Source organism: Streptomyces sp. NPDC015242, from assembly GCF_043079125.1.
Taxonomy (GTDB): Bacteria; Actinomycetota; Actinomycetes; order Streptomycetales; family Streptomycetaceae; genus Streptomyces.
This window is the reverse complement of record NZ_JBIBUF010000002.1, coordinates 939636-997306: the sequence shown is the minus strand read 5'-3', so window position 1 is coordinate 997306 and position 57671 is coordinate 939636. Positions and strand designations below refer to the sequence as shown.

At 73.2% G+C, this 57671-nt stretch carries 46 protein-coding genes, 1 pseudogene and 1 riboswitch (2 of these 48 cut by a window edge); of the genes and pseudogenes, 31 read left to right on the top strand and 16 right to left on the bottom strand.

The features are described 5' to 3' along the window. A protein-coding gene (locus ACF07N_RS09965; protein WP_392110464.1) for a GMC family oxidoreductase N-terminal domain-containing protein crosses the window boundary here: on the top strand, positions 1-1280 show its 3' portion. It extends 505 nt beyond the left edge of the window; 1280 of the gene's 1785 nt are visible here — the last part of the coding sequence; its start codon lies off the left edge, out of view; it ends in the stop codon at positions 1278-1280. Positions 1281-1385: 105 nt separating this feature from the next. On the opposite strand, the gene ACF07N_RS09960 is transcribed toward ACF07N_RS09965, so the two are convergent. Continuing rightward, entirely contained in the window at positions 1386-2366 is a 981-nt protein-coding gene (locus tag ACF07N_RS09960; RefSeq protein WP_392110461.1) for an LAETG motif-containing sortase-dependent surface protein, read from the bottom strand. Between the two features lie 214 nt (positions 2367-2580). On the opposite strand from ACF07N_RS09960, the gene ACF07N_RS09955 reads away from it, so the two are divergent. Then, positions 2581-3717 (top strand): hypothetical protein, encoded by a 1137-nt coding sequence (locus ACF07N_RS09955; protein WP_392110458.1) that lies wholly within the window; start codon positions 2581-2583, stop codon positions 3715-3717. 535 nt (positions 3718-4252) lie between these two features. Here ACF07N_RS09955 and ACF07N_RS09950 read toward each other — a convergent pair. Then, the gene (locus tag ACF07N_RS09950) at positions 4253-4534 is read right to left on the bottom strand and encodes a chorismate mutase (protein ID WP_309094886.1); all 282 of its coding nucleotides are present in this window, start codon (positions 4532-4534) and stop codon (positions 4253-4255) included. A 340-nt stretch (positions 4535-4874) separates the two neighbouring features. Between ACF07N_RS09950 and guaA the strand changes: the two genes are divergently transcribed. After that, a complete protein-coding gene (guaA, locus tag ACF07N_RS09945) occupies positions 4875-6455 on the top strand; it encodes a glutamine-hydrolyzing GMP synthase (protein ID WP_392110454.1) in 1581 nt (526 codons plus the stop codon). 9 nt (positions 6456-6464) lie between these two features. On the opposite strand, the gene ACF07N_RS09940 is transcribed toward guaA, so the two are convergent. Continuing rightward, positions 6465-6938, bottom strand: a complete 474-nt coding sequence (locus ACF07N_RS09940) for a pyridoxamine 5'-phosphate oxidase family protein (RefSeq protein ID WP_392110451.1) — start codon at positions 6936-6938, stop codon at positions 6465-6467. A gap of 188 nt (positions 6939-7126) precedes the next feature. Here ACF07N_RS09940 and ACF07N_RS09935 point away from each other — a divergent pair, with 188 nt between their 5' ends. After that, positions 7127-7921 (top strand): class II aldolase/adducin family protein, encoded by a 795-nt coding sequence (locus ACF07N_RS09935; RefSeq protein ID WP_392110449.1) that lies wholly within the window; start codon positions 7127-7129, stop codon positions 7919-7921. A 30-nt stretch (positions 7922-7951) separates the two neighbouring features. On the opposite strand, the gene ACF07N_RS09930 is transcribed toward ACF07N_RS09935, so the two are convergent. Continuing rightward, positions 7952-8944, bottom strand: coding sequence for a DUF4429 domain-containing protein (locus ACF07N_RS09930; RefSeq protein WP_392110446.1), 993 nt, complete (start codon positions 8942-8944; stop codon positions 7952-7954). A gap of 574 nt (positions 8945-9518) precedes the next feature. Here ACF07N_RS09930 and ACF07N_RS09925 point away from each other — a divergent pair. Together ACF07N_RS09925 and ACF07N_RS09920 are read left to right on the top strand one after the other, a co-directional pair. Then, complete coding sequence (locus ACF07N_RS09925) at positions 9519-10631, top strand: hypothetical protein (protein WP_392110443.1); 1113 nt, start codon at positions 9519-9521, stop codon at positions 10629-10631. 123 nt (positions 10632-10754) lie between these two features. Then, positions 10755-11276, top strand: coding sequence for a DoxX family membrane protein (locus tag ACF07N_RS09920; RefSeq protein WP_383335100.1), 522 nt, complete (start codon positions 10755-10757; stop codon positions 11274-11276). Positions 11277-11303: 27 nt separating this feature from the next. Here ACF07N_RS09920 and ACF07N_RS09915 read toward each other — a convergent pair whose 3' ends face one another. Further along, positions 11304-11546 carry a hypothetical protein gene (locus ACF07N_RS09915; protein ID WP_392110440.1) on the bottom strand — a complete coding sequence of 81 codons (243 nt, stop codon included), beginning with the start codon at positions 11544-11546 and terminating at the stop codon, positions 11304-11306. Beyond that, a complete protein-coding gene (locus ACF07N_RS09910; protein WP_392110437.1) occupies positions 11533-12924 on the bottom strand; it encodes a PspC domain-containing protein in 1392 nt (463 codons plus the stop codon). The genes ACF07N_RS09915 and ACF07N_RS09910 overlap by 14 nt, the downstream gene beginning before the upstream one ends. A gap of 177 nt (positions 12925-13101) precedes the next feature. Between ACF07N_RS09910 and ACF07N_RS09905 the strand changes: the two genes are divergently transcribed. Beyond that, positions 13102-14394 (top strand): PspC domain-containing protein, encoded by a 1293-nt coding sequence (locus ACF07N_RS09905; protein ID WP_383335106.1) that lies wholly within the window; start codon positions 13102-13104, stop codon positions 14392-14394. Further along, positions 14391-15122, top strand: coding sequence for a LuxR C-terminal-related transcriptional regulator (locus tag ACF07N_RS09900; RefSeq protein ID WP_383337017.1), 732 nt, complete (start codon positions 14391-14393; stop codon positions 15120-15122). Before ACF07N_RS09905 ends, ACF07N_RS09900 begins: the two co-directional genes overlap by 4 nt. Before the next feature lie 42 nt (positions 15123-15164). Here the strand turns inward: ACF07N_RS09900 and ACF07N_RS09895 are convergent, their stop codons facing one another. Beyond that, entirely contained in the window at positions 15165-16217 is a 1053-nt protein-coding gene (locus ACF07N_RS09895; RefSeq protein WP_392111117.1) for an NlpC/P60 family protein, read from the bottom strand. Positions 16218-16641: 424 nt separating this feature from the next. Here ACF07N_RS09895 and ACF07N_RS09890 point away from each other — a divergent pair, with 424 nt between their 5' ends. Beyond that, complete coding sequence (locus ACF07N_RS09890) at positions 16642-16995, top strand: hypothetical protein (protein ID WP_392110434.1); 354 nt, start codon at positions 16642-16644, stop codon at positions 16993-16995. Here the strand turns inward: ACF07N_RS09890 and ACF07N_RS09885 are convergent. Both ACF07N_RS09885 and ACF07N_RS09880 read right to left on the bottom strand, forming a co-directional pair. Next, a complete protein-coding gene (locus ACF07N_RS09885; protein WP_392110431.1) occupies positions 16973-17917 on the bottom strand; it encodes a hypothetical protein in 945 nt (314 codons plus the stop codon). The genes ACF07N_RS09890 and ACF07N_RS09885 overlap by 23 nt on opposite strands. Before the next feature lie 77 nt (positions 17918-17994). Next, complete coding sequence (locus ACF07N_RS09880; RefSeq protein ID WP_392110428.1) at positions 17995-19167, bottom strand: NlpC/P60 family protein; 1173 nt, start codon at positions 19165-19167, stop codon at positions 17995-17997. Positions 19168-19174: 7 nt separating this feature from the next. Beyond that, a riboswitch (cyclic di-AMP (ydaO/yuaA leader) is annotated at positions 19175-19348 on the bottom strand. A gap of 314 nt (positions 19349-19662) precedes the next feature. Here ACF07N_RS09880 and pcrA point away from each other — a divergent pair. After that, positions 19663-22143, top strand: a complete 2481-nt coding sequence (pcrA, locus tag ACF07N_RS09875; RefSeq protein ID WP_383337023.1) for a DNA helicase PcrA — start codon at positions 19663-19665, stop codon at positions 22141-22143. A 242-nt stretch (positions 22144-22385) separates the two neighbouring features. Here pcrA and ACF07N_RS09870 read toward each other — a convergent pair whose 3' ends face one another. Further along, a complete protein-coding gene (locus ACF07N_RS09870; protein ID WP_392110425.1) occupies positions 22386-23945 on the bottom strand; it encodes a M23 family metallopeptidase in 1560 nt (519 codons plus the stop codon). A gap of 292 nt (positions 23946-24237) precedes the next feature. Next, positions 24238-25101, bottom strand: a complete 864-nt coding sequence (locus tag ACF07N_RS09865) for an esterase/lipase family protein (RefSeq protein ID WP_392110422.1) — start codon at positions 25099-25101, stop codon at positions 24238-24240. 575 nt (positions 25102-25676) lie between these two features. Between ACF07N_RS09865 and ACF07N_RS09860 the strand changes: the two genes are divergently transcribed. Continuing rightward, the gene (locus ACF07N_RS09860) at positions 25677-26099 is read left to right on the top strand and encodes a cobalamin B12-binding domain-containing protein (protein ID WP_094054527.1); all 423 of its coding nucleotides are present in this window, start codon (positions 25677-25679) and stop codon (positions 26097-26099) included. A gap of 602 nt (positions 26100-26701) precedes the next feature. Here ACF07N_RS09860 and ACF07N_RS09855 read toward each other — a convergent pair. Both ACF07N_RS09855 and ACF07N_RS09850 read right to left on the bottom strand, forming a co-directional pair. Beyond that, complete coding sequence (locus ACF07N_RS09855) at positions 26702-28363, bottom strand: DUF5691 domain-containing protein (RefSeq protein WP_392110419.1); 1662 nt, start codon at positions 28361-28363, stop codon at positions 26702-26704. A 165-nt stretch (positions 28364-28528) separates the two neighbouring features. After that, complete coding sequence (locus ACF07N_RS09850) at positions 28529-29884, bottom strand: SWIM zinc finger family protein (protein ID WP_392110416.1); 1356 nt, start codon at positions 29882-29884, stop codon at positions 28529-28531. Positions 29885-30029: 145 nt separating this feature from the next. On the opposite strand from ACF07N_RS09850, the gene ACF07N_RS09845 reads away from it, so the two are divergent. The 6 genes from ACF07N_RS09845 (at position 30030) to sucD (ending at position 39159) form a co-directional block, all read left to right on the top strand. Beyond that, positions 30030-31160, top strand: a complete 1131-nt coding sequence (locus ACF07N_RS09845; protein WP_392110412.1) for an AAA family ATPase — start codon at positions 30030-30032, stop codon at positions 31158-31160. A 55-nt stretch (positions 31161-31215) separates the two neighbouring features. Then, positions 31216-33627, top strand: coding sequence for a DUF5682 family protein (locus tag ACF07N_RS09840; protein WP_392110409.1), 2412 nt, complete (start codon positions 31216-31218; stop codon positions 33625-33627). A 244-nt stretch (positions 33628-33871) separates the two neighbouring features. Then, on the top strand, positions 33872-35038 hold the full coding sequence (locus ACF07N_RS09835) for a VWA domain-containing protein (RefSeq protein ID WP_383335145.1): 1167 nt from the start codon (positions 33872-33874) through the stop codon (positions 35036-35038). Positions 35039-36099: 1061 nt separating this feature from the next. Next, complete coding sequence (locus ACF07N_RS09830; RefSeq protein WP_392110407.1) at positions 36100-36372, top strand: hypothetical protein; 273 nt, start codon at positions 36100-36102, stop codon at positions 36370-36372. A gap of 699 nt (positions 36373-37071) precedes the next feature. Beyond that, complete coding sequence (sucC, locus tag ACF07N_RS09825; RefSeq protein ID WP_333932617.1) at positions 37072-38253, top strand: ADP-forming succinate--CoA ligase subunit beta; 1182 nt, start codon at positions 37072-37074, stop codon at positions 38251-38253. A 21-nt stretch (positions 38254-38274) separates the two neighbouring features. Next, positions 38275-39159: a succinate--CoA ligase subunit alpha gene (gene sucD / locus ACF07N_RS09820; protein ID WP_094054536.1), complete on the top strand. Its 885-nt coding sequence runs from the start codon at positions 38275-38277 to the stop codon at positions 39157-39159. Positions 39160-39341: 182 nt separating this feature from the next. On the opposite strand, the gene ACF07N_RS09815 is transcribed toward sucD, so the two are convergent. After that, positions 39342-40208: a sigma factor-like helix-turn-helix DNA-binding protein gene (locus tag ACF07N_RS09815; protein WP_392111114.1), complete on the bottom strand. Its 867-nt coding sequence runs from the start codon at positions 40206-40208 to the stop codon at positions 39342-39344. A 504-nt stretch (positions 40209-40712) separates the two neighbouring features. Beyond that, positions 40713-40871, bottom strand: a pseudogene (locus tag ACF07N_RS09810) (helix-turn-helix domain-containing protein); the annotation flags it as partial. Positions 40872-41003: 132 nt separating this feature from the next. Here ACF07N_RS09810 and ACF07N_RS09805 point away from each other — a divergent pair. Beyond that, positions 41004-43265 (top strand): DUF6350 family protein, encoded by a 2262-nt coding sequence (locus ACF07N_RS09805; RefSeq protein ID WP_392111111.1) that lies wholly within the window; start codon positions 41004-41006, stop codon positions 43263-43265. A 25-nt stretch (positions 43266-43290) separates the two neighbouring features. On the opposite strand, the gene ACF07N_RS09800 is transcribed toward ACF07N_RS09805, so the two are convergent. Next, positions 43291-44073 carry a hypothetical protein gene (locus tag ACF07N_RS09800; protein WP_392110403.1) on the bottom strand — a complete coding sequence of 261 codons (783 nt, stop codon included), beginning with the start codon at positions 44071-44073 and terminating at the stop codon, positions 43291-43293. Positions 44074-44377: 304 nt separating this feature from the next. Here ACF07N_RS09800 and purN point away from each other — a divergent pair, with 304 nt between their 5' ends. From purN to ACF07N_RS09735, 13 genes are all read left to right on the top strand, one after another. Continuing rightward, complete coding sequence (gene purN / locus ACF07N_RS09795; RefSeq protein WP_392110400.1) at positions 44378-45016, top strand: phosphoribosylglycinamide formyltransferase; 639 nt, start codon at positions 44378-44380, stop codon at positions 45014-45016. Further along, positions 45013-46575 (top strand): bifunctional phosphoribosylaminoimidazolecarboxamide formyltransferase/IMP cyclohydrolase, encoded by a 1563-nt coding sequence (gene purH / locus ACF07N_RS09790; RefSeq protein WP_392110397.1) that lies wholly within the window; start codon positions 45013-45015, stop codon positions 46573-46575. Before purN ends, purH begins: the two co-directional genes overlap by 4 nt. 194 nt (positions 46576-46769) lie before the next feature. After that, complete coding sequence (locus ACF07N_RS09785) at positions 46770-47429, top strand: ScbR family autoregulator-binding transcription factor (protein ID WP_392110394.1); 660 nt, start codon at positions 46770-46772, stop codon at positions 47427-47429. A gap of 212 nt (positions 47430-47641) precedes the next feature. Beyond that, positions 47642-48571, top strand: coding sequence for a helix-turn-helix transcriptional regulator (locus ACF07N_RS09780; protein ID WP_383324988.1), 930 nt, complete (start codon positions 47642-47644; stop codon positions 48569-48571). Beyond that, a complete protein-coding gene (locus ACF07N_RS09775; protein ID WP_392110390.1) occupies positions 48568-49389 on the top strand; it encodes an MBL fold metallo-hydrolase in 822 nt (273 codons plus the stop codon). Before ACF07N_RS09780 ends, ACF07N_RS09775 begins: the two co-directional genes overlap by 4 nt. Before the next feature lie 270 nt (positions 49390-49659). Further along, a complete protein-coding gene (locus ACF07N_RS09770; RefSeq protein ID WP_383324983.1) occupies positions 49660-50181 on the top strand; it encodes a flavin reductase family protein in 522 nt (173 codons plus the stop codon). A gap of 29 nt (positions 50182-50210) precedes the next feature. Then, positions 50211-51332 carry a Gfo/Idh/MocA family protein gene (locus ACF07N_RS09765; RefSeq protein WP_392110387.1) on the top strand — a complete coding sequence of 374 codons (1122 nt, stop codon included), beginning with the start codon at positions 50211-50213 and terminating at the stop codon, positions 51330-51332. Between the two features lie 105 nt (positions 51333-51437). Then, positions 51438-52586, top strand: coding sequence for an LLM class flavin-dependent oxidoreductase (locus ACF07N_RS09760; RefSeq protein ID WP_392110385.1), 1149 nt, complete (start codon positions 51438-51440; stop codon positions 52584-52586). Between the two features lie 213 nt (positions 52587-52799). Continuing rightward, positions 52800-53456, top strand: a complete 657-nt coding sequence (locus ACF07N_RS09755) for an AAA family ATPase (protein ID WP_392110382.1) — start codon at positions 52800-52802, stop codon at positions 53454-53456. 47 nt (positions 53457-53503) lie between these two features. Beyond that, complete coding sequence (locus ACF07N_RS09750) at positions 53504-54301, top strand: ATP-binding protein (protein WP_094054547.1); 798 nt, start codon at positions 53504-53506, stop codon at positions 54299-54301. A gap of 113 nt (positions 54302-54414) precedes the next feature. Beyond that, positions 54415-55884, top strand: a complete 1470-nt coding sequence (locus ACF07N_RS09745; protein ID WP_392110379.1) for an MFS transporter — start codon at positions 54415-54417, stop codon at positions 55882-55884. A 121-nt stretch (positions 55885-56005) separates the two neighbouring features. Further along, entirely contained in the window at positions 56006-56941 is a 936-nt protein-coding gene (locus tag ACF07N_RS09740) for an AvrD family protein (protein WP_392110376.1), read from the top strand. Positions 56942-57056: 115 nt separating this feature from the next. Beyond that, positions 57057-57671, top strand: the 5' portion of a protein-coding gene (locus ACF07N_RS09735; protein ID WP_383324962.1) for a beta-ketoacyl-ACP synthase III. The gene runs 399 nt beyond the window's last position; 615 of the gene's 1014 nt are visible here — the first part of the coding sequence; the start codon lies at positions 57057-57059; its stop codon lies beyond the right edge, outside the window.

Below are 57671 nucleotides of genomic sequence, written 5' to 3'. Positions count from 1 at the left end.
ACGGCCGGGACGCCGACGGCTCGGTGCAGGCGAAGCCTGGCCAGGAGGTGCCCGACCCCTACTTCGGCGGGGCGGGCCCGTCCCGCAAGGCCTGCGCGGAGTGCGGCGAGTGCATGACCGGCTGCCGCCACGGCGCGAAGAACACCCTCAACGAGAACTACCTGCACCTCGCCGAGAAGGCGGGCGCGGTCGTCCACCCCCTGACCACGGTCGTCTCGGTCACCGACGACTCGCGCGGCGGCTACGCGGTCGCCACCCTGCCCACCGACCGCCGTAAGTCCGGGGGCCGCACCTACACCGCCCGCCGGGTCGTCCTCGCGGCCGGCACCTACGGCACGCAGACCCTCCTGCACCGCATGAAGGCCGGAGGCCAACTGCCGCACATCAGCGACAGGCTGGGCGAGCTGACGCGCACCAACTCCGAGGCCCTGGTCGGCGCCCAGACCGACGACCGGCGCTACCGCAAGGCCCACGGCGCGCCCAAGGCGGACTTCACGCGCGGCGTGGCCATCACGTCCTCGATCCACCCCGACGAGAACACCCACATCGAGCCGGTCCGCTACGGCAAGGGCTCCAACTCGATGGGCAGCCTGTCGATCCTCCAGGTCCCCTACTCCGGACGGAACTCGGGCACGTCCCGGGTCCTGGGCTTCCTCGCCCACGCGGCCCGCCACCCGGTGCTCGTGCTGCGCTCCCTGTCCAACCGCCGCTGGTCGGAGCGGACCATCATCGGCCTGGTGATGCAGTCGCTGGACAACTCCCTGACGACGTACCTGAAGCCGTCGGGCGTCGGCCGCGGCCTGCTCACCGCCCGCCAGGGTCACGGAGCGCCGAACCCCAAGCAGATCAAGGCGGCCACGGAAGGCGCCTCGGCCCTCGCCGCCGAGATCAACGGCTTCGCCGGCTCCAACGTCGGCGAACTGATGGGCACCCCGCTCACCGCCCACTTCCTGGGCGGCTGCCCCATCGGCGACTCCCGGGAGACCGGGGTGATCGACCCGTACCACCGCCTCTACGGCCACCCGGGCATCTCCGTCGTGGACGGGGCGGCCGTCTCGGCCAACCTGGGCGTCAACCCGTCCCTGACGATCACCGCCCAGGCCGAGCGGGCGATGTCGTTCTGGCCGAACAAGGGCGAGCCCGACCCGCGTCCGCAGCAGGGCGCCGCCTACGAGCGGCTCAAGCCGGTCGAGCCGAAGTCCCCCGCCGTCCCGGCGGAGGCCTTCGGGGCGCTGCGGCTGCCCTTCCTCGGCATGCCGGCCGTACCGCCGAAGAAGTGACCGGACCCGGCACTCAGCCGGGTCCGGTGCACAGAAGAGGGACCTGCACCCCCCTCCGAGCGCAGGTCCCTCTTCTGCTTGCGGCGGTCCGGGGACCGCTGTGGCTTACGCCTCCGCGCCGGCCTTGCGGCGACGGACCACGAAGATCGCGCCGGCACCGGCGACGACCGCGGCACCGCCGACGAGGCTGATCATCGGCAGGGCCGAGCTGGAGCCGGTCTCGGCGAGGCTGCCGGTGACCTCCGGCGTGTTGCCGCTGGGCTTCTCGTCGGTGACGGGCGCCTTGCCGCCTTCCTGCGGCTTGGTGCCGTCGGTGTCCGTACCGGCGGAGACGATCTGGAACTTGTACGACACGTCACCGAAGCCGGTGCACTCGGCGTCGTTGTCGCCGTAGATCGTCGCGCCGAGCGAGAAGCCGGCGCCGACCGGGGCGGACTTGCTGACGTTCAGGCGCAGCGGGATGTTGACCTCGTACTCGGGCTTCAGCTCGTCGGTGTAGCCCACGTAACCGACCGCGTAGCCGCCCTCGTTGAGGTCGACCCAGATCTTGTCCTGGGGGTCCCAGGCCTGGAGCTGGACCTGCTTGCTGGAGAACAGCTCCTCGCCGTACTCGTCGGGGGAGGCCCCGGCGAAGAAGTCGAGGTCGTTCAGCGTCGAGTCGGAGTTGTTCAGCACGTTCAGCGAGAACTTGTGCCAGCCGCTGCCCGCCGCGATCTTGCCGGGCAGGCCGGTGATGCTGACGTCGACCTTGGTGTCCTCGCAGATCGAGGGCTCGGGGTCCGGGGACTCCGACTCCTCGGGCTCCGACGTCGAGGGCGACGGGGAGGACTCGGTGGCGGACGCGCTCGGCGAGCTCGACGTCTCGGGAGCGGACTCGCTCACGGACGTGCTCGGCGACGGCGACGTCTCCGGGGTGGTCTCGGTCGCCGACGGCGAGGCGGACGTCTCGGGAGCGGACTCGCTCACCGACGCGCTCGGCGTGGGCGTGGTTTCGTCGGTCGCGTACGCGGCCGGTGCCGCGAGCAGTGCCACCGGGGCTATGACCGCCGTGGCGGCCGCTGCTGCCATGGCGCGGCGAAGCTTCATGAAGACCTCGGAAAGTCCGGCGTACCGCGGGGTGCGGTACGAACGTTGGGGGAGGCCTCCGCGTGTGGGGCGCGGGAGTGGCCCTTGGTTCGGCAGGTTTGATCCGTGAAACCTGTGAAGGGTTGCGCTGACGTTCACAGAATTCTTATGTGGGCTGTGTCACATCCGGAATCTCCTTGTGAAGGCGCTTACCGACCGCTTAGATCTATGCCTCGTGTCTGAGAAGCCGTCCGACGATCAACCGTCGGTCCCGGAACTCCCCGACGACGTCTGGGAACAGTTCACCCGCGACACCGAGCGGGACATCCGTGCCTCGGCCCCGAAGGAGCCCTCCGCCCGCGCGCGCATGGTGACCGAGCGCCTGCGCCGGCAGGAGGAGCGGGGGGAGCTGCCGCCCGGCTGGCGCACCGGCCCCGACCCGCTGGAGACGAACCGGCGCGCGGGGCGGCGCCGGAAGCTGTGGGCCGTGCTCGGCGTGCCGGTCGCCGCCGCCGTGGCACTGGTCGCGCTGAAGCCCTCCCTGCTGCCCGGCGACCCCTTCGGCGCGGACGGGGCAGGCGCCGCCGCGGCCTCCCCGCTGCCGGCCGAGACGGCGGCACCGACCGCGCCGCCCGGTGCCTCGACGCCGGAGACCCCCACCCTGGACAAGCCCTTCGCCGGCTCCCCGGCCCTGCGCTGGGCCGACGGGGAGGCCGGCATCGTCCTGCCCGAGGCGAAGGCCGTCGGCCCGGTCTCGAAGGACCGCGTCGCCCAGGCGCTGAAACTGACGAAGCAGCTGCTGGTCGGCGCCAACCTGGACCCGCGGACCGTGCGCGGCGCCCGCCCCGAGGCCGCGCTCGCCGTGCTCGACCCGCGGCAGCCGGGACTGCTCGACGACCTGAACACCGCCCTGCGCTCCCCGAGCGAGCGGAACGACCCCCTGACGATGTTCAGCCGGTTCGACCCCGACGAGATACGCCCGGCCGGCGACGTGGTCAAGACGCGCGGGCGCATGACCTTCGAGAAGGGCGCGCACGCGGGAGTCGTCGTGCACGCCGACTACACCTTCGTCTACCCGGTCACCCGGGCCGACGGACGTCCCGAGGTCGCCCGCACCATCGTGCGCAGGGTCATCGACGTCGAACTCCCCGACCCCACCCGCTACCGGGTCACCCCGGGCCGGCTGAGCGTCAAGGAGTACGACGAGGAGATCGGCAACAGCGCCTGCGACGTCCACGACGGCTATCTGCACCCGCGGTTCCCGTCGAGCGACGACCGGGGCCCCGAGCCCACCGGCCCGACGACCGACCCCTACGACCGCAGCCGGGACATCGACGACGGCGGCCCCTGCGGAACGGTGACCCGCACCTGACCGGGCGCCGGACAGCCGCCGGCGCAGAGCGAAGGGCCCCGCGGGGTGGAACCGCGGGGCCCTCCTTCTCGTCAGCACCGACGTCAGGGCAGCGCCGGTGCCTGGAAGCGGCGCCGGGGGGTTGCGCCGCTGGCCTGTACCTCTGGCAATGGGGCCGTGCGGGGGCCCGGGACGGGGACTCGGGCTGTGTACGCATCGTGCTGGACGAACCGGGCGCCCGCAACCGTTCGGCCCAGTCCTGTGCATTTTTGCAAGGTCCGTCCGGCCGGCCCCGGGCGTCCCCGGAGCCGGCCGTTCTCTTGGGTGACCGGGCTGCTGTCCCCTGCCGTCCGGTCACTTCCCTGGAGCGAGGTCCCACGACGCACGGCACGATCCGTGCGTCTCATCGCTCCAGCGAGCCACGCGTGGTTCTCTCGGGCCCGCGCCTGGCTGGCACGGACACCGGGACCAACGAAGCGGCCCGGGAGCGGTCACGCGCCGTACGGGTGAGGAGGATGCGTACGTCTGTCCCGCGAACGCCGATTCCCCGGGCGGGTCAGATCCGGCCGCGGCACAGCTCCAGCAGGGTCATCGCGAGCGTCGTGCCGGGCTTGCCCAGGGCCTCCCGGTAGTGGCCGAGGACCTCCATCTCGCGCGAGAGGTTCACGCGCCGCCCGCCGGAGGCGATCCGCGCCTCCTGGATCACGGCGGAGACGGCCGCCCGTTCCTGGATCAGCCCGATGATCCGGTCGTCGAGCGCGTCAATCCGCTCGCGGGCTCCCGTGATCACGTCGGCGGCCTCGGCGGTGCGGGCACCGGTCACGTCGGTGGCGGTCATGAGGGGCTCCTCGTCGTCAAGGGGTGCCCCGATCCGGCAAGGCCCCGACGACGGCAGACGCCCCGGGCCTTGTCGGCCCGGGGCGCCTGGGAAGTCGCTTGTCAGTTGCTCAAGCAGCACGACCATGGCAGCCGGCGGGCCGGGTGCCATAGGTAAAGACGAAGGTCGCGTGCGTGTGCATGGGGCCAGTATGCCCCCGGCCGCGAGGCCGGCCAAACGGGTTCGCATCCTGAGACGCGGGGCCCGGAGCCCGCCCGCCCCCTGGGCGGGACGTTCCCGGCCGGCACCTCGGTAGAATCGGGTGGCACAAGACCCCCGCCCCACCGCCGGAAGGCACCTCGTGTCATCAGCGTCTCCCGCTGCCAGCGCCGCCGACACCGTCCTGGTCGTCGACTTCGGCGCGCAGTACGCCCAGCTCATCGCCCGTCGCGTCCGCGAGGCGCGGGTCTACAGCGAGATCGTGCCGAGCACCATGCCGGTCCAGGAGATCCTCGCCAAGAACCCCGCGGCGATCATCCTCTCCGGCGGCCCCTCGTCGGTCTACGAGGAGGGCGCCCCCCGCCTCGACCGCGAGCTCTTCGAGGCCGGCGTCCCCGTCTTCGGCATGTGCTACGGCTTCCAGCTGATGGCGCAGACCCTCGGCGGCACCGTCGACAACACCGGCGCCCGCGAGTACGGCCGCACCGAACTGCACGTGGCCAAGGCGTCCTCCACCCTCTTCGAGGGCACCCCGGCCGAGCAGGCCGTCTGGATGTCCCACGGCGACGCCTGCTCCGCCGCGCCCGAGGGCTTCTCCGTCACGGCCTCCACGGACGTCGTCCCGGTCGCCGCCTTCGAGAACGACGAGAAGAAGCTCTACGGCGTCCAGTACCACCCCGAGGTGATGCACTCCACGCACGGGCAGCAGGTGCTGGAGCACTTCCTCTACCGGGGCGCGGGCCTGACCCCGTCCTGGACCACGGGCAACGTGATCGAGGAGCAGGTCGCCGCCATCCGCGAGCAGGTCGGCGACAAGCGCGCCATCTGCGGCCTGTCCGGCGGCGTGGACTCCGCCGTCGCCGCCGCCCTCGTCCAGAAGGCCATCGGCTCCCAGCTGACCTGCGTCTACGTCGACCACGGCCTGATGCGCAAGGGTGAGACCGAGCAGGTCGAGAAGGACTTCGTCGCCGCGACCGGCGTGCAGCTGAAGGTCGTCGACGCCGAGGAGCGGTTCCTCAAGGCGCTCGCCGGGGTCTCCGACCCCGAGGAGAAGCGGAAGATCATCGGCCGCGAGTTCATCCGCGTCTTCGAGCAGGCCCAGGCCGAGATCATCGCCGACGAGGGCCCGGCCGTGGAGTTCCTCGTCCAGGGCACGCTCTACCCGGACGTCGTCGAGTCCGGCGGCGGCACCGGCACCGCCAACATCAAGTCCCACCACAACGTGGGCGGCCTGCCCGAGGACCTCGAGTTCAAGCTGATCGAGCCGCTGCGCAAGCTGTTCAAGGACGAGGTCCGCATGGTCGGCCAGGAGCTCGGCCTGCCGGAGGAGATCGTCCAGCGCCAGCCCTTCCCCGGCCCCGGCCTCGGCATCCGCATCGTCGGCGAGGTCACCAAGGAGCGCCTGGACCTGCTGCGCGAGGCCGACGCCATCGCCCGCGAGGAGCTCACGGCGGCCGGCCTCGACCGCGACATCTGGCAGTGCCCGGTGGTCCTGCTCGCGGACGTCCGCAGCGTCGGCGTCCAGGGCGACGGCCGCACCTACGGCCACCCGATCGTGCTGCGCCCGGTGTCCTCCGAGGACGCCATGACGGCCGACTGGTCGCGCCTGCCGTACGACGTCCTCGCGAAGATCTCCACCCGCATCACCAACGAGGTCCGCGACGTCAACCGCGTCGTCCTCGACGTGACCTCCAAGCCGCCGGGCACCATCGAGTGGGAGTAGTCCCCGCCGTCACGTCCGCCTGAGGGTGCGCACCGGCCCTCCGGGCGTCCAGACCTGGACGACGAGGTACGTCTCGTCCTCGACGTAGGTCCGCACGACCTCCGTCAGCTCGGTGCGGAAGAGGTGGAACGGCTCCGGCGGTTCCACCTCTTCCACGTACCGGGCCTTCGTCCCGGCGTCGTCGACCTCGATCGCCCGGCCGCTGATGCGGACGTCGCCGCCGCCCATGCCCGTGCCCTCCCCGGGGTTCGCCTGGAGGGCGAAGCGCGGGTCGCGGCGCAGGTCGAGCGCCTTGAGCGAGTCCGGCATCATCCCGAGCCACAGCTCGCCGCCGAGGAACCGCACTTCCAGGCCGCTCGTGCGGGGCGAGCCGTCCTTGCGGAGCGTGGCGAGGACGTGATGCGTGTGGGCGCCGAAGCGCTTCTCGACCGTGCCGGCCAGATCCGGTTCGGCGGTGGTGAATGCCGCCCAGTTCGCTGCCATACCGAGAGTGTCGCGCCGAATTCCGACATCTTCTGTCGGCTATTCGTGGGTAGCGGGAGCCCGGGGGCACAAGGGTGGGTGCAGGGTGCTCAGGGGGCGCGCGGTCCCATCTTTACGGAACGGTTCTGTTTTCCCCCTCTCCCCGGCGGTAACTTCCGCCCCGTACGCAGAGCGACGCTGGAGGACCTATGCACGGGCCCACCCCGCCCCTGCCGCTGCCCACGGACCGGCTGCGGTTCGCGATGCCGCCGATGCACGAGTCCGTCGAGGACGAGCGGCGGCACCGCAAGGAACGCCTCGCGGGCGCCATCAGGATCTTCGGCCGGCTCGGTTACGAGGACGGCGTCTCCGGGCACATCACCGCCCGCGATCCGGAGTACACCGACTGCTTCTGGGTCAACCCGTTCGGACTGCCCTTCCGGCACGTCACCGTCAGCGACCTGGTGCTCGCCAACCAGGACGGCCAGGTCGTCGAGGGCCGGTACCACGTCAACCAGGCGGCCTTCACCGTGCACGCCCAGGTCCACGCCGCCCGGCCCGACGTGGTCGCCGTCGCCCACTGCCACTCGGTGCACGGCCGGGCCCTCGCGGCCCTCGGCGACCTCCTGGAACCGATCACCCAGGAGAGCTGTGCCTTCTACGAGGACCACGCCCTGTACGACTCCTACACCGGAGTCGCCGTGGACGCCGAGGAGGGACGGCGCATCGCGGGCGTGCTCGGCTCCCGCAAGGCACTCGTGCTGCGCAACCACGGGCTGCTGACCGTCGGCGACTCGGTCGACGCGGCGGCCTGGTGGTTCGTGTCGATGGAGCGGTCCTGCCAGGTGCAGCTGACCGCGCAGGCGGCCGGGCGGCCGGTGCGCATCGACCACCGGATGGCCGTGGCCACCCGCGAACAGCTCGGCGGCGACCTGGTGGCGTGGATCAACTACCAGCCGATGTGGCAGAACATCAGGCGGAGCGAGCCGGATCTGCTGGACTAGGCAGGCCGGGGCGGGTCGGCCCGGCCCGCGTCAGAAGCCGCGCAGCACCGCGGCCTTGGCCCTCGCGAACTCCTCGTCCGTGAGCACGCCGTCGCGGTGCAGGTCCCCCAACTCGCGCAGGCGGCGGAGCAGGACGTCGTGGTGGTCGGAGCCGGCCGACGGCAGCGGGCGGGCGGCCGTGTACCGGCCTTCGGCGCCCTCGTACCCTGTGCCGCCTGCGCTTCCTGTGGCCCACGCGGCCTCGTCGGCCCACGTGGCCCCCATGGCCCCTGCGGCCCCGTTGCCCCCGGTCGCCCCGTCGACTCCGGCCGGCCGGGTGGACGGGTGCGGCAGCCGGGCGGTGACCGCGGTCGCGACCAGCGCGGTCAGCAGGTCGCGCCGGGTGCTGCCCCACAGGTCCAGGGCGTACGGGTCCTTCTCCGGCGGCAGGTTCGAGTAGACCGTCTCGCTGGTCACGAAGCGCAGGAAGCCGTCCTCCTGGCTGGTGTTCGGCAGCCACTCGACGCGGACCAGTTCGCCCAGGCCGATGATCCGCGGGCCGGTGGCGCGTTTGACGCGCTCGGAGGTGTCGGACCAGTCGATCCGGACCTGGGTGCCGTCGAAGGAGACCGTCCCGTCCGAGGAGCGCACGGAGACCGGAACCGGTGGGCCGGGCAGGAGATAGACCGGCGCCGGTTCCTTCGGTATCCGCTCCAGGAGCAGCGCGCGCCGGATCTCCTCCGCGAGGTACTCGGCGACCCCCGTCCGGTCGACGTCCACCGCGAGCCGGTACGGGTCGGCCGCGTCCGGCAGCCGGCCGCCCGTCGCCTGGAGCAGCGGATCGGCACCTTCCCGCAGCCGCAACCGGAGCCGGGCGCGCTTGCGTTCGGGCTCCAGGACGACTCCCGCCACGGCCTCCAGCGGCACGGCGATCTCGCCGTACGTCTGCCGGAACAGCGGCACGGAGCGGTGCAGACCGGGCGTGATCCGGACCGTGCTGCCGTCGAAGACCCAGGTCCCGTCACGCTGGATGATCTCGGCCATAAGGGAATTCTCGCAGCCGGGTCAACACGACGCGGTGAAGTTCACCCGTGTTGACCAGACGGGGCGGACGCGGACCGGGTGGTATGGGGCACAATTCGTCGTCGTCGCACGGGAGTTGCACAACGGTGTTTCCGGGGTCCGGAAGACCGGCGGTGGTTGGGTCGCGGGAAGGCGGGCGTCGGGCGTGACGGTGCGCGAGACGGGGCAGGGCGGCGGGGACGCGGGCACGTACCCGAGTACGGGTCCGGGGCCGGGGGCGGGTGCAGGCTCGAGGCCGGCTTCGGGGGCGGATCCGCGGGGCGGTGCGACCGCGGGCGGGTACCGGGGTGGGCCTCCGGGCCGGTATCCGGACGGGTACGCGGGCGCATATGCGGGCGGATACGCGGGCGGACATTCCGGAGGGCACACCGGTGGCCGCACGGGGGGGCACGACGGGGAGGGCGCCGGAGCCCACGGTGGCGGATGCGCCTGCGGGGACTGCCCGCACGGGGCCCGTGAGGGGCATCGGCGGGCCGTCGCCGCGTTCCTGCGCAAGCGGGACGAGTTCGCCGCCGGGCAGGGGCTGCCCGCCGCGGTGGCCCACTCCGCCTCCGCCTCCCGGCAGTGGGTCTCGGAGGAACTGGCGCAGTCCGCCGAGCTCGTCGCCGAGCGGGGGCGGGCCGAGGGCCAGGCCTGGCTGGCCGGCCTGTGGCGCCGCACCGCCGCCGCGGTCTGGGCCGGCGTCGTCCTGCTGCTGCTCGGGCAGGCCCTCACCGCCGTCGGCGCGGGCTGGACGTCCGCGCGTACGGCCGGGCTTGCCGCGGCGCTGGTGGTCGCCGGAGCCCTGACCGCGGCGTCGTGGTTCCACCGGGCGAAGGGCGGTGCGCTGGCGCCCCTGATCGGCGAGGACAACCGGCTGTCGACGTCCCGCACGGTCGCCGCGGTGTGGGTGCTCTTCGTGGCCTACTCGGTGCTCGTCCTGGCGGGGCGGCTCGCCGCCGCGTCCCGGCACCCCGAGCGGGACGCGCTGATCTCCGGGCTCGAACTCGCCCGCGGCGCGGGTGTGGTGACCGTGCTCGCCGTGGTGTGCGGGATCGCCGTGCTCGTGCGGCGGGTGGTCGGGTTGCGGGTGCTCGGGCAGCGGCTGCAGAAGGTACGCGCCGACCGGCCGCGCGCCGCCGACCTCCTGACCGACGACGCCGGACGGGGGACCTTCGCCGACATCCAGTACGTCGTGATCAGCGCGGTCGCACTGGTCTTCGCGGCGGTGCGGCTGGCCCGGCGGCCGGACCAGCTGCCGGATCTGCCGTGGGGGCTGGCGGTGGTGGTGCTGGTGTCGGCGGCGACGTATCTGGCCGGGAAGTACGCCGAAGGCGGCCGGCCGGTCATCCTCTCCGTGGTCCGGGCCCGCGAGGCCGGGGACCTGGACGCGCCGATCCGTACCGGCGACGACATCGAGATCCGGGGCGCCGGGTTCGTCCCGCCGGGCGCGCAGGGGGCGGACCGGCTGGCGCGGATGGTGGTGCGGGTGGGGACGGTGCATGTCCATGTGCCGCTGGTGCCGGTGCCCGGCGGCTTCCGGAACCCGACGGACACGCTGCTCACCGTGCCGGTGCCGGTGGAGGTGGAGCCCGGGCGGGTGGAGGTGCAGGTCGTGACGGCGGCGGGGGTCGAGACGAATCGGTATGCGGTGGACGTGACGGAGTAGCGGGCGGTGGGCGTGTGCCCGGCGGAAAAGCCGGGCCCCGAGGGTTGAGCCCGGTCCGTTTGTCGTACGTATGGTCTGTTGAGGGGGTCTCGGCACCGGCGGGCGAGAGGCGGCTACGCAGCGATGACGCACAGTATGAGAACGGACACCTACCCGGATGACCGGGGTGACTGGCGGGACAGCGCCGTCCGCTACGCCCTGCTCCCGCTGCGGATCTTTCTCGGCGTCACCTTCGTCTACGCGGGCCTGGACAAACTGACCGACAGCGCCTTCATGAAGGAGGCCGGCTCCGGGTCCATCGGCGACATGATGCGGGCCGTGCGGGACTCCTCGGCGATTCCGGCCCTGGTCGACCTCTCCCTGAAGAACCCCGTGGGCTTCGGCTACGCCATCGCCCTCGGAGAACTGGCCGTCGGCATCGGCACCCTGCTCGGCCTCCTCGCCCGGCTGGCCGCGCTCGGCGGCGCGCTCATCTCCCTGAGCCTGTGGCTCACCGTCAGCTGGGCCTCCGACCCGTACTACTACGGCAACGACCTCGCCTACCTCATGGCCTGGATCCCCCTCGTCCTGGCGGGCGCCCCACTGCTGTCCGTGGACGCCGCCTTGCGGGCGCGGCGACGGCGGCGGAGGGGCGAGTACCGGTAACGGGTGAGCGGCGCGGGTGTCGTGCCGTCACCCCGCCCGGTCCGGGCCCGGGCGGTCCGAGGTGCCGCCGGCCGGACGGCGGCGCCGGCGTACGCGGCCCGTGGCGAAGGCCACCGCGCCCGCCAGGCACAGCCCGCCCGCGACGAGCGGTATCGCCACGAACCACGGGGTCTCCCACGCGCCGTCGGCGTCCCCGGCGTAGAGGACGGCGACCAGGGTGAGGACGGCACCGGCCACCAGCTTCCCGGGCTGGAACTCATGACGTGGCACGGGTCACCTCCGCCTGTCCCACGCCGACCTGGAGATCCAGGTCGAGGGTGCCGGACTTCTCGACGCCCCGCGCGGGGGAGAGCGTCGTCTGCTGGTGCCGGCCCGGTTTCACGTCCACGTCCTTCGGGTCGTCGCCCGGCAGCTGGAGATCGCCGATGCCCACGTCGGCGTTGAGCCGCACGGTCACGTCCTCGGGCACGAGCACTCGCACCCGGCCCACCCCGACCTCGGCGCGCGTGGTCACGGTCTGGCCCGCCGTCAGGTCCAGCCGGGTCAGGTCCAGGGTGCCGACGCCGGTGCCGAGGTCGTAGCGCTGCCGTACGTCCGCGGCGGTCGCGGGCTGCCAGGTGGTGCGGTTCCACTGGGTGCCGATGTCCTCGGGCACGGCCGCCGAGGCGGTGAGCAGGCCGGCGGTGATGATCGCCAGGAGGATCGAGCCCGCCCCCGTCCGGCCCAGCAGGGCGCTGACCGCGATGCCCAGACCGAGGACGGCGAGGGCGCAGGCCAGGCCGGTCTGCAGGCTGGGGCCGAGCGGGTGCGTGTTCCAGGTGTGGCTCGTGCCCAGAGCGCCCGCGAGCAGGGCCAGCAGGAAGATCCAGCCGCCGATCCAGCGGGGGCCGCGCGGCGTGGGGGGCGGGGTGTGCGGGGCCGGTATGTGCTCGCGGGCGCCCGGCCGGATGCCGAGGCTGATGTCGAGGGCCGCCGCCACGTCGAGATCACGGGTGTCGCGCGGGCCCCAGAGGTAGCCCGTCCCCCCGGTGTGCGTGCCGTCCTTGACGATGGGGTCGCGCCACCAGGAGGGCGAGGTGGCCAGGACCGGCGGCGCCTGGGGCTCCGGTGGGGCGTCGGCGGCCGCCTGTGCGGCCAGCGGGTCCGGGCTGGGGGCGCCGCGCTGCCGGGACCAGTAGCCGGCGCCGGCCAGGAGGAGGGAGAGGACCACGGCGAAGGTCAGCACCCCGCCGTTCCTCAGCATCGTCAGGAACACGCCGCAGCCGACCAGCGCGAACAGCACGGCCGCCAGGGCCTGGCCGTCGACGCGGCCGGTCAGCAGCTTGCGCACCTCGTTCTCGTCCTCGTCGTCGTACGGGACGAACAGCCAGGCGAAGCCGTAGAAGATCAGGCCGATGCCGCCGGTGGCGGAGAGCACCGCGAGGGTGATGCGGAAGATGACCGGGTCCATGTCGCACTGCCGCCCGAGTCCGGCGCAGACGCCCGCCAGCATCTTGTGGGGGCGGTCACGGCGGAACCGGTGGGACGGCCCGGGCGGGACGGCCTCCACGGCCGGGCCGGACGCGGCGCCCTGCGGCCCGGCGCCCGGAGCGGGACGCGGGCCGGAGCCGGGTCCCGGACCCGTCGCGGCGTGCTCGTGATCGGTCATGGGTCCATGGTGACGGGCGCGGCGCCGCTGCGGCAGCCGGATCGACCCTGGCCGGACCCTGATATCGGCCCCGAGGGGCGGCCCGGGAAGCGTTCGACGGGCCGCCCGCCGGGATCAGGGGAGTCTCCGGGGCCGACCCTGATGCTCCGGGCGCGCGCACATGTGACCATCAGTGGCATGTCGGAAGCCGCAGCAGCGCCACTCGCCGAGCCGCGGCCGCCGCGCAAGCTCTACCGCAGCAGCGACGGACGCTGGCTGGGAGGCGTGGCGCGGGGGCTCGCCGGGCATCTCGGGCTGCCCGTCATCTGGGTACGGCTGGTCTTCGTCGGCCTGTTCATGGCCGACGGCCTCGGCGCGCTGCTGTACGCCGCGTTCTGGTTCTTCGTCCCGCTCGGCGTCGGCGGGGTCGACGCGCAGAAGCCGCCCTCGCTGGTCGCCACGGAGACCTCCCCCGACGGCCGGCGCAAGCTGGTCACACGCAGGCCCGACAAGGGCCAGATCGTGGCCCTGCTCCTCATGGTCGTCGTGGCCATGGTCTTCGTGGGCAACGTGAACCTCAGCGGCGGAGCCCGCGTCTACCTCTGGCCGATGGTCCTCGTCGGCGCGGGCGTCGCCCTGGTGTGGCGGCAGGCGGACAACGCCCGCCGGGCCCGCTGGGCCGAGGTCGGCCGCCGCCGGCGCACGGTCACGCTGCTGCGCTCGGTGGGCGGCGTGCTGCTGGTGACGGCCGGCGTCTCCGGCATCTTCGTGCTGCAGGGCTCCGCCGCCCACCTCGGCTCCGTCCTGCAGGCGGCCCTCGCGGTCCTCGTGGGGATAACGCTGCTGGCCGGCCCCTACCTCGTCCGCATGACGCAGGACCTGTCGGAGGAGCGGCTGATGCGCATCCGCGCCCAGGAGCGCGCGGAGGTCGCCGCCCATGTGCACGACTCGGTGCTGCACACGCTCACCCTGATCCAGCGAAACGCGGAGAACGCGGGCGAGGTGCGCCGCCTCGCCCGCGCCCAGGAGCGGGACCTGCGCACCTGGCTCTACAAGCCCGAGGGCACCGGCAAGGACGAGGCCGACGAGCCCACGACCCTCGCCGACGCGGTCAGGCGCAACGCGGCCGAGGTGGAGGACAAGCACGGCGTCCCCCTCGAGGTCGTGGTGGTGGGCGACTGCCCGCTCGACGAGAGGATCGCCGCGCAGATGCAGGCCGCGCGCGAAGCGATGGTGAACGCCGCCAAGTACGGTGGCGAGGGAGGGGCCGTGCAGGTCTACGCCGAGGTCGAGGGCAAGACGGTCTTCGTGTCCGTCCGGGACCGCGGACCCGGCTTCGACCTCGACTCGATACCCGCCGACCGGATGGGTGTCAGAGAATCGATCATCGGCCGCATGGAGCGCAACGGCGGCACGGCGCGGCTGCGCGCGGTGCCGGACGGCGGCACGGAGGTCGAGCTGGAGATGGAGAGGGCGGAGAAGACGTCATGAGCGACCCGACCGAGGCGAACGGTACGGCGGCAGCGGCGGAGGCGGCCGGGACCGCGGGGGCGGGCGGGCGTCACGTGCGCGTGGTCCTCGTCGACGACCACCGCATGTTCCGTACGGGGGTCCAGGCCGAGATCGGGCAGACCGAGCAGACCGGCGTCGAGGTCGTCGGCGAGGCCGCGGACGTCGACCAGGCGGTCACGGTCATCACCGCGACCCGGCCCGAGGTGGTCCTCCTCGACGTGCACCTCCCGGGCGGCGGCGGGGTGGAGGTCCTGCGCCGCTGCGCCCCGTTGATGGGGGACACCGAGCAGCCGGTCCGTTTCCTGGCGCTGTCCGTGTCGGACGCGGCGGAGGACGTGATCGGTGTGATCCGCGGCGGTGCCCGCGGGTACGTCACCAAGACGATCACCGGTACGGACCTGGTGGACTCCATCTTCCGCGTCCAGGAGGGCGACGCGGTGTTCTCGCCGCGGCTGGCCGGCTTCGTCCTGGACGCCTTCGCCTCCACGGACGCGCCGCCGGTCGACGAGGACCTGGACCGCCTCACCCAGCGCGAGCGCGAGGTGCTGCGGCTGATCGCCCGGGGGTACGCCTACAAGGAGATCGCCAAGCAGCTGTTCATCTCGGTGAAGACGGTCGAGTCGCACGTCTCGGCGGTGCTGCGCAAGCTCCAGCTCTCCAACCGGCACGAGCTGACGCGCTGGGCGACGGCCCGCCGCCTGGTCTGACGCCGCCCGGCCGGACCGCCGGGCAGGGGGTGGCCGTCCGGGTCAGACGACCCGGGTGGCGCCCGCGTACGGCATCTCGTCGAGCGGGGCGACCCGGACCGGGGCCGAGGGGTTCGGGGCGTGGATCATGCGGCCGTCGCCCACATAGATGCCGACGTGACTGATCCCGGCGTAGAAGAACACCAGGTCGCCGGGGAGGAGTTCGGAGCGGGAGACGCGCCGGCCGGCGTCGATCTGGGAGTAGGTCGTGCGGGGCAGGGAGACACCGGCGGCGCGGTAGGCGGCCTGGACGAGCCCCGAGCAGTCGAAGGCGTTCGGGCCGGTCGCGCCCCAGACGTAAGGGCTGCCGAGCTTCTGGTAGGCGTAGGCGACGGCCGCGGCCGCGCGGGAGTGGGGCGCCCGGGAGGGGGCGGAGCCGGGTGCCGCCAGGGTCTCCCGCTGCCCGGCGCGTGAGGCGCGGGGGGCGGCGCCGAGTCGGGTGCGTTCCTCGGCGGTGAGCCGGGAGAGCAGGTGCCGTGCCGAGCCCAGTTTCCCGGTGATCGTCTTCTTGTGCCGCTTCAGCTCCGTCTGCCGGGACTTCAGGGCGGTCAGCTCGATGTGGGCGGCGCCGCGCAGCTGCTCGATCTCCCGCAGCTGTCTGCGGACTCCGGCGACGGCGGACTTCTGCCGGTTGCCGGCCCGCTCGACGAACTCGGCGTTCTCCAGGTAGCGGTCGGGGTCGTCGGACAGGGCGAGCCGGAGGGCGGGGTCCAGGCCGCCGTCGCGGTACTGGGCGGCCGCGAGCGAACCGAGGACCTCGCGGGCGGTGGCGAGTCGTTCCTCCGTGCGTGCGGCCCGGTCCTGCAGGCCCTTCAGCCGCTGCCCGGCCGCCTCGGCCTTCTCCTTCGCGCCGTTGTACTTCTCGGTGGCGACCTCGGCTTCCTGGTAGAGCTTGTCCACCTTGGCCTTGACCTGGCCGGGGGTGAGCTGGGGTTCGGCGTGTCCGGTCCCGTCGAGTCCCGTCGCGGTCGCCGCGCCGGCGAGGGCGATCGTGGCGGCCGTACGGGCGGTGCCGCCACCGGTCGAGCGCCGGCGGGGCTTGCGGTGCGCTGCCACTCTGCGGGCCACGTCCTTTCCTCGGCCGCCGGTGGGTGCGCGGGGCCGCCGGGGGAGCGGACGGCGGCCTGCGCGCGTCCGGCGGCGGCCCGCACAGGGGAAGCGGACCGCCGCCGGACCTTCTCGGCGGTGGTGTCCGGCTGCCGCCCCTGGCCCGGGCGGCGATGGGGAGCCGGTCACCTGGTGGAGGACGCTAAACCTCGGTGGGCGGCGCCGGGAGCGGGTGTGCGGAACTGGCGCGAGAGGACCGACGGTGACCGTATGTGACCGTCGTGCCGCCCCGGCCTCGCCTGCTCAACCCAGCGTGATGACCGATGTGTCCATTTCCTGGGCGAGTGACGGTGATCGGATGCTATGGGGCGTGAGCGCGCGCGGACGGGCCGGTGTCGGGCCGCTGTGCGGCCCCTGGTTAGGCTCCGGCCCCATGGACGTACTCATCCACCTCTTCGTCGGTCTCCACATCATCGGCATCGCCGCGCTGCTGGGCGGTTTCCTCACCCAGATGAAGGCGATGGGCCAGGGCACCGCCCGCTACACGCCCGCGATGCTGCACGGCGCCCTGACGATGCTGGTCACCGGGATCGTCCTGGTCGGCCTCAACCAGGCCGACGACCAGACCGTGAACAACATCAAGATCGGCGTGAAGCTCGCCCTGCTGATCGTGATCCTCGGCCTGGTCTACGTGAAACGGGACGACGAGCAGGTGGACAAGGGCCCGTTCGGCCTGGTGGGGCTGCTGACCGCGGCGAACGTCTTCATCGCCGTGCTCTGGACCTGACCCCGGCTGGCCCTGACCCGGCCCGGGCCGCGGCGGCCGCCCGGGCGGTGCACGCGAGCCACAGGGCCACCGCCGCCCACAGCAGCGCCTCCCCGGCCACGTCGAGCCACGGGGCGTCCAGGGCGGCGGCGCCGGACAGCGCCGCGGCCGCCGTCACGGCCGCGGCGAACACACCGGCCCAGTGGCGCGCGTCGTAACCGTGCCGGGGCCACATGAGCCCGGCGGTGAGCAGAGCCACCCCGCACACCAGGGTGAGCACCAGCAGCGCGACGGTGACCCTGGTGAGGACGGCGTGGTCGTCGTCGTTCCACAGGTACAGGCGGGCGCTGTCGGCGCCGAGGAGCCGCGCCCCGGCCAGCGCCGAGACGGCGAGTGCGCCGCATGCCAGCCAGTGGTCCCCGCGCCCCTCGGTCACCTCGCGCGGCGCGAAGCGGAACAGGGCGACGACGTAGAGGATCAGGCCCAGCCAGAACAGCACCATGGCCGCGTGGGCCGGCCAGGCCGCCGACTCGGCCGCGGCGAGCGTGGCGCCGAGCACGGCGAGCCCCTGGGTGGCCACGCAGCGCAGGAACACGGTGCCGCCACGGCCCGGATCCCGCGCGGCGAGCAGCAGCGTCCACAGCAGTGCCGACAGGGCCAGCAGTGCCGCGGCCGACCTGCGCAGGCCTGCCGCGGAGAAGCCGGCGCCGATCAGGGCGGTCGCCGTCGTGAGCGTGAGGGCGGCCGGCGCCTGCGCCCGCCAGGTCGCCCGCGGCAGCCGCAGGACGGCGAACGCCACCGCCCCCAGCCAGGCCGCGCAGGCCGGGACCAGCGCGATGCGGGAGAGGACCTCGTAGCCCGCCGAGTCGAGACCGGCCGACAGGGTGCCGGTGGTCAGCGAGTACGTCGCCCACAAGGTGGCAGACGGGGAGGGGCCGGGCATAGCGCCGATGCTAGAGAGCGGCGCGCGGGTTGGCGGAGGGGCACGCGCGCGTGCCCCTCAAAAACGTCCGGGACCCCTCAGGCCGGCCGCACCACGCTGTGGATCGACGACTCGCCGTCGTAGTAGATCGACTCCTCGCGCACGTAGGCGCCCGGCTTCGGGGCGTGGATCATCATGCCGTTGCCGATGTAGAGGCCGACATGGGTGATGTCGTCGTAGAAGAAGACCAGGTCACCGGGGCGGGCGTCGGCCAGCGGGACCGTGGTGCCGGCGTCGACCTGGTCGTAGGTCGTCCGCGGCAGGGTCACCCCGGCGGCCTTCCACGCGGCCTGGGTGAGGCCGGAGCAGTCGTAGGAGCCCGGCCCGACGGCACCCCACACGTACGGCTTGCCGATCTGCGCGCGGGCGAAGGCGAGCGCCTTGTCGGCCTTCGTGGCGTAGGAGGAGTCGGCCGGAGGCGTGGACGGGGACGTGGAACCGGTGCCGGGCGACGTCGTGCCGCTCTCCTGCTGCCGGGCGGCCTCCTCCCGGGCCTGCTCCTGCGCGGCCTGCTCGCGGGCCAGCTCGGCGGCCTTGCGGGCCGCCTCCTCCTGCTTCTCCCTCTCGATCGCCGCGAGCCGTGCCTTCTCCTCGGCGGTCAGCCGGGACAGCAGGGCGCGGGCGTCGGCGAGCTTGCGCTGGACGGTGGCCTTGGCCGTCTTCAGATCGCTCTGCGACTCGGTGAGCGTCCTCAGGCTCTCGGTGGCTTCCCGGCGCTTGCTCATCGTCTCGGACTGCTGCGTGACGTAGTCGTCGACCGCCGCCTTCTGGCGTCCGGTCATCCGGTCCATCAGCTGGGACTGGTCGAAGTAGTCCTGCGGGGTGTCGGCGAGCAGGAACGTGGCCGTGTCCGGGGCGGCGGTGCCGGTGCGGTACTGGGCGGCCGCGAAGGAGCCCAGCTTCTCCCGCGCCTCGTTGAGCTTCCCGGCGCGCTGGGCGACGTCGTCGAGCAGGGTGTCGACGCGCTTGCGCTGCTTCGCGGACCTCTCCTTGGCCGCGTTGTACTTCTCGGTCGCCGACTCGGCCTGGCGGTACAGGTCGTCGACCTTCTTCTCGACTTCCTCGAGGCTGGGCCTGTCGTCGGCCTCGGGGGCGGCCGTGGCCGACTGGGACAGCAGGGCCACGGAGGTGAGGGCCGCCGTCGCGAGGGCGGGGGTCCGTATGCCTGCCACGCGCGTGCCCGAAGGACGCGACTTACGGTGCGACGCCAAGGGTGGCGACTCCTTCCAGTGCTCCGCCTACCGGGTTAGCTGTCGGGTTCGGGCGGGTGGTCTCGGAAGGGTTGCCCTACGGCCTTCCCGTGACGGGAGTCGGGCCGATTCACCCCAAGGTCTCGGTGGGTCCCCGGCTCCGGCTGCCGCTGCGGCACACCGGACTCGGCGGGGGCCGCGCGGCCCGGCGACGTTCGCCGGTGGGGGTCATGCGGCCCGGTCGCACCGTAGCCAACTGGTGTGGCCCGTGTGAAGGTTGATGGGTGATATGCCCGATACATTTTCGTGACCTTGCCCCGAAGCCTTGCCCAGCGTGAAGGGATGAGGGGATTTGGTCACCAGTCGCCCCGGAATGGGCAGGGTGTCGCGCGGTGTGATCGCGCCATTCCGCAGGGCGATCACGGGGTGGCGGCCGGCCGGGAAACGCCCCTCTTTCCGGCGACGTTCCCGGGTGGGCCGCGGGCTGTCAGTGGGGCGCCCTAGACTCGGAGAGCGATGAGCAGCCTCTTTGACGACAACTTCCTGGCGAGTCTCCAGGCCCAGCGCGGCCCCGCGGACGAGCCCCCGCCGCCGCCCGAGGACGATCACGTTCCGGAGTCGATCCCGGACGATCTGTTCGGCGGGAAGTTCGACGTGCCGCCGGACCGGGACACCCACTACCGGGACGGCGCCCCCCGCCCGGTGATCGACTCGGCCGCGCTGCTGGACGGACTGAACGACAACCAGCGCGCCGCCGTCGTCCACTCCGGCTCCCCGCTGCTCATCGTCGCCGGCGCCGGCTCCGGCAAGACCCGCGTGCTCACCCACCGCATCGCCCACCTGCTCGCCGAGCGGGACGTGCACCCGGGCCAGATCCTCGCGATCACCTTCACCAACAAGGCCGCCGGTGAGATGAAGGAGCGCGTCGAGCAGCTCGTCGGCCCGCGCGCGAACGCCATGTGGGTCATGACGTTCCACAGCGCGTGCGTGCGCATCCTGCGCCGAGAGAGCAAGAAGCTCGGCTTCACGTCGTCCTTCTCGATCTACGACGCCGCCGACTCCAAGCGCCTGATGGCCCTGGTCTGCCGTGACCTGGACCTCGACCCCAAGCGGTTCCCGCCGAAGTCGTTCAGTGCCAAGATCAGCAACCTGAAGAACGAGCTGGTCGACGAGGAGGACTTCGCCGCCCAGGCCACCGACGGTTTCGAGAAGACCCTCGCCCAGGCCTACGCGCTCTACCAGTCGCGGCTGCGCGAGGCGAACGCCCTCGACTTCGACGACCTGATCATGACCACGGTCAACCTGCTGCGCGCCTTCCCGGACGTCGCCGAGCACTACCGCCGCCGCTTCCGGCACGTCCTGGTCGACGAGTACCAGGACACCAACCACGCGCAGTACGCCCTGGTCCGCGAGCTGGTCGGCACCGCCGAGCACCCCGCCGACGTCCCGCCCGGCCCGGACGACGTCCCGCCCGCCGAGCTGTGCGTCGTGGGCGACGCCGACCAGTCGATCTACGCCTTCCGCGGCGCGACGATCCGCAACATCCTCCAGTTCGAGGAGGACTACCCGGACGCCACGACGATCCTGCTGGAGCAGAACTACCGCTCCACGCAGACCATCCTCAGCGCCGCCAACGCCGTCATCGAGCGCAACGAGTCCCGCCGCCCCAAGAACCTGTGGACCAACGCGGGCACCGGCGCGCTGATCACCGGCTACGTCGCCGACACCGAGCACGACGAGGCGCAGTTCGTCGCCGACGAGATAGACCGCCTCACGGACGCCGGCGAGGCCAAGGCCGGCGACGTCGCCGTCTTCTACCGCACCAACGCCCAGTCCCGTGTCTTCGAAGAGGTCTTCATCCGCGTCGGCCTGCCCTACAAGGTCGTCGGCGGCGTCCGCTTCTACGAGCGCAAGGAGGTCCGGGACGTCCTGGCCTACCTGCGCGTGCTGGCCAACCCCGAGGACTCGGTGCCGCTGCGCCGCATCCTCAACGTCCCCAAGCGGGGCATCGGCGACCGCGCCGAGGCGATGATCGACGCCCTCGCCCAGCGCGAGAAGATCAGCTTCCCGCAGGCGCTCAAGCGCGTCGACGAGGCCTACGGCATGGCCGCGCGCTCCACCAACGCCGTCAAGCGGTTCAACACGCTCATGGAGGAGCTCCGCACGATCGTCGAGTCCGGCGCCGGACCGGCCACGGTGCTGGAGGCGGTGCTGGAGCGCACCGGCTACCTCGCCGAGCTGCAGGCCTCCACCGACCCGCAGGACGAGACCCGGATCGAGAACCTCCAGGAGCTCGCCGCCGTCGCCATGGAGTTCGAGCAGGAGCGCGGCGAGGAGGAGCGGGGCACCCTGGCCGACTTCCTCGAACAGGTCGCGCTGGTCGCCGACTCCGACCAGATCCCCGACGAGGAGGACGGCGACGGCGTCATCACGCTGATGACGCTGCACACCGCCAAGGGCTTGGAGTTCCCGGTCGTCTTCCTCACCGGCATGGAGGACGGCGTCTTCCCGCACATGCGCGCCCTCGGCCAGGCCAAGGAGCTGGAGGAGGAGCGGCGCCTTGCGTACGTCGGCATCACCCGCGCCCGGGAGCGGCTCTACCTGACCCGCTCCACCCTGCGCAGCGCCTGGGGCCAGCCGTCGTACAACCCGCCCTCCCGGTTCCTGGAGGAGATCCCGCCGGCCCACGTGGAGTGGAAGCGCACGGGCGCCACCGGCCCCGCGTCCTCCGGTCCTGTCTCCGCCGTCGCGGCCTCGCTGTCGTCGTCCCGCTCGCGCTCGTCCGCCTCGGGAGCGTCCGGCTTCGCCACCCGCCGTGCGTCGGAGAAGCCGGCGGTGTCGCTGGCCGTCGGTGACAGGGTCACGCACGACCAGTTCGGTCTCGGCACGGTCGTGGCGGTGAAGGGCACGGGCGCGAACGCCGAGGCGACGATCGACTTCGGCGACACCAAGCCCAAGCGCCTGCTGCTGCGGTACGCACCGGTGGAGAAGCTGTAGCCCGGTATGCCAGCAGCGTGGCCCGGCGCCGTGGCACGGCCTCCGTCGGCGCGTCCGGCGGGAGCCCGAGGGCGTTTCGGTCGGGTTGCCGGGCCCGGGGGCCGCGGGGGCGGCCGGGCCTGCTGGGGTGCTTCGCCGGGTGAGCCGGGCCGGGACGCCGTCCCTCCGCCGGGGCGGACGGGTCCGGGCCGCCATGACGCCAGCCCGGTGACGCCTGCCCGGTCGACCAGGTCCGGGCCGTCCTACGTTGGGTCGACGCCGTGGCTGCGGAGCCACGAGAGCGGGTCGATCGCCGAGCCGCCCGCGGGGCGCACCTCGAAGTGCAGGTGCGGGCCGGTCGAGTTGCCGGAGTTGCCGGAGCGCGCGATCGGGTCCCCGGCCTTCACGGTCGTCCCCGAGGGAACCGTGTAGGTGGAGAGGTGGCAGTACCACGTCTCCGTGCCGTCCTTCGCGGTCACGATCATCATGTTGCCGTACGCGCTGTTCCACTGCGTGCGCACGGTGCCGTCGGTCGCGGCCATCACGGTCGTGCCGTAGGAGACGGGGAAGTCGATGCCGGTGTGCAGGGACATCCAGTTGATGCCGGACTGGCCGTAGAAGGCGCTCAGTCCGTGCTGGGCGACCGGCAGGGCGAACTTCGGGCGCAGCCGCTCCTTGCGGGCCGCCTCTTCCGCCGCCCGTCTGCGCTCGGCCGCCTGCTGGGCCTTGAGGTCGATGCGCTCCTGCGTACGGCTGGCCCGGTCCGCGAAGTCGTCGGCGCCCGCGGCGAGGCTCTGCAGCTGGGTGTCGAGCTTGTTGTTGGCCGCGGCCGGCTTCACCGGCTGCGCGTCCGCCGCGGTGGTGCGCGCCTCGGCCGTGCTGTCCTCGGTGAGGCTGCCGACGGAGGCGGCCGCGATCCCCGCCACGCCCATCACGCACGCCGAGGGCACCGCGATGGTCATCAGTGCCGAGCGCTTGGGGGGCGTACGGCGGCGGGAGCGGGCCCCGGCGCGCGAGGCCGCCCGGGAAGCACGGGGCGCGACCTCCTCCTGGCCGTCCAGGAGCGGTTCCACGGTGGGCAGTTCGCCGGTGGCGGCCTGCTCGTGGGTGTCCGCGGCGGTGTCGTCGTAGTCGGCCCCGGCGGATTCGTCGTAGGCGACCTGCTCGAACGTCGCGGTCTCGTGCTGCTCGAAGCCTGCCGACTCGTGCTGCTCGAAGGTTTCGCCGGACTGGTCGTAGGAGTCCGGGGACTGCGCGGGGGTGCCGTCGGAGTTCCACTGCGTGGCGTCGAAGGCGCCCGTGTCGAAGGTCTGCGTGCCCCATTCCCACTGCTGGGTCTGGTCGGCGGGGTTGCCGGACTGGTCCGGCTGCAGCCAAGCCCCGTTCTCATACTGCCCGGTGGCGTCCGGCGATGCGCCCTGCGGCGGAATGGCCGACAGCGGCTGCTGCTCGGTGTGCCAGGAGGTCGTGTCGTAGACGCCGGTGTCGTAGGCCGCGTGGTGCTGGGCCGCGTAGGCGTCGTAGTGCGGGTTCTCGTGCGCACCCGTGGGCCAGTGGCCGGTGTCGTACGTGCCCGTGTCGTGCCCGCTGCCCGGCATGTCGCCGAAGAGGGGGTCGGTGGCGAAGCTCGCGGTGGTGTGCCCGGTGGCGTCGAAGCCGGCGCCGTCCGTGCCGGTGGCGTCAAAACCGGTGGCGGCGTAGTCGCCGTACGTGGTGAAGTCGCCGTACTGGGCTTCCTGGGTGCCGTACGACGCGTAGGGCGCCGAGGCGGCGTCGGAAGCCGGAGCCGGGGTCATGGTCCCCGACGGGTGACGGTCGTTCACCAACTTCTCTTTCGCCTCGACAACAGGGGCTGCCAGAGCAGTGCGGCGACTGTACCCGGCGGTACGCGGGCACGACAATCTTCGGCAGGTTTCGCGCGCGCAGGAAACGGGCATTCGGCCGTGTTTTGGCGGACTGCGGGCGCAGGCTTGGCCCTGTGTTCGAAGTTTGTTCGAGGCCGTGGAGTGATGCGGACTCGTGTGTCATCTGTATGACGAGTCCGCGCGCCGGGTGTGACGGCCACCCGGCGAGTGTCGCCCGACCGTGTGGTGAAGTGGCGCCGGGTGAACCCTGTCAGGCCACCGTGAGGCCCTCGGGGCGGCCGGTGGACGGTTCACCCGGGAGAGCCGTGTCGAGGACCTGCCGTATGCCGTTGGCGACGGCGGGGTGCACGGGCAGGGCGAGGTGGCCGATTCCGGTCACGCGCACGTTCTGCGCCGTCAGATCGGGATGGTCGATGCAGGCCGACTCCAGTGGATCCATCACGTGGTCGAGGTCGCTCCAGAAGCTCACGAAGCGCGTACGGCAGCCGGGAGCGGGCCGAGTGAGCTCCTCGAGCACCGGCGAGCCGGGGCGCATCTGGCGCACGATGGGGTGCGCGTTCGCCAAGGGCGCCACCCGGGTGCCCGAGTGCGGCGTGCCGAGGGTCACCAGGGTCCGGACGCGCGTGTCGCCGCCGAGCCGCTGCACGTAGTAGCGCGCTATCAGGCCGCCGAGGCTGTGCCCGACGACGTCGACCTGCCGGGCGCCGGTGCGCTCGCAGATCTCCTCGATGTGCCGGCCGAGCAACTCGGCCGCCGCCCGTATGTCACACGTCAGCGGCGAGTAGTTGAGGGACTCGATCTGCTGCCTGCCGTGCTGGGCGAGACTGCGGCGCAGCAGCACGAAGACCGAGCGGTTGTCGATGAAGCCGTGCAGCAGCACGACCGGGGGCTTGGCCTCCGCCGGCAGGTGCGCCGCGCCGTCCGCGGGCAGCGCCGGGACGGGGGAGCGCCGCCCCTGGGTGATGCCGGAGGGATAGAGCAGGAGGTGTCCGGCCAGGATCGCGAGCTCCAGGGCGGTGGCCTTCAGCAGGGCCGCCGAGAGCCCCGCCAGCCGGCTCGGCAGCAGGCGCCGGCAACTCGGAAGAAAGGGCAGAGCAGCCCCGGTGACCTTCATGGCCGACCTCCTGTCGGCACGCGGGAGGGCAGCGTCGCCCCCCGTGTGCACTCGTGGAAAGCAGCGGCGAAGAAGGCCTTCGGCGACCGGACGGGCGGTGCGAGCCGCAGGAGCCGCAGGAGCCGCAGGAGCCGCGGGGAGTGGGCGCGGCGTACGGCGTGTGTGACGCCGGAGGTGCGGCGGGGTCGCCGACCGGTGCGGTGACGAGTCTCCCCGCTGCTGCGCCGTGCATGCCCTGCGTGCTGTGCGAGCGGTGCGTGCCCTGAGTGCCCTGTGTGCTGTGCGTCCGGTGCGTGCCCTGTGTGCCTTCGTCGAGGCCCCGTGTCGCCGCCGTGCGTGGTGGGTGGGGCGGCGGCGCGGCAGCCTCCTTGCGGCTCCCCTTGCGCTTGTCCCACCGTGTGATTTCCCCCTCGGTCAGCACCGCGAAACTGCCGGTTGCGCAATGCTGGAGATAACGTTCGTTCACTTCCCCGGACGGTTCGGGGCGCGTCCGGCTCACGGAGACGTGTACGGCGTGCCGGATGTGTGCGGTACTTGTCCGGACGGATGGATGTAGTCGCTTCATGGAGGCAGTGATGGGTGTGGCAGCCGGTCCGATCCGCGTGGTGGTGGCCAAGCCGGGGCTCGACGGCCACGATCGCGGGGCCAAGGTGATCGCGCGGGCCCTGCGCGACGCCGGTATGGAGGTCATCTACACCGGCCTCCACCAGACTCCCGAGCAGATCGTCGACACGGCGATCCAGGAGGACGCCGACGCGATCGGGCTGTCGATCCTCTCCGGCGCGCACAACACCCTCTTCGCCGCGGTGATCGACCTGCTCCGGGAGCGGGACGCGGCGGACATCCTGGTCTTCGGCGGCGGCATCATCCCCGAGGCGGACATCGCGCCGCTGAAGGAGAAGGGCGTCGCGGAGATCTTCACGCCCGGCGCGACGACGCAGTCGATCGTGGACTGGGTCCGGGCGAACGTACGCCAGCCGGCTGCCTCCGGCGGCTGAACCGGAGGACGCCGGGGCGAGGCTACGGCGACGCCGGCGGTGAACCCGGCGGTGGCGGTGTTCCGGCGGGGCGGGGTGCCGTGCGCCGTCGGGTTCTCCCGGGCCATGGCCCCGTTCGCGGTCGGTTCCCCCCTGGGCATGGCCGCGTGGGCTGCCTTCGCGGTCGGCTTCCCGCCGGGCGTGGGGCCGTTCGGCGTCGGCCGTCTGTGAGGCGCGGAGCCGTTCGCCGTTGGCCGTCTGTGAGGCGCGGCGCCGTTCGCCGTCGGCCGTTTGCGGGGTACGGGGCCTTACGCCGCTGGCAGTCTGCGAAGGACGGGGCCTTGCGCCGCCGGCAGTCCGCAAGGTGCGAGGGCTTACGTCGCTGGCCGTCGGCGGGCCGGGACGCCGGGTCGGGTCGGCCGTCTTGGATGTGCGGCCCCGGTCGAGGTCGGCCGTCATGGGGGTGCGGCCCTGGTCGAGGTCGGCCGTTTGTGCGGCGCGGTCCCGGCTGAGGTCGGCTGTTCCGGTGGCCCGTTGCCAGTTCAGGTCGGTCGTCTCTGCGAGGTGGTACCGGTCGAGGTCGGCCGGTCCCGGGGCATGACTCCGCTCTCGCGCGGCCGTCGCTACCGCGTGACGCCGCTCTCCGGCGGGCCCAGTTCCTCGATCATCGCCGCGCGCAGGCGAAGCGTCGTGACCAGGCGCTGGAAGGCCTCCGCCCAGTAGCCGCCCGCTCCCGGGGACGCGTCCTCCGGTTCGTCCGGTACGGCCAGCAGGGCGTCGAGGCGGCCGGCCTCGGACGGGTCGAGGCAGCGCTCGGCCAGGCCCATGACTCCGCTGAAACTCCATGGATAACTCCCCGCGTCCCGCGCGATGTTGAGCGCGTCCACCACTGCCCGGCCGAGCGGCGGAGCCCACGGCACCGCGCACACACCGAGCAGCTGGAAGGCTTCCGACAGGCCGTGTGCCGCGATGAATCCGGCGACCCATTCGGCTCGTTCGACGGCGGCCAGCGTGCCGAGCAGCTTGGCCCGTTCGGCCAGGGACGCGGCCCCCGGGCCACCCGCTTCCGGTGCCGACGGCTCACCGAGCAACGCGCGCGACCACTCGGCGTCGCCCTGGCGCACCGCCGCCCGGCACCACGCAGCGTGCAGCTCGCCCTGCCAGTCGTCCGCCACCGGCAGCGCCACGATCTCCCGGGGTGACCGGCCGCCCAGCCGCCGGGACCAGGTGGCGAGCGGCGCCGCCTCCACCAGCTGACCGAACCACCACGACCGTTCACCCCGTCCGGCGGGGGCCTTCGCCACGACGCCGTCGCGTTCCATACCCGCGTCGCACTCGTGCGGGGCCTCGACGACGATCGTGGGGGTGGGGGGCATGCCCGCGGCCGGAGTCGCCCGGGTGTGGTCGATGGCCACGCACGCCACCGCCCGGACCGCCATCCGCGCGGCGAGCGCCGAACCGGGCAGGGCCGACAGCAGTTCCGCCGCCGTCGCCCGGACGTTGCGGCTGCGGTCGTCCAGGGCCTGCTCAAGGAACGGCTCGTCGTCCGGGCCCAGGCCCGTGCGCAGGGAGTCGAGGAACATCAGCCGGTCCTCGGCCCGCTCGGTCGCCCAGGTCGTGGCGAGCAGCTCGCGCGCGGCGGCCGGTTCGTGGGAGCGCAGGGCGGACAGGAGGGCGACCCGCTCGGCGAACAGGCCCTCCTGCCACAACTCGCTGGTTCTGCCGTCGTTATCGAGGGGCGGCCGGCCCGCTCCGCCGCCCGGGGCCGAGCGCAGGGCGAACCGCCAGTCCGGGTTCAGCCGGGCCAGCCACAGGGCGCGTGTCCCCGCGAACTCCAGGGCCGCCGGACGCAGATCCGTCCGTCCCCGGGCCGCGTCCAGCAGCGCCGGCAGCACCTGCGGGGGCGGGGCGAAACCGCGGGTGTTGGCCGCTGCGAGCCACTGGGGCAGCAGCTCCATCAGGTCGGGCGCCGTACCGCGGCGGCCACCGCCGGACCCGCCGGGCCGGTCGGCCAGGAGCATCACGAGCCTGCGGGCGGCGGCCGCGGGCAGCGGCGGGCGCTGGTCCTCCGGGGCGGGCTGCGGGCGCCGGGCCGCGCGCGCCGGCCGCAGACCGGCCCGCCGCCGCACGGTCTCCACCGCCGCGGCGTCCAGCAGGGCCGCCGGGGCGTCCGGTCCCGGGACGGTGCCCGGCGGGGTGCGCCGGTCCGTGCCCAGCAGTGCCGTGGTCACGAGCCCCTCCCACACGCCCGTGACGGGCGCGTCCACAGCGGAGGTCCTGGTCATGAGCTTCCTTTCCGCGGGTCCGCCCGGAATGGTCGAAGGCTCACCCTTACCGGTTGTCCCGTGATGCCTGAAAGATGCGTGGATCTGTGAGAAGGGTGGGTCTGGCCGGTGGCGCGGGAGCCCGGCGGCCGTCGCCGGCTCAGTACCCGGCGGCCGTCGCCGGGCTCAGTACAGGGACACGGCCTCTCCCGGCCCTTCCGGCCAGGCCGTCAGCGGTGTGAAGCCCTGGTGGCCGCACTCGCCGAACACCGTGACCGGGGCGCCGCCCGACAGGGCGACGAGCCGCCACAGACCGGGTCGCGAGCGCGCGGCGTGACTGATCGGCAACGCGGCGTCCTCGTCGGCGTCCGCCAGCTGCCAGGAGTCCCCGTCCGGGGTCGGCACCACCCGGCCCAGCGTCACCGGGACGGACTCCAGCCACGGGTCGTCGCGCAGGGCGTCGCCGTACCGGGCGGCCGCCTCGGAGGTCGTCACCCCCGGCGGGCGTATCACCGCCGGTGCCGGGGGAGCGAACTGCTCGCCCAGCGCCACCCGCAGTTGCCCGGTGCCCGGGTAGGGGGTCACCTCGGCGTCCAGGGCCAGCCCCACGGGCAGCGCCAGCTCCGGGGCACGGCCGGCGGCGCCGTAGGAGAGGAGCAGCGCCGTGCGGTGCGAGTCGGCGCCGTGCAGCCAGATACGGCGGGTCGTCAGACGGGTGTCCGACGTGTCGTACTGGGCCAGCACCAGCCAGCGGTCCCGTACCGGCTCGCCGTCCGCGGAGGCCGGCAGGCCCATGCGGGAGCGGACCGTCGCGGCGAGGCCGTCCGGGAGCCGCTCGCGGCGCAGCCAGCCCTGGCCGAGCAGGTGCAGCAGCGCGCACTCCTCCAGCAGCCGCACCGGCCAGCCGGGCCCTGTGGCCGGTATCGCCCCCAACTCCCGCACCCGCGCGGCCAGCCCTTGCGCCTGCGCGTCGACCATGCGGGCCGCGGTCTCCTCCCACAGGCCGTACCCGGACTGCTCCGCCGTCGCCAGTCCGCCGCGCAGCAGGTCCGCCAGGCGCTGCTCCAGCTCCACCGCACCCGCCGTGACCCGCTCGGCCCGGCGCTCCGCCCGGCGCCGCGCCGCCTCCGGATCAGCTGCCCCGGACGACGGCCCCGCGCCCTCCCCGCTCCTCTTCTCTCCCGCGCGTTCGCGCCGTCCCGCTATCCACTGCCCGGCCCACTCCGGCGCCTCCCCCCGCGGCACCGCCGCGTCGTCGCCCGCCCAGAGCAGCAGCAGCCCCAGCGCGTGCTTGCACGGGAACTTGCGGCTCGGGCAACTGCACTTGTACGCGGGCCCTGAGGCGTCCGCGAGATCGACGACCGTCTGGTACGGCTTGCTCCCGCTGCCCTTGCACAGCCCCCACACCGCCCCCTCGTCGGAACTGCCCGCCTCGGACCACGGCCCTGCCGCGCCGAGTTTGCTTCCCGCTTTGCGTGACGCGGCGTCAGGCGCCAAGGCCAGCACCTGGTCCGCAGTCCAGCGCACCCCCTGCTGAGTCATGCCATCGAAGGTAGATCCCCCCACTGACAATCGGGTCCGCGAGCCGTTACGGCGCGGTGTTTTCGCAGGTCAGGACGGATTGTCAGTGGTGTGGTGCACCGTTGGTGGCAGATCCGAACCGGCCGAGCTGGAGGGGGCCTCAGCCATGTCTGTGTCCGTTGAACCGACGCCCGTGGAAGCGCAGCAGGGGGAGCCGTCCGAGGCGTTGCGGCCGCATGCCGAGGACGCCTTCGCCGACGAGCTCGCCGCGCTCGCCGCGCAGGACGACCGCCCCCGCCCGGCCCGCTGGAAGCTGTCGCCGTGGGCCGTCGCGACGTACCTGCTCGGGGGCACCCTGCCGGACGGCACGGTGATCACGCCGAAGTACGTCGGGCCGCGCCGCATCGTCGAGGTCGCCGTCACCACCCTCGCCACCGATCGCGCGCTGCTCCTGCTCGGCGTGCCCGGCACGGCGAAGACGTGGGTGTCCGAGCACCTGGCCGCGGCGGTCAGCGGCGACTCCACGCTGCTGGTGCAGGGCACCGCCGGCACGCCGGAAGAGGCCATCCGCTACGGCTGGAACTACGCGCAGCTGCTCGCCCACGGCCCGAGCCGCGACGCCCTCGTGCCCAGCCCGGTCATGCGCGCCATGGCCGAGGGCATGACGGCGCGCGTCGAGGAGCTGACCCGCATCCCGGCCGACGTGCAGGACACGCTCATCACGATCCTGTCGGAGAAGACGCTGCCGATACCGGAGCTGGGCCAGGAGGTGCAGGCGGTCCGCGGCTTCAACCTGATCGCCACGGCCAATGACCGCGACCGCGGGGTCAACGACCTGTCCAGCGCCCTGCGCCGCCGCTTCAACACGGTGGTGCTGCCGCTGCCGGAGAGCCCCGAGGCCGAGGTCGACATCGTCTCGCGCCGCGTCGACCAGATCGGCCGGTCCCTGGACCTGCCGGCGGCGCCGGACGGGCTCGACGAGATCCGCCGGGTCGTCACCGTCTTCCGCGAGCTGCGCGACGGGGTGACGGCCGACGGCCGGACGAAGCTGAAGTCGCCCAGCGGCACGCTCTCCACGGCCGAGGCCATCTCCGTCGTCACCAACGGGCTCGCACTGGCGGCCCACTTCGGCGACGGCGTGCTGCGGCCGGGCGACGTGGCCGCGGGCATCCTCGGCGCGGTGGTGCGCGACCCGGCGGCCGACCGCGTGATCTGGCAGGAGTACCTGGAGACGGTCGTGCGCGAGCGCGACGGCTGGAAGGACTTCTACCGGGCCTGCCGCGAGGTGAGCGGGTGAGCGACCGGGGGCGGGGACCGGTCGTGGGGACGGACGGGGGACGGGAGGGAAACACATGACGGGTACGCAGGATCCGGAGGGCCGGCGGGCCGGAGCCGGGCCGGTGCTGCTCGGCGTGCGGCACCACGGGCCGGGGTCGGCCCGGGCCGTGCGCGCGGCCCTGGAGCAGGCCGCGCCGGGCGTCGTGCTGATCGAGGGGCCGCCCGAGGCCGACTCCCTGATCCCGCTCGCCGCGGACGAGGAGATGCGGCCGCCGGTCGCCCTGCTTGCCCACGCCGTGGACGAACCCGGCCGCTCGGCGTTCTGGCCGCTGGCCGAGTTCTCCCCGGAGTGGGTCGCCCTCCGCTGGGCCCTGGAGCACGGTGTCCCGGCCCGTTTCATCGACCTGCCGGCCACGCACACGCTGGCCTGGGGGCAGCGGGAGGACGAGGAGGCGGGGGAGGGCCGGCCCCCGCTGGACGCCGCGAGGGCGGAGAGCGACGCCGAGCCGGACAGCAACTCGCCCCCCGCCCCCGATGCGGCCGACGTGCGGATCGACCCGCTCGGGGTGCTCGCCGACGCCGCGGGTTACGACGACCCGGAGCGGTGGTGGGAGGACGTCGTCGAACACCGGGGGGCCGGGCGGGGCGACGCGCTCGCACCTTTCACGGCCCTGGAGGAGGCCATGGGGGCGCTGCGGGAGACCTACGGCAGCGGGGGCCACGACCGGGACCTGGTCCGGGAGGCGTACATGCGGCTCCAGCTGCGGACCGCCCGGCGGGAGTTCGAGGACGGCGTGGCCGTCGTCTGCGGCGCCTGGCACGTGCCCGCCCTGCGGCAGAAGACCACCGTCGCCGCCGACAGGGCGCTGCTGAAGGGCCTGCCCAAGGTCAAGACGGACATGACCTGGGTCCCGTGGACCCACCGCAGGCTGTCCCGGGTCAGCGGCTACGGGGCCGGCATCGACTCGCCGGGCTGGTACGGGCACCTGTTCAGCGCCCCGGACCGGCCGGTCGAGCGGTGGATGACCAAGGTGGCGGGGCTGCTGCGCGCCGAGGACCGGATCGTCTCCTCCGCGCACGTCATCGAGGCGGTGCGGCTGGCCGAGACGCTCGCCGCGATGCGGGGCCGTCCGCTGCCCGGCCTGAGCGAGTCGACCGACGCCGTGCGGGCGGTGATGTGCGACGGCTCGGACGTGCCTCTCGCCCTGGTGCACGACCGGCTGGTCGTGGGCGACGTGCTCGGGGAGGTGCCGTCGACGGCCCCGGCGGTCCCGTTGCAGCGGGACCTCACCCGGCTCCAGCGCCGGCTGCGGCTCAAACCGGAAGCCCTGGAGCGGGAGCTGGAACTCGACCTGCGCAAGGAGAACGACGCCGAGCGCAGCAGGCTGCTGCACCGGTTGCGGCTGCTCGGCATCGCCTGGGGCGAACCGGCCGCCTCACGGGGCAGCACGGGCACGTTCCGGGAGACCTGGCGGCTGCGCTGGGAGCCCGAGCTGTCCGTGCGGGTCGCCGAGGCCGGTGTCTGGGGCACGACCGTACTCTCCGCCGCGACCGCCAGGGCCGAGGCGGACGCCGTCGCCGCGCAGGGCCTCGCCGACGTCACCGCGCTCGCCGAGCGGTGCCTCCTGGCCGAACTGCCCGGCGCCCTGCCGACGGTGATGCGGATCCTCGCCGACCGGGCCGCCCTCGACGCGGACGTCGGCCACCTCGCCCAGGCACTGCCGGCCCTGGTCCGCACCCTGCGCTACGGCGACGTGCGCGGCACCGACACCGGCGCCCTGGGCGAAGTCGCCGCGGGGCTGGCCGAACGGGTCTTCGTCGGCCTTCCCCCGGCCTGCGCCGCGCTCGACGCCGACGCCGCGGAGGAGATGCGGCGCCACGTGGACGCCGTGCACGGGGCCGTCGGCCTGCTGGGCGACGCCCCCGCCGCCGGACAAGGGCACCTCAGAGCGCGCTGGCAGTCGGTGCTGCGGGTGCTGTCCGGGCGGGACACCGTGCCGGGGGTGATCCGCGGACGGGCCGTGCGCCTGCTGCTGGACGACGGGGAGCTGGCGCAGGACGAGGCGGCGCGGCTCATGGGGCTCGTGCTGTCGCCGGGCACACCGCCCGCGGACGCGGCCGCGTGGATCGAGGGCTTCGTCGGCGGAGGCTCCGGCGGCGGCATGCTCCTGGTGCACGACGAGCGGCTCCTCGGACTGGTCGACGCGTGGCTGACCGGAGTGCCGGCGGAGGCGTTCACGGACGTGCTGCCGCTGCTGCGGCGGACGTTCTCGGCGTACGAGCCCGGCGTGCGCCGGACCCTCGGCGAACTGGTCCGGCGCGGACCGGCCGCACAGGGTGCGGCGGCGGCTGCCGGCCCCGCGATACCTGGCTTCGCGGCGGAACTCGACACAGCGCGCGCGGACGCCGTCCTGCCGGTCGTGCGGCTGCTGCTCGGACTCGACGAAGCGGACACGAGGAACGACCTGGTGGGGGTTGAGGGATGACGACCGACGGACTGCGAGCGCCGGCCGCGCGAGTGGAAGAGAGGAACACCGTCAGCACCGCAGCGGGGACGGACGGCCGGCCCGGGACGACCGTGCCGGTGATCCCGCTGTGGGAACGGCCGCGCGGGGGAGGACACGGATGATTGCCGACGGGACGGTGACGAAGGCCGGCGGGACGGTGACGAAGGCCGATGGGACGGTGACGAAGGCCGACGGGACGGCGACGAAGGCCGAGGGGACGGCGATGGCGGCCGAGGTGACGGACCCGGCGCAAGAGCGGCTGCGGCGGTGGCGGCTCGTGCTCGGGGGAGACGCGGCGGACGGCACCGGATGCACGCTGTCCGGGCAGGACGCCGCGATGGACGGCGCGCTGACCGCGCTCTACGGCAGGAAGGACGGCAAGGGGCAGGGCGGCCGGGACCGGTCGGCGGGCCTCGGGGCGTCGGCGCCGTCCGTGGCGCGCTGGCTGGGCGACATCCGGACGTACTTCCCGTCCTCCGTCGTGCAGGTCATGCAGCGCGACGCCATCGACCGGCTCGGTCTCGCCACGCTCCTGCTCGAACCGGAGATGCTCGAGGCGGTGGAGGCCGACGTGCACCTGGTCGGCACGCTGCTGTCACTGAACAAGGCGATGCCCGAGACCACGAAGGAAACGGCACGGGCCGTCGTGCGCAAGGTCGTCGACGACCTGGAGAAGCGGCTCGCCACGCGCACCCGGGCCACGCTCACCGGTGCGCTCGACCGCAGCGCCCGGATCAGCCGGCCCCGCCACCACGACATCGACTGGAACCGCACGATCGCGGCCAACCTCAAGCACTACCTGCCCGAGCACCGGACGATCGTGCCGGAGCGACTCATCGGATACGGGCGGGCGACCCGGTCCACGAAGAAGGAGGTCATCCTCTGTATCGATCAGTCGGGATCCATGGCGGCCTCGGTCGTGTACGCATCGGTGTTCGGGGCGGTGCTCGCCTCGATGCGGACGATCTCCACGCGACTCGTCGTCTTCGACACGGCGGTCGTCGACCTCACGGACCAGCTCGACGACCCGGTGGACGTCCTGTTCGGCACGCAGCTGGGCGGCGGCACGGACATCAACCGGGCACTCGCCTACTGCCAGTCGCAGATCACCCGGCCCGCGGAGACGGTGGTCGTCCTCATCAGTGACCTCTACGAAGGCGGCATCCGCAACGAGATGCTGAAGCGGGTCTCGGCGATGAAGGCGTCGGGGGTGCAGTTCGTGACGCTGCTGGCCCTCTCCGATGAGGGAGCGCCGGCGTACGACCGCGAACACGCGGCGGCCCTGGCGGCGTTGGGGGCGCCGGCGTTCGCCTGCACGCCCGACCTGTTCCCGGAGGTGATGGCGGCGGCGATCGAGAAGCGGCCGCTGCCGATACCGGACGCGGCCTGACGGAGGGGGTAGGGCCGGGGCCGACGACGGCCCCGGCCGGTCAGGGTGCCGGATGGGTGTGGGCCGTGGGTCCGCCCGCCTTGTCTGATGGGTGCCGGCCCGGGGTTCGCCCGCGCCGACGGATGGATGCCGGCCCGGCGTGCGGCCTGGGCCGGATCGGTGTCGGTCCGGGGTCCGCCCGCGTCGGATCGGTGCCGGCCAGGCGTCTGTCTAATCCCGGCCGTGCGTCCGTCCGGTGCCGGTGCCGGTGTGTGGCGTCGGGTGAGTGTCGGGCGGCGACATGTCGACGCAGCGCCGCCCGACTTGGGCCGGCAATACGGACATGGCGGACCGTCGGCGGGCAAAGGCTTGCGCGACCTCCGCACTCCCGTGCGAGGATCGGCGCCTGCCGGCGGCGCGTGACGCGTCCCGCGCCTGTTCCGTCGCACGGAGGAACCCTCCCCTTGAGCTGGTCACCAGTCCTGTCCGGTGCCGCCTCGCGCGTGCTGCGCAGGGCGGACGGGCGGCGTGCGCTCCAAGTGGCGCTGTTGGTGGCCGGGTTGTTCGTGCTCGGGTTGCTGTGCGGGGAGCGGGCGGCTGCGGCGGACGAACCGGTGGGGCGGGTCGCCGTGGAGCAGGGTGCCCTCATGGCGGAGGACACGGACACTGCGGCGGCGCGACAGTCGCGTGTTGTGTCGTCGGGGGGTGGGGCCGCCGAGGACGTGCCGAGAGCTGCGGGGGTCGAGAGGCCGTCGCTTGCCGATCTCACCGAGTTGCCGTCGCTGCCGAGTTCTCCCGCCCTGCCGGTGGTGCCGCCCCTGCCCGAGCCCCCCGGCGATCCGTCCCTCCCCGCTCAGCCCCTTCCCGCGCCGGTCCCCTCCGCCCCGCAGCCGAGTGGGACGACGGCGCCGTCGGCCGATCTGCCCGACCTGGCTCAGGGGGCCGCGCCGACGGGACCTGCCGGAGGGGACGCCTCCCCGCGCGCCGGTCACCCTCGGGCCGCTCGCGCCCCTCACACGTCCGACACCCCCGGCGCCAGTGGCCTCGACCCTGCCGCGCACTCCTGGCATCTCGCGCCCCCCTTGCACTCCGCACACCCGCAGCGGGGCGACGACCCCGCCGCGTCACCCGCCCGCGCCGGACAGGCTCCGGCCGATGAAGCCCCCGCCGACCGGCCCGACGGCACGCTCGGCAACCGTTCCTCGGCCGACAACGGCACGTCCCGGCACGGCGACACGCACGCCGTCGCGTCGAGCCATCGAGTGCCGCTGCGGCTGGTGCCCGGCACCGCGGTCCGCGGTGAGGCAGGCCGCACGCGGGACGGTCACGGGGACGTTCCGGTCTTCCCCGGTTAGCCGGGGCGCGGGGAGCAACCGCGTCGACCGTCCGCCGACCGTCGGCTGACCGTTGACCGTCCGTCGGCCGACCGTCCGGGGGCGGCCGCGGCCGACCACTCCAGCCATCCGCCTCACCTCCGGCTTCCGCGCCGCCCCCCCGGGGGGGCGAGCCCGCAGCCCGAGACGTTCCGGAGACGCTCGCAGGTCGACAGCCCCTCGCTCCCCACCCCCGTCACCCCACCCCAATCACCCACCACCCCCAAACCCCCACCACCCAGACCTCCACGCGACGTCCCCCGGCCGGGTCGAAAGCCGTCGGCTCCCCGGGACGAGGTCGTGTGGACAGGGTCGGTCGGTCCCCTGGGGAGGGAACCGACCGGCCCGCATCCCGGGAGCGGCGGGCCCGGCCCGATGAGGCGCCGGTGCGCTCTCCCGGGGTGTCGTGCGGGCCTCACCGGGCCGACCCCAACCCGGTGAGGCCCCTCACCCCCGGCACGCCGTGCCAGAGAGGGCGGCATCATGTGACAGGTATCACCGCTCAGGTGTGACCCTCGATTTAGAGGCCCCCCGGAAGCAGCGATAACCTGCGAGACGGACATGCCGCGCGCTCGGACACCGTGTGCGCCTCCCTTGTGACAGACAGCGGACGTCACGTTGCCCTCGCGGCACGCCCACGCAGACAACGAACCGCGAGATCACTGATAGGGACGGAAGCGCGTGGACCTGTTCGAGTACCAGGCGAGGGACCTCTTCGCCAAGCACGATGTACCGGTGCTGGCCGGTGAAGTCATCGACACGCCTGAGGCGGCCCGCGCAGCCACCGAGCGCCTCGGTGGCAAGTCCGTCGTCAAGGCCCAGGTGAAGGTCGGCGGCCGCGGCAAGGCCGGTGGCGTCAAGCTCGCCGCCACCCCCGACGAGGCGGTCGAGCACGCGACCAACATCCTCGGCATGGACATCAAGGGCCACACGGTCCACAAGGTGATGATCGCCGAGACGGCCCCGGAGATCGTCGAGGAGTACTACGTCTCCTTCCTCCTGGACCGTGCCAACCGCACCTTCCTCTCCATCGCGTCCGTCGAGGGCGGCATGGAGATCGAGGAGGTGGCGGCCACCCGCCCCGAGGCCGTCGCCAAGACGCCGATCGACGCCAACGAGGGCGTGACCGAGGAGAAGGCGCGCGAGATCGTCGCGGCCGCCAAGTTCCCGGCCGAGGTCGCCGACAAGGTCGTCAACGTCCTGGTCAAGCTGTGGGACACCTTCATCAAGGAGGACGCCCTCCTGGTCGAGGTCAACCCGCTGGCCAAGGTCGCCTCCGGTGACGTCATCGCCCTGGACGGCAAGGTCTCCCTGGACGAGAACGCCGAGTTCCGCCAGCCGGAGCACGAGGCCCTCCAGGACAAGGACGCGGCCAACCCGCTCGAGGCCGCCGCCAAGGCCAAGAACCTCAACTACGTCAAGCTCGACGGCGAGGTCGGCATCATCGGCAACGGCGCGGGTCTCGTCATGAGCACCCTGGACGTCGTCGCCTACGCCGGTGAGAAGCACGGCGGCGTCAAGCCCGCCAACTTCCTCGACATCGGTGGCGGCGCCTCCGCCGCCGTCATGGCGAACGGCCTGGAGATCATCCTCGGCGACCCGGACGTCAAGTCCGTGTTCGTCAACGTCTTCGGCGGCATCACCGCCTGTGACGAGGTCGCCAACGGCATCGTCCAGGCGCTGCAGCTGCTCAAGGACAAGGGCGAGGACGTCACCAAGCCGCTCGTCGTCCGTCTGGACGGCAACAACGCCGAGCTGGGTCGCAAGATCCTCTCCGACGCCAACCACCCGCTGGTCCAGCGCGTGGACACCATGGACGGCGCGGCCGACAAGGCCGCCGAGCTCGCGGCTGCTGCGAAGTAAGGGACGAGGGACTACACAGCCATGGCTATCTTCCTCAACAAGGACAGCAAGGTCATCGTCCAGGGCATGACCGGTGCCACGGGCATGAAGCACACCAAGCTCATGCTGGCCGACGGCACGAACATCGTCGGTGGCGTGAACCCGCGCAAGGCGGGCACGACCGTCGACGTCGACGGCACCGAGATCCCGGTCTTCGGCACGGTCGCCGAGGCGATCGAGAAGACGGGCGCGAACGTATCCGTCCTCTTCGTCCCGCCGGCCTTCGCCAAGGCCGCCGTCGTCGAGGCCATCGACGCCGAGATCCCGCTCGCGGTCGTCATCACCGAGGGCATCGCCGTCCACGACTCGGCCGCGTTCTACGCCTACGCCGTGTCCAAGGGCAACAAGACCCGGATCATCGGCCCGAACTGCCCCGGTCTCATCACCCCGGGCCAGTCCAACGCCGGCATCATCCCGGGCGACATCACCAAGCCGGGCCGCATCGGCCTGGTCTCGAAGTCCGGCACGCTGACGTACCAGATGATGTACGAGCTGCGGGACATCGGCTTCTCCTCCGCCGTCGGCATCGGTGGCGACCCGGTCATCGGCACCACGCACATCGACGCCCTGGCCGCGTTCGAGGCCGACCCCGACACCGACCTGATCGTCATGATCGGTGAGATCGGCGGCGACGCCGAGGAGCGGGCCGCGGCCTTCATCAAGGAGAACGTGAAGAAGCCGGTCGTCGGCTACGTCGCGGGCTTCACCGCGCCCGAGGGCAAGACCATGGGCCACGCCGGCGCCATCGTCTCCGGTTCCTCCGGCACGGCCGCCGCGAAGAAGGAGGCCCTCGAGGCCGCCGGCGTCAAGGTCGGCAAGACGCCGACCGAGACGGCCAAGCTGGCGCGCGAGATCCTCGCCGGCTGACACACCGGCTGACACACTCCGGACTCCGTCCGACCGTGGGCCCGCCCCCCCCCCGCACGGGGGGGCGGGCCCACGGCCGTTCCCGCCCGGCCTTCGCCTCGTCCCGGCCTCCGCCTTCTCCCGCCTTCCGGCTGCCGCCCTCTCCCGCCTTCCGCCCTGCTCCGCCTTCCGCCCTCCGTCGGTCAGCGAGGCTGCGGCAGCAACCGCTCCGGTCCCTTCAGGGGCTGCTCGCGCAGCTTCGAGCGCAGTTCGCGCTCCGACTCCGACAGTGGCCCGGGTGCGACCGGCGGCGGGACGCCCTGGACGGTCTCGCCCTGCGGGACGGGGGGCTCGTAGTGCGTGGGTGCGGTGCGCACGGTCAGGGCCGTGGTGCCGATCAGGGCGACCGTGAAGGCGATGGCGGCCCGGGTCCAGAACCGGGCCCGGCGTTCCCCGCCACGCCGTACCACCTGGGGCTTGGCGGCCCGCAGCCGCTCGATGGAGGCCAGTTCGACCAGCCGCCAGTGCAGTACTTCCGGGTCCGCCAGCTCGGGCAGCCGCTCGGCGACCGCCTGGCGTGCGTGCACGAGCCGGTTCACGGCGGCACGGGTGCTCGCCTCCGTCTCCGCCGCGGTCTCCGGCAGACCGAGCCCGACGCCGTCGTGGAGCAGGAGCGTGCGGCGGTACGACGGGGGCAGCTTCAGCAGGGTGTCCAGCAGCGCGCGGTCGAGCGCGTCCGGGGGCGGCGGTTCCTGGTGCCGGTAACGGGGGCGGAGCCGCTGCCACGGGGAGAGCGCGCACTCGTACGCCGTCGCGCGCACCCAGCTCGACGGGTCTCGGTCCCTCGCGACCTCGGGCCAGCGCTGCCAGGCGATCTGAAACGCCCGTTCGACCGATTCCCGGGCCAGCTCACGGCTTCCGGTCAGCAGGTAGGTCTGCCGGACGAGGGCGGGGGCGCAGAAGGCGTAGAGCGCGTCGAAGGCCTGGTCGGGCGTGAGCGCGGTGGTGGAGTCGTCCGGGAGGTAGGGCCGCGTCGGGCGGGCGGCCGGGCCGGGCCTCGGCTCCAGCACAGGACCGCGGTCCCGGCCGGAAGCGCGGCCCCGGCCGGGACCGGAACCCCGGTGCCCGTCCAGCACGGGAACACGACCCTCATCGAGCACGGGAGCACGGTCCCGGTCGAGCACGGGAGCACGGTCCCGGTCGAGCATGGCTCCGTGGCCCGCCCGGTCGAGCACGGGAACGTGACCGCGGTCGAGCACCGGCCGGTGCCCCCGGTCGGAAACGGCCGCGTGGGGCCGGTCGGGGGCGGGGCCGCGGGAACGGTCGGGGACCGGGCCGCGGCTGTGGCCCGGATCGGCCGCGGTGGCGCGCCGCCGGCCCGAGGCGGACGCGCGACCGCGCCGGCCCGACTGAGCCGCCCGGCCGGCTTGAGGCGTCCGACCGGCCTCGGACGGCTGAGCGTGGTCGGCCGGCCGGGTGACGTCAGCCGCCTCGGCCGACTGCGACTCCCGCGCCGTGCGGGCTGTCTGAGGGGACGTCACCTCCGACTCGGCACACAGCGAGTTCAGTACCTTCGCGTACTTCTCCCCTTTCCGGCCGCGTGGCGTCGAACGGCCGGTCTCCCATCCGCGCACCGTCTCGCTGGTCACGCCCACCCGCGCGGCCAGTTGAGCCCGCGTCAGCGAGGCGGCCTCACGCAGGCGTCGGCGCTCCTTCGGCGGGGGGAGCGGCATGGCAGGGCTCTGAGTCACAGCACGCCCCTCCGTACGGAAAAGTACATAAACGTATATTGAGCGACACCACGGTGGTTCGCCTGTTACGACGGGAAAGCGCGTGTCGTTGGGAGCATGACGGGCGTGATCGAGATGACCGCTCGCCGACGTCCGTCATCGCCCCTGCTCACCCGGATGCGCGACCGTTCGCCCGGACTGGTCGGCGGCCTGGTGGGTGGTGCGGTCGCGGCGGGGCTCGGGCTCGCGGCGTTCGCCGTGCTCGTGACCCTGCTCTGGATCAGCTCGCCGTACCCCGACAGCGGTCCCGGCGGCGCGCTGCACGTCGCCGCGGCCCTGTGGCTGCTGGCCCACGGAGCCGAGCTGATCCGTGCCGACACGCTCTCCGGCACCGCCGCCCCGCTGGGCATGACGCCGCTGCTGCTGCTCGCCGTGCCCGTCTGTCTGCTGCACCGCGCGGCACGGGACGCCACGGACGGCGGGCCCCGGAACGGGGACGCCGACGACGGGTACGGCGTCGTCGAGGTGGGCGCGGAGCCGCCCCTGGTCGCGGCCCGCACCGCCTGGGCGGGCGTCGTCCTCGGCTATCTCGCCGTCGCCGCGCCGGCCGCCCTGTACGCCACCGGTGGTGTGCTGCGGCCGTCGTGGATCTGGGCGGCGGTGTGCGTCCCGGCCGTAGCTGCCGGGGCGGCGGCGCTGGGCGTGTGGTCGGCCTACGGCCGTCCGGGCGGGCCGTTGCGGCGGCTGCTCGGCGTGCTGCCCCGGGGCGTGCGGCCGCTGGTGCTCGCCCCGGACGGAGGTCCGGGCGTGGCCGTCCGGGCCGCGGCGGCCGGGCTGGCCGTGCTGCTCGGCGGGGGGACGCTGCTGGTGGCGGTGTCGCTGGCCGGGCACGGGGCGGGAGCGCAGGCGTCGCTGCTCCGGCTGACCGAGGGGTGGTCGGGGCGGTTCACGGTGCTGCTGCTGTGCGCGGCCCTGCTGCCGAACGCGGCGGTGTGGGGTGCCGCGTACGCCCTGGGGCCCGGGTTCGCCCTCGGCGCCGGGCACGCCGTCAGCCCGCTGGCCTCGGCGCCGGCCCCCTTCCTGCCGCCCTTCCCGCTGCTGGCGGCGGTGCCGGAGGCGGGGGAGGGGACGCCGGTGCACTGGGCGGTGACCGCGGTGCCGTTGGTCGCCGGGGTGATGGTGGGCAGGTGGGTGGCGCGGGCGGCGGTCGCCGGGGAGCGGGGTGGGACCCGGCCGGGCGGGCGGCCGGCCGTGACCTGGTCGGCGGGGCGCACCGCCCGTGCGGCCGGGCTGGCCGCCGTGCTGTGCGCGGCCGTGCTGGCGGGGCTCGCCGCGTTGGCCGGCGGTCCGCTCGGCGTGTCCGTGCTGGCCCGCTTCGGCCCGGTGTGGTGGCAGGTCGGCGGGGCGGCGCTGGCCTGGCTGGCGCTGGTGGCGATCCCGACGGCACTGGCCGTACGGGCCCGGAGCTGCCGGTCGTCACACGACGAGGAGCCGAGGATCGGCCGGCAGCGGGACGACAGGTCCGAGGACGAGCGGGGTCACCGGGGCGGGCGGCTGTGGAAGGGGTTGCGCGGGGGCGGATCCCGTCGCACGGGCACCGACGGCGCCGGGGGAGCCGCGGACCAGGGCGCCCGTGACCGCGCGGAAGAGGCATGGGACGACGACGAGGACCTGGGCACGATGTGGGGAGTGGCCGGGACCCGGGGCGGCGGACCGGACCCGTTCGCGACGGACGACGACTGGGAGACGGCCTGGCCGACCGGCACCCCCGCCGGGCACGACGACCCTCGCACGGGCGGGGCGGGCCCGAACAAGGGCTCCCGGCGTGGCACGTTCGCCTCCGACGAGGAGCCGAGCGGCACGGCTTCTGCCCGCAGCCCCTGGTACGGCGCCTTCTCGGAGGGCGAGGAGCCGGGCGGAACGGGCCCTGCCCGAGGCGCCCCGCGCGGCACCGACTCCGCCGTCGAGGAGCCGGGCGGGACGAGCTCTGCTCGAAGCCTCGGGCGCGGCAGTTTCTCCGCCGTCGAGGAGCCGGGCGGAACGGGCCCTGCTCGAGCCCCTCGTCGCGGCACCGACTCCGCCCTCGATGAGCCGGGCCGAACAGGCCCTGCCCGAGCCCCCAGGCGCGGCACCGACTCCGCCCTCGGGGAGCCGCACGGAAGAAGCCCTGCCCGAGACCCCCGGCGCGGCACCGACTCCGCCGACGAGGAGCCGGGCGGAACGGGCTCCACCGGTGAGGAGCCGGGCGCGGCGGCTGCTGTCGGCGGAGGTCCCGGCGCGGCGGATCACCCACGTGCTCTCGCGCGCGACAGCGCGATCCCCGGCTCCCCGGGCCGGCGCCGCGGGGACGCCTTCGAGCCCTGCGACGTGCCGCCGCCCGAGTCGGGTGGTTCCTGAGGTGCCGGTCCGGGCCGGGGCGGCGTCAGCCGTCCGTGCCCAGGACTCCGCGCAGTTCGTCCGGCAGCAGCTCGGAGCAGGACTGCTTCGCCTCGTTGGTCAGGGCGTCGTTGGTGCACGTGTAGTAGTCGCGGTAGACCAGCTGCGCCATGAAGGACGCGGCGACCAGCATGATGGCCAGGGACGCCGTCACCAGGCCGCTCACCGCCGCCGTCGTCTGCGGGCGGCCCTGCTGGTCGGCGGCCGGGGTGCCGGGGTCGGGTCTGCGGGGCTTGGCGCGCAGGGAGCTGATGGCCCAGTACAGGGCCAGCGCACCGAGCAGCAGGGCCGCGTACGGCCAGCTGAACAGGGCGAAGAGGAAGGCCCACATGCCCGACATCAGGGCGTAGCGCGCGCGGCGCTGGACGGGGTCCGTCGGGTCCCAGCGCATGTTCGGGCCGCCGCCGCCCTGGGGGCCGCCCTGGCCTTCGGGGCCGCTGCGCGGGCGGTCACCGAAGCCGCCGGGGGAGCGGCCGGGCTGCCGGTCGCTCCACTGACTGCCCCACGGGGAACGGTCACGCTCTCCGTCGTTCTGCGCCCCGTCACCGGAGGGGCGGCGCGGCTGCCAGGGCCGGTCCGGCGTGCCCTCGGGCGGCGGCGCGAAGGGGTTGTCCTCCTGGGATCCGCGTCCTCGCCCGCCCCGGTCGCCGCCGTCCGACGGCGCGTCGGGCGGTGAGCCGGGGCGCTCCCGCAGCAGCACGGCGCCGCGCTCCCCTCCCTGCGGCGACAGCTGGGGGAACGTGAGGAGTCGCGGGCTGCGGTCCGGCATCAAGTGAGCGTCTTCCCGTGGGTGAGTAGGACTGGCTGGACAGGACGGGGCGGTGTCGGATCCGGGTCCGTCACCTCCTGAACGCTCCGCGTCCGGACGGCGTTCCCGAGGCCGGCCCCGCCCAGACGCTACCTTCCGGCCATGCCCCCGTCCCGTGGGGGCCGTCCGGTGTGCCGGTATCGTTGCTGACGGTCGGCCGGTTCGTAGGCTTCCCCGTATCCGGGGGCCCGAAGCATTCGTATGAATGCACAAACGCCGGAGCCGGCCACCTGGACAGACGCTCCCCCGAGAAAGGCCCACCACCGTGGCCGCCAAGCCCGTGGCCCCGCGCGCCAAGCGCCTCGTCGTGCTGGTCTCCGGATCCGGCACCAACCTGCAGGCGCTGCTCGACGAGATCGCCGCCACCGGGACGCAGGAGTACGGGGCCGAGATCGTGGCCGTCGGCGCCGACCGCGAGGGCATCGAGGGGCTGGCCCGCGCCGAGCGCGCCGGGCTGCCGACCTTCGTGTGCAAGGTCAGGGACCACGGCAGCCGCGAGGAGTGGGACGCCGCGCTCGCCGAGGCCGTCGCCGCCTTCGAGCCCGACCTGGTCATCTCGGCCGGCTTCATGAAGATCGTCGGCAAGGAGTTCCTCGCCCGGTTCGGCGGGCGGTTCGTCAACACCCACCCGGCCCTGCTGCCCAGTTTCCCGGGGGCCCACGGCGTGCGGGACGCGCTCGCGTACGGCGCCAAGGTCACCGGCTGCACCGTCCACTTCGTCGACGACGGCGTCGACACCGGCCCGATCATCGCCCAGGGCGTGGTCGAGGTCCGGGACGAGGACGACGAGAGCGCTCTGCACGAGCGCATCAAGGAAGTCGAGCGAAGGCTGCTCGTCGAGGTCGTGGGGCGGCTCGCCCGCAACGGCTATCGCATTGAGGGACGAAAGGTAGTTATCCAGTGACCGCCGAGAGCAACAAGCGGCCCCTTCGCCGGGCGCTCGTCAGCGTCTACGACAAGACCGGGCTGGAGGACCTCGCGCGCGGGCTCCACGAGGCCGGGGTCGAGCTCGTCTCCACGGGCTCGACCGCCGCGAAGATCGCCGCTGCCGGCGTCCCCGTCACCAAGGTCGAGGAGCTCACCGGCTTCCCCGAGTGCCTGGACGGCCGGGTGAAGACGCTGCACCCGCGCGTGCACGCCGGCATCCTCGCCGACCTGCGCCTGGACAGCCACCGCGAGCAGCTCGCCGAGCTGGGCGTCGAGCCGTTCGACCTCGTCGTCGTCAACCTCTACCCGTTCCGGGAGACCGTCGCCTCCGGCGCGTCGCCCGACGAGTGCGTGGAGCAGATCGACATCGGCGGTCCCTCGATGGTCCGCGCCGCCGCCAAGAACCACCCCTCGGTCGCGGTCGTCACCAGCCCGGCCCGCTATGCCGACGTCCTGTCCGCCGCGCGGAACGGCGGCTTCGACCTCGCCACCCGCAAGCGGCTCGCCGCCGAGGCCTTCCAGCACACGGCCGCCTACGACGTGGCCGTCGCCTCCTGGTTCGCCTCCTCCTACGCGCCGGTCGACGAGTCGCAGTTCCCCGACTTCCTCGGCGCCACCTGGGAGCGCGAGCACACCCTGCGCTACGGCGAGAACCCGCACCAGCCCGCCGCGCTCTACGTCTCCGGCACCGGTGGCCTCGCCGAGGCCGAGCAGCTGCACGGCAAGGAGATGTCGTACAACAACTACACGGACACGGACGCCGCCCGCCGTGCCGCGTACGACCACGCCGAGCCGTGCGTCGCGATCATCAAGCACGCCAACCCCTGCGGCATCGCGATCGGCGCGGACGTCGCCGAGGCGCACCGCAAGGCGCACGCCTGTGACCCGCTGTCGGCGTTCGGCGGCGTGATCGCGGTCAACCGCCCGGTCAGCAGGGAGCTGGCCGAGCAGGTCGCGGAGATCTTCACCGAGGTCATCGTCGCGCCGGACTACGAGGACGGCGCCCTGGAGGCCCTCACCAAGAAGAAGAACATCCGCGTGCTGCGCTGCCCCGAGGGCCCGGCCGCCCCCGTCGAGGTCAAGCCGATCGACGGCGGCGCGCTGCTGCAGGTCACCGACCGGCTCCAGGCCGAGGGCGACGACCCGGCCCACTGGACGCTGGCGACCGGCGAGGCGCTGAGCGAGGCCGAGCTGGCCGAGCTGGCCTTCGCCTGGAAGGCCTGCCGCGCGGTGAAGTCCAACGCGATCCTGCTCGCCAAGGACGGCGCCTCGGTCGGCGTCGGCATGGGGCAGGTCAACCGCGTCGACTCCGCGAAGCTCGCCGTCGAGCGGGCGGGCGCCGAGCGCGCGGCGGGTTCGTACGCCGCCTCCGATGCCTTCTTCCCCTTCCCGGACGGCCTGGAGATCCTCACCGCGGCCGGCGTGAAGGCCGTGGTCCAGCCCGGCGGTTCGGTCCGAGACGAACTGGTCGTCGAGGCCGCGCGCAAGGCGGGCGTCACGATGTACTTCACCGGGACGCGGCACTTCTTCCACTGACCGGCACGGTCCGGCGGAGCGGCCGGGCCCCACGAGCGGCGCCGCGCGGAAAACGCGCGGCGCCGCCCTCGTTTTCCGGTGTGCGCCCCACTTATCGGATCCCCGGACCGCGAGTAACATACAGACTTATCTGTTTCCTGGTGTCCGCCACCCGGTTACCCGCACCCGCCCCCGTCATCTCGGAGATCCCTCACATGCCACGTCAGGAACGCGCCCTGCGGACCAGGGCACTGCTGCTCCGGTCCGCCGCCGAATGCATCAAGGAGCACGGCTACGACGGCTCCAGCACCACGGACGTGCTGCGGCGGGCGGGTGTCACCCGAGGGGCCCTGTACTTCCACTTCCCGTCCAAGGAAGCGCTGGCCGACGCCATCGTCGAGTACCAGATGCCGCTGCTGCGGCCGCTGCCCGGGGACTGTTCCCTGCAAGCCGCGATCGACCTCACGCTCTCCTACGCGCGGATGCTGCAGAAGGACGTGATCCTGCAGGCCGCTGTGCGACTGGCCACCGAGGAGACCTCCTACCAGCCCGGCACCCGCCCCTACCTGTGGTCCCAGCAGAGCGTGGCCGACCTGCTGCACCAGGCCCGCAGCAAGGGCGAACTGCTGCCGCACACCGACCCCGACGAGATCGCGGTGCTGGTCGTGGGGGCCTTCACCGGCATCCAGCTGCTGTCCCAGCTGTCCTGCGGGCGGGCCGACCTGCTGTTCCGCGTGTGCGTGCTGTGGCGCGCCCTGCTGCCCGGGATCGCCGCCCCCGGGCTGCTGCTGCGCCTGCGGACGGACGAGAAGCGGGTGGAGGAACTGGAGCAGGCCGACGCGGCACCCGACCCGGTGCTGCACGACGTGGGGTGACGGAACATGACCCAGGGTGACGCAGCTCACGCGTCCCCCGCCCGTCATTCGATACATGTAGCACCATCGAAATAAACAGGCGAGTATGTTTGTTTACGAGGCCAGGCGGCACGGGGGAGCCGCGTGGACCCGGTGCGACCGTACGTCCCCCTGCTCCGCCATGAACAGAAGGGGAACCGCTACCGATGGGAAACGCTGCTTCCGCCAGGCGCGTGGCACCTCCGCACCTCCTCGAACTCGGCCGGTTCCTGATGGCACGCCGGGCCGAGGTGTCCCCGAACCAGGTCGGTCTGCCGGACGCCGGCAAACGCCGCACCCCGGGGCTGCGCCGGGAGGAGGTCGCGCTGCTCGCCGGCGTCGGCGTCTCCTGGTACACGTGGATCGAGCAGGGCCGTGCCGAGAACGTCTCGGGTGAGGTGCTCGACTCCATCGCCCGGGTGCTCCGCCTCAGTGAGAACCAACGGCTGTATCTGCGCCAGCTCGCCGGGGTACAGGCCGTCCCGCTGCTGCCCGACGCTCCGCCGGAGGCGGAGGCCATGCGCCCGTTCGTGGAGAACTGGTGGCCCAACCCCGCCTACATCGCCGACCACGCCTGGAACGTCGTGGTCGCCAACGCCGCGGCGGAGTCCCTGCTCGGCATGGTCGACGAACACCCGGGTGACGCCCGCCTCGGCGGTGGTGCCGGCACCGGCGTCCTCGGCGGGCGGCGGCCGTACAACATCCTGCGGGAGTTCTTCCTCAACGACGGTGTGCGGTCCGCCTATCCGCTGTGGGAGAAGATCGCCCCGACCGTCGTGGCCCGCTTCCGCAGCCAGGCGGCCCTGCACATCGAGGACGCGGCGATCCCGGCCCTCGTGGAGGAACTGCGGGTGGCCAGCCCCCTGTTCGCGCAGCTGTGGGACCGGCACGAGGTGCTGGAGGACTCCTGCGGCCCCGAGGTGCTCACCCATCCCGCCGTCGGCGACCTGCACTTCACCCGCGCCACGCTCGACTTCACCCGCCGTATCGCCCTGCGGATGACGGTGTTCCTGCCGACCCCCGGCACCGGCACGGAGGCGGCACTGCGCCGGATGTCCCACGTGACGCTGGCGCAGCGGATGAACAGCATGGGCCGCGACGACCTGGTGGGAGGAGCCCGGTGAGCACCGCCGTGAACAGCCACGTGACCGAGCCGGTCCGGGTCCGGCTCGGTACCCACCGGCTGACCTATCTCCCCGACGGCTATGTGCAGTTGCACCCGAGGGCCTGGTTCCCGGACTCACCCGGAGCGTTCTGGGAGGAGCACGGCGGCCACCTGGACGAGGAGGGTTTCCTGCGGGCCTCGGTCGGTGCGCTGCTCGTCGAGTACGAGGACCGGGCCCTGCTCGTCGACACCGGCTTCGGACCGGCCCGCATCCCCGCCGGCCACACCATCCCGCCCCTGGGGCGGATCGAGGGCGGTGGCCTGCCCGACGCCCTCGCCGCGGCGGGGAGCGCCTGGGAGTCGGTGGACACCGTGGCGTTCACGCACCTGCACGACGACCACGTCGGCTGGGCCGGGGACGAGCGGCTGCGCGGCGCCCGGTTCGTGGCCTCGGCCGCCGAATGGCGTGGGGCGCACCGCCGTCCGGCCGGGCAGCCGGTGGCCGTACGCGACGGCCAGGAGGTCTTCCCCGGCGTCACGGCGCTCGCCACGCCGGGGCACACCCCGGGGCACCTCTCGTACGTGATCCGCGGTGGGGCGGACGGGCCCGCGGCCGTGGTGGTCGGCGACGTCCTGCACTCCGCCCTGCAACTGGCCGACCTGACCTGGCGGGCGGCCTCGGACCTCGATCCCGCGGAGGCGGTGCGCAGCCGCCGCAAGGTGGTGGCGGAGCTCTCCCGCCCCGGCACGATCGGCTTCGCCGGTCACTTCTCCGGCGGGGTGTTCGGCCGCCTGGCGGCGTCCGGCGACGGACCGCGGTGGCAGCCGCTGGACTGACGTCCGCCCACTCCACCGCCCACCGGCCCCCGGTCCTTCCACGGACCGGGGGCCGGGCGCGTCTCCCCGCCTCGTGCTTCCCGGCCCCGCGCTGTCCGCCGCCCCGGGTTTCGCCGGGCCGCCGGCGATCCCGGCCCCTCGGGACCCCGCGTTCCGAAGAACCCCGTGAATATTCCCGGGCAGGGACACGTGGCCATTCCCTTCTGTTGGCGCGACCAATATGTTGCCTGCGCACTGGCAGGGCGTACGGCCCCGGCCGAGCCTGAGGGCATGTCCTCAACGGTTGTTCCCCCGATGTCCTGCACGGCACCGGTCGAACCGCGGCGGCTGCGTACCGTCGCCGGACGGTTCACCACCGGAGTGGTGGCCGTGACGGCGCTGCGCGGCTCCGACGGCGCTCCCGCAGGGCTGGCCGTCAACTCGTTCACCTCGGTGTCCCTGGACCCTCCTCTCGTGCTGTTCTGCGTGGCCCGAACGAGCACCAGCTGGCCCGACGTCCGTTCGGCGGACCGGTTCTGCGTGAACATCCTCGGCGCCGCGCAACGCGATCTCAGCACCCGCTTCGCGACCAGCGGCAGCGACAAGTTCGGTGCGGTCTCCTGGACGCCCTCGCCCGGCGGGGCGCCCGTGCTCGACGGCTCGATCGGCTGGATCGAGTGCTCCGTCGAGGAGGAGATACCGGCCGGCGACCACGACGTGGTGATAGCCCGCGTCCACGACCTGGACACCCACCACGAGGACGCGCCGCTGCTGTTCTTCGGCGGCCTGTACGGGCGTTACGCCCAGCTCTGACCCTCCTGACTGGAAAGGACGATGCATTCGTGTTGCACACAGCGGCCCCGCTCGGAGTGGGGATCGTCGGACTGAGCGCGGACGGGGGATGGGGGGCGCGCGGCCACCTGCCCGCCCTGCGCGCCGTCGAAGGCTACGAACTGCGCGCGCTGACGGCCTCCACGCCCGACTCCGCGCGCAAGGCCGCCGCGGCGTTCGGACTGCCCGAGTCGGCCGCGGGGACGGACGCCGCCGAACTCGCGGCCCGGGACGACGTCGACCTGGTGGTGGTCGCCGTCCGCGTGCCCCGCCACCGGGAACTGATCCTGCCCGTCCTGCGGGCCGGCAAGACGGTGCTCAGCGAGTGGCCGCTGGGCAACGGCACGGCCGAGGCCGAGGAACTCGCCGCTCTCGCGGCCGAGGCGGGCGTGCGGACGGCGGTGGGCCTGCAGGCCCGGTCCGCCCCCGTGGTCCGCTACCTGCGTGACCTGGTCGCGGACGGATACGTCGGCGAGGTGCTGTCCACCACGCTGGTGGGGTCCGGCGGTGGCTGGGGCCCGGTGGTGGCCGAGCGCACCGCCTACGTCGCCGACCGCGCCAACGGGGCGACCCTGCTGACCGTCCCGTTCGGGCACACCCTGGACGCGCTGACCATGGTGCTGTCCGGGTTCACGACCCTGACCGCCACCACGGCGACCAGGCGTCCCCGGGTGCGGATCGCCGAGACCGGTGCCCCGCTGCCGATGACCGCCGAGGACCAGATCGCCGTGACCGGGCGCCTGGAGAGCGGGGCGGTCGCGTCCCTGCACTACCGGGGCGGCTCCTCGCGCGGCACCAACCTGCTGTGGGAGATCAACGGCACCGAGGGCGACCTGGTGCTGACCGGTGACTCCGGCCATCTCCAGTTCGGCCAGGCGGAACTGCGCGGCGCGCGGGGCGACCAGCGGGACCTGCGGCCGCTGCCCGTTCCCGAGGACTACCTGCTGCCGGACGGCCTCGACCGCCTCGCGTCGCTCGACGGGCCGGCGGGCGTGGTCGCCCACGCCTACCACCGGTTGCGTGCCGATCTGCGGGACGGCACCTCCGTGGTGCCGGACTTCGCCCACGCCGCCGCCCACCACCGGCTGCTGGACCGCATCACCCGCGCCGCGGAGACCGGCACCGCGCAGTAATCCCGCGCCCCGCCCCCTGCCACCCCCGACCCGGCGGGCCCCGCCGAGAAGCGCACGGCGCCACGGTGCCCACCGCCACCCCCCTCGATCACAGGAGCGTCTTTCATGCACACCGGCTTCGGAGCCTTCCTCTCCCCCCTGCACGCGCCCGGACAGGACCCGCACCTGACCATCCGCCGGGACCTCCAGCTCGTCGAGCACCTCGACGAACTCAACTTCGACGAGTGCTGGTTCGGCGAGCACCACTCCCTGTCCTGGCCCACGGTGGGCGCACCGGAGACGATGATCGCGGCCCTCGCCGAGCGCACCCGGCAGATCAAGCTGGCCAACGGTGTGGTGACGCTGCCCTTCCACCACCCGTTCCACGTCGCCACCCGGGCGATCATGCTGGACCACCTGACGCGCGGCCGGTACATCCTGGGTGTCGGCCCCGGGGCCACCCCCAACGACGCCCACATGCTCGGACTCGACCTCGGCGAGCTGAAGCGCATGGCGCGCGAGGCCATCCCCGCCGTCATGGAACTGGTCAACGGCGAGGAGCGGATCTCGGAGAAGACGGACTGGTACACCCTCCAGGACGCCAAGATGCAGCTGCCGCGCTACAGCAAGCCCGGCATCGAGATCGCCGTCTCCAGCGTCGGCACCCCCAACAGTCCCCAGATCGCGGGGAAGTACGGACTCGGCCTGCTGTCGTTCGGCGCCCCGCCGCCCGGCTGGCCGGCCGTCGACCTGGCCCGGCAGTGGAGGTACGCCGAGGAGTCCGCCGAGGAGCACGGGCAGACGGTGGACCGCCGCAACTGGCGCATCGCCGTGCCCCTGCACATCGCCGAGACCCGCGAGGAGGCCTTCCGCGACGCCCGGGAGGGCTTCGGGAAGTGGCTGCACGGCTACTGGGGCGAGGCGGTCGGCGCCGACGTCCTCGGCGGTCTCGACGGTGTGCCGGAGTCCCGGCACCTGGAGGCGACCGTGGAGCAGGGCCGGGCCGTCGTCGGATCGGTGGAGGACGCGGTCGAGGCGATCCGGAACCTCCAGGAGACCACCGGCGGCTTCGGCACGTTCCTCACCTACGTCGTCAACTGGGCCTCCTTCGAGAAGGTCAAGCGCAGTTTCGAACTGCTGGCGACCGAGGTGGCCCCGCGCTTCACCGGCACCGCCGACCGGGGCCTGGAATCGGTGCGGTGGAGCACCGAGAACCGGGCCCTGTTCCCGCACACCGAGCCGCTGCGCACCCGCCTGGCCGCGCACTCCCGCTGACCCGGCCCCCCGTCACCCGTGCCCGGCCCGCCGCTTCACCGGCGGGCCGGGCACACCCGTGTTACGGAATTCTCAATTCCAGCCGCGGTCCCGGGCATATTCCCGTACCGTGTACCGGACTTCCCATTTCCGGATCCGGGCCCATCCTGTTGTTGGTGGCAATAGCGTTGATGGCCACTGGTTCACGTCAAAGTCCCCTGTGATGCTTGATCCGTGACGAAACGAATCGCCGTCGTAGGCGCCTACGGATCGGGAAAGACAACGCTTTCCACGGCGCTCTCGCATCTGACCGGCCTGCCCCGCACCCACGGTTCGCCCATGCGGGAGCCGATCGGGGGCGAGGGCCGCAGCGTGCACAACTGGACCGACGGGCAGCTCATCCAGCTCACCGTGAACCGCTACGCGGAACGGCTGCTCGGCGAGGCCGCCCACCCGGAGGGCTTCGTGTCCGACGGTTCCGTGGTGCACGAGTGGGTGTACGCCAAGCTCCGGCTGGTGGCCGGCTCGTACCCGGGCACCCTCACCCCGCTGGAGGACCGGCACCGTCCCACCACGACGGCCGCGCTCGAAGCGGCCGTGGACGACATCGGCCTGCTGATGAAGCACCACGCCCGCACCGCCTACCAGGCCTTCGTGCACGTGCCGGTGGAGTTCGAGCTGGCACCGGACAACCGCCCGATCAACGAGAACTTCCGGCACCTGTCCGACTCCCTGCTGCTGCCCGCCCTGGAAGCCACGGGCGTTCCCGTGCACACCGTCCACGGCGACGTGGCCGAGCGCCTGGGGCAGACCGTGAAGCACCTGGGGCTCCAGGACGCGACGGTCATGACGGTCGACGAGGCCGCCGAACTCGCCGCGCCCGCCCGCTGAATCCACCCACCGAGCCCCGGGGCTCCCTTCCGCAAAGGTGACCATCTGTGTCCGCGCTCGAAGTACCCAGTTTCAAGGACAATCCCAAGCTGAAGCTCGCCATTTCCGGCACGTATTCGACGGGTAAGTCGACGACGACCGAGGCCCTTTCCATAGCCACCGGAATACCGCGCACCCACGCCAAGACGTCCCGCGAACTGCTGGTGGACCTCGTCCCCGGCAAGACCGTCATGGAACTCAACGCCATGGAACTCGTGAAACTCGGCCTGCGCCGCTTCGAGGAGCGCGTGCACAACGAGTCCAGCGGTGACGCCTTCATCTCGGACGGCGGCGTGTTCCACGAGTGGGTGTACTTCGAGGCGCGGATGCGCGTCGGCATCAACCCCGGCGCCGACTGGTGGTTCAAGGGCATCAAGAAGGTCATGGGCCTGCCGGTGAAGCACTTCTACCAGCGCTACACCGACACCCTGGGCGACATCACCCGCGCCCGCGCCAAGCGGATCTACGACGCCTACGTGCACCTGCCGGTCGAGTTCGACATGGAACCCGACGGCCACCGGCCCGTCTCCGAGAAGTTCCGCCGGCTCTCCGACGACCTGCTCATCGAGGCGCTGGAGCGGATGGACATCCCCTACCGCGTCGTCGGCGGTCCCATCCCGGACCGGATCGAGAAGATCGTCAAGCTCTTCGACCTGCCGGTGGTCGTCCCGATCGAGGAGGCCATCGAGGAGGCGCAGCGCCGCGTCCTGGCCGACATCGAGGACCTCAAGGCCGACGCCCGCTTCCACGAGGCACAGCGCCAGAAGTCGCTGGCCCGGCGCATCGGTTACGCCATGCGCTACTGACCGGCGCCGCGCCCCGTCCCCGGACTCCCCCCACAACCCCCCACGCCCCACCTCCCCTTCCCCACCTCCCTTCCCACCCTCGTCCCCCGACGTCCACCACGAAAGGAACCGGCGTGTCCGGCATCAACTCGGCACGGCCGCGTCATCTGGGCGCGGTGCTCGCACTGCTCGCGTTCGCCCAGATGATCATTGCGATCGACTACAACATCGTCTTCGTCTCCCTGCCGGAGATCGGCGACAAGCTCGGCTTCGGCGCCCAGGACCTCCAGTGGGTGGTCTCCGCCTACGCCGTCGCCTTCGGCGGATTCCTGCTGCTGGGCGGCCGCGCGACCGACCTGTTCGGCCGCAAGCGGATGTTCGTCCTCGGCCTCTTCCTCTACGCGGCGTCCTCCCTCGCGGGCGGTCTCGCCGAGGACCCGTGGCTGCTCATCGCCGCCCGGGCGGTGCAGGGCCTGGGCGGCGCGTTCCTCGCGCCGGCGACCCTGTCCCTCGTCACGACGCTCTTCGCGGAGGGTGCCGAACGCAACCGCGCCCTGTCCGTGTGGGGCGGCGCCGGCGGCTCCGGCATGGTGCTCGGCTCGATCCTCGGCGGGCTGCTGACCGACGCCTTCGGCTGGCCCTCGGTCTTCTACGTCAACGTGCTGCTGGCCGGCGCCGCCATGTTCGTGGCGATGTCCCTGCTGCCCGACGACAAGCCGCAGGCCGGCAGTGGGTTCGACCTGCCCGGCGCGATCACCGGCACCCTCGCCTCCACGCTGTTCGTCTTCGCCCTCGTGCAGGGCCCGGAGGCGGGCTGGGGCTCCGGCCAGGTGCTGGCGGCCCTCGGCGTCGCGGTGCTGACCTTCGCGCTGTTCCTGGTCATCGAGAGCCGCAGCGCGGCCCCGATGGTGCCGCTGCGCCTGTTCGGCAACCGCAACCTGTCCACCGGTGCCGGCATCACGTTCCTGTTCATGGCCACCTTCGGCGCCCTGGCGTACTTCCTCACGCAGTACTGGCAGACCGTGCAGGGCTACAGCGCCTGGACCACCGGCTTCGCCTTCGTGCTGCCGTCCGGCAGCGTGCTGATCGGCACGATCGTGGGCGGCAAGTGGGCCACCAAGTTCGGGGTGCGCAACACCCTGTTCATCGGTCTGACCATGGGCCTGGTGGGCACCGTCGTCCTCGCGCTGACGCTCGGCCAGGACACCTCCTACGGCGTGATCGCGCCGTCGCTGTTCGTCCTCTCGCTCGGCCAGGGCATCGTCTTCACGACGATGTTCGCCGCCGCCACCACCGGCGTCGAGGCGGCGGACCAGGGCATCGGCTCCGGTATCGCCACCACCGGCCAGCAGATCGGCGGCGCCGTCGGCCTCGCCGTGCTGATCGCGATCGCCAACGCCTCGGGCGGCGGCGAGACCAAGGACCTCGGCGAGCTGATGGACGGGGTCACCACGGCCACCTGGGCGATCGCCGTCGGCATCGCGCTCACGTTCCTCGTGGTGCTCAACTTCAAGAAGCCGGCGTCGGGCGACCACGTCGACCCCGCGGAGAGCGAGCCGGTCGCGGGCACCGCTGAGCCCGTCCAGGCCAGCCGGACCGCCTGAACACCGCCCGACCTGGACGTCGGCGATACCCGGTCCACTGTTGCGGAGGGTCCCGGGCATCGCCGTCGCCGTTCAACGGCCGTCACCCCGCCGGGGTGGGGCCGCCTACGAAGGAAACTCTATGACTACGGCAGCACCTCTCGACACCCTGGGCACCGTGGACGACTTCCTCGGCGCCAGGCAGGAACGATTCTTCGGTGAGGGCTTCAAACGCGTGCACCACTCGCTCACCGACCTCACCGTCGACGACCGCGGCATCACCGGCACGGCCGGCCTGGAGATCCCGGGCGCCTGGTCCCGCAAGGGCGACAGCACCCAGCGGCCCCACCTGTCCACCATCGACGTCATGCTCTACGGCGCCCGGCTCGCCGGCCTGCACGCGGCCCACACCCGCGGCCTCGGCCCGCACACGCCGTTCACCGTCCGGTCGCTGACGATCAAGGCCGGGAACAAGCCGCAGGAGGAGGACCTCGACACCTTCGCGGTCTCCGGCCGGCTCCTGGACACCACCGGCGACGGCACCACGACCATGGAATGCCGCGTGGGCCTGCTCACCGTACGCGTGGAGACCACCGCCGGCACCGGCTCGCCGCAGCCGGCCCCCACCCGGTCGGGCACGGCCCACTACGCGGACGCGGACGCGCTCCCGGGGCCCTGGAACGACGCGCCCTTCGGCACCCCGCACCGCGACCGGCGGCAGCTGCTCACCTCCGTCGACGTCCTCCCGGACGCCTCGCTGGCCCGGGCCGACCTCACCCTCGACCCGGACGGGCCGGCGACGATGGTCGACCTGTTCGTCGCCGCCCTCCAGCTCGGCCAGGTCCTGCTCTACTCGCTGGACGGGGTCGCCCGTGCCGACAGCAACACGCTGTGGATGCGGCGCACGGTCATCGGGCCGGCGCCCGAAGCCGGCGCGGCCGGAGCCCGGTTCGAGGTCCGGCTGCGCGAACCGCGGCTGCTGCGCGGCGCCCAGGGCACCTGGCGCAGCGCCGAGATCGCAGCCGACCACGCCGGCCTGCGGCTGAGCTGCTCCGTCGCCCATCTGCTCCCCGCGTGACCGCCCCCGAGCACACCACCCGGAGCCGACCGCTCCCATCCCAGTTCGCGTCCTCGGCCGCAGCCGGACACCACCGGCGCCCGCGGCCCACGGCCCTTCACGGGAGGCGAGAGACATGCCCCTGACCGCCGTACTCACCGGACTCGGCGCCTACCTTCCCCCGCGTCGCGTCAGCAACGAAGAACTCGCGGACCGCTTCGACACCACCGACGAATGGATCACGTCCAGAACCGGCATACGCAGCCGGCGCTGGGCGGACCCGGGCACCTCCACCGGCGACCTCGCCGTGGAGGCCGGACACCGCGCGCTGAAGTCCGCGGGCGTCGACCCCGGGCCGGGCGCCGTCGACCTCGTGGTCCTGGCGACCACCACACCCGACCACCTGTGCCCGGCCACCGCGCCCGACGTCGCGGCCCGGCTCGGCCTCGCCGGCGCGGCGGCGTTCGACATCAGTGCCGTCTGCTCGGGCTTCGTCTACGCGCTGGAGACCGCGGCCAACGCCATCGGCGCCGGTCGGGCGCGGACCGCACTGGTCATCGGCGCCGAGACGTACTCGACGATCCTCAACCCGGCCGACCGCACCACCTCCGTGATCTTCGGGGACGGCGCCGGCGCGGTCGTCCTCACCGCGGGCGAGGCGGACCTGCCCGGCGCCCTGCACGGCTTCGAACTCGGCTCCGACGGCACCCAGAAGGACGTCATCTGCATCCCGGCCGGGGGCTCCCGGCAG

What these genes read in the sequence shown, in the direction of transcription:
- ACF07N_RS09960 (WP_392110461.1), bottom strand. Translation starts at nt 2,366, where the DNA reads ATGAAGCTTCGCCGCGCCATGGCAGCAGCGGCCGCCACGGCGGTCATA.
- ACF07N_RS09950 (WP_309094886.1), bottom strand. Translation starts at nt 4,534, where the DNA reads ATGACCGCCACCGACGTGACCGGTGCCCGCACCGCCGAGGCCGCCGAC.
- ACF07N_RS09940 (WP_392110451.1), bottom strand. Translation starts at nt 6,938, where the DNA reads ATGGCAGCGAACTGGGCGGCATTCACCACCGCCGAACCGGATCTGGCC.
- ACF07N_RS09935 (WP_392110449.1), top strand. Translation starts at nt 7,127, where the DNA reads ATGCACGGGCCCACCCCGCCCCTGCCGCTGCCCACGGACCGGCTGCGG.
- ACF07N_RS09930 (WP_392110446.1), bottom strand. Translation starts at nt 8,944, where the DNA reads ATGGCCGAGATCATCCAGCGTGACGGGACCTGGGTCTTCGACGGCAGC.
- ACF07N_RS09920 (WP_383335100.1), top strand. Translation starts at nt 10,755, where the DNA reads ATGACGCACAGTATGAGAACGGACACCTACCCGGATGACCGGGGTGAC.
- ACF07N_RS09910 (WP_392110437.1), bottom strand. Translation starts at nt 12,924, where the DNA reads ATGACCGATCACGAGCACGCCGCGACGGGTCCGGGACCCGGCTCCGGC.
- ACF07N_RS09905 (WP_383335106.1), top strand. Translation starts at nt 13,102, where the DNA reads ATGTCGGAAGCCGCAGCAGCGCCACTCGCCGAGCCGCGGCCGCCGCGC.
- ACF07N_RS09900 (WP_383337017.1), top strand. Translation starts at nt 14,391, where the DNA reads ATGAGCGACCCGACCGAGGCGAACGGTACGGCGGCAGCGGCGGAGGCG.
- ACF07N_RS09890 (WP_392110434.1), top strand. Translation starts at nt 16,642, where the DNA reads ATGGACGTACTCATCCACCTCTTCGTCGGTCTCCACATCATCGGCATC.
- ACF07N_RS09885 (WP_392110431.1), bottom strand. Translation starts at nt 17,917, where the DNA reads ATGCCCGGCCCCTCCCCGTCTGCCACCTTGTGGGCGACGTACTCGCTG.
- pcrA (WP_383337023.1), top strand. Translation starts at nt 19,663, where the DNA reads ATGAGCAGCCTCTTTGACGACAACTTCCTGGCGAGTCTCCAGGCCCAG.
- ACF07N_RS09865 (WP_392110422.1), bottom strand. Translation starts at nt 25,101, where the DNA reads ATGAAGGTCACCGGGGCTGCTCTGCCCTTTCTTCCGAGTTGCCGGCGC.
- ACF07N_RS09860 (WP_094054527.1), top strand. Translation starts at nt 25,677, where the DNA reads ATGGGTGTGGCAGCCGGTCCGATCCGCGTGGTGGTGGCCAAGCCGGGG.
- ACF07N_RS09855 (WP_392110419.1), bottom strand. Translation starts at nt 28,363, where the DNA reads ATGACCAGGACCTCCGCTGTGGACGCGCCCGTCACGGGCGTGTGGGAG.
- ACF07N_RS09850 (WP_392110416.1), bottom strand. Translation starts at nt 29,884, where the DNA reads ATGACTCAGCAGGGGGTGCGCTGGACTGCGGACCAGGTGCTGGCCTTG.
- ACF07N_RS09845 (WP_392110412.1), top strand. Translation starts at nt 30,030, where the DNA reads ATGTCTGTGTCCGTTGAACCGACGCCCGTGGAAGCGCAGCAGGGGGAG.
- ACF07N_RS09840 (WP_392110409.1), top strand. Translation starts at nt 31,216, where the DNA reads ATGACGGGTACGCAGGATCCGGAGGGCCGGCGGGCCGGAGCCGGGCCG.
- ACF07N_RS09835 (WP_383335145.1), top strand. Translation starts at nt 33,872, where the DNA reads ATGGCGGCCGAGGTGACGGACCCGGCGCAAGAGCGGCTGCGGCGGTGG.
- sucD (WP_094054536.1), top strand. Translation starts at nt 38,275, where the DNA reads ATGGCTATCTTCCTCAACAAGGACAGCAAGGTCATCGTCCAGGGCATG.
- ACF07N_RS09805 (WP_392111111.1), top strand. Translation starts at nt 41,004, where the DNA reads ATGACCGCTCGCCGACGTCCGTCATCGCCCCTGCTCACCCGGATGCGC.
- ACF07N_RS09800 (WP_392110403.1), bottom strand. Translation starts at nt 44,073, where the DNA reads ATGCCGGACCGCAGCCCGCGACTCCTCACGTTCCCCCAGCTGTCGCCG.
- ACF07N_RS09785 (WP_392110394.1), top strand. Translation starts at nt 46,770, where the DNA reads ATGCCACGTCAGGAACGCGCCCTGCGGACCAGGGCACTGCTGCTCCGG.
- ACF07N_RS09770 (WP_383324983.1), top strand. Translation starts at nt 49,660, where the DNA reads ATGTCCTCAACGGTTGTTCCCCCGATGTCCTGCACGGCACCGGTCGAA.
- ACF07N_RS09760 (WP_392110385.1), top strand. Translation starts at nt 51,438, where the DNA reads ATGCACACCGGCTTCGGAGCCTTCCTCTCCCCCCTGCACGCGCCCGGA.
- ACF07N_RS09740 (WP_392110376.1), top strand. Translation starts at nt 56,006, where the DNA reads ATGACTACGGCAGCACCTCTCGACACCCTGGGCACCGTGGACGACTTC.